Annotated in this window: 45 protein-coding genes and 1 pseudogene (1 of these 46 running past the window's edge); 23 read left to right on the top strand and 23 right to left on the bottom strand. The window is 48.8% G+C overall.

Going from position 1 to position 57,671, the window contains the following annotated elements:
• A protein-coding gene (galB, locus tag KVT36_RS18005) for a beta-galactosidase GalB (RefSeq protein WP_217604851.1) crosses the window boundary here: on the bottom strand, positions 1 to 1,039 show its 5' portion. Its footprint begins 1,721 nt before the window's first position; 1,039 of the gene's 2,760 nt are visible here — the first part of the coding sequence; it begins with the start codon at positions 1,037 to 1,039; the stop codon falls past the left edge of the window.
• Between the two features lie 137 nt (positions 1,040 to 1,176).
• On the opposite strand from galB, the gene KVT36_RS18000 reads away from it, so the two are divergent.
• The 6 genes and pseudogenes from KVT36_RS18000 (at position 1,177) to KVT36_RS17980 (ending at position 10,814) form a co-directional block, all read left to right on the top strand.
• Positions 1,177 to 2,223, top strand: a complete 1,047-nt coding sequence (locus tag KVT36_RS18000; RefSeq protein ID WP_217604850.1) for a LacI family DNA-binding transcriptional regulator — start codon at positions 1,177 to 1,179, stop codon at positions 2,221 to 2,223.
• A gap of 17 nt (positions 2,224 to 2,240) precedes the next feature.
• A pseudogene (locus tag KVT36_RS33225) lies at positions 2,241 to 3,617 on the top strand (alpha-glucuronidase family glycosyl hydrolase); the annotation flags it as partial.
• Complete coding sequence (locus tag KVT36_RS33220; RefSeq protein WP_368670031.1) at positions 3,591 to 4,376, top strand: hypothetical protein; 786 nt, start codon at positions 3,591 to 3,593, stop codon at positions 4,374 to 4,376. The pseudogene KVT36_RS33225 and the gene KVT36_RS33220, both read left to right, overlap by 27 nt.
• A 39-nt stretch (positions 4,377 to 4,415) precedes the next feature.
• Positions 4,416 to 5,165, top strand: coding sequence for an SDR family NAD(P)-dependent oxidoreductase (locus tag KVT36_RS17990; protein WP_217604849.1), 750 nt, complete (start codon positions 4,416 to 4,418; stop codon positions 5,163 to 5,165).
• A 640-nt stretch (positions 5,166 to 5,805) separates the two neighbouring features.
• Positions 5,806 to 8,982: a TonB-dependent receptor gene (locus tag KVT36_RS17985; RefSeq protein ID WP_217604848.1), complete on the top strand. Its 3,177-nt coding sequence runs from the start codon at positions 5,806 to 5,808 to the stop codon at positions 8,980 to 8,982.
• Between the two features lie 26 nt (positions 8,983 to 9,008).
• Positions 9,009 to 10,814, top strand: a complete 1,806-nt coding sequence (locus KVT36_RS17980; protein WP_217604847.1) for a RagB/SusD family nutrient uptake outer membrane protein — start codon at positions 9,009 to 9,011, stop codon at positions 10,812 to 10,814.
• Positions 10,815 to 10,894: 80 nt separating this feature from the next.
• Here the strand turns inward: KVT36_RS17980 and KVT36_RS17975 are convergent, their stop codons facing one another.
• The 5 genes from KVT36_RS17975 to KVT36_RS17955 all read right to left on the bottom strand — a co-directional run bounded on the left by KVT36_RS17975 (position 10,895) and on the right by KVT36_RS17955 (position 22,732).
• Positions 10,895 to 12,229 (bottom strand): BamA/TamA family outer membrane protein, encoded by a 1,335-nt coding sequence (locus tag KVT36_RS17975; protein WP_217604846.1) that lies wholly within the window; start codon positions 12,227 to 12,229, stop codon positions 10,895 to 10,897.
• Between the two features lie 335 nt (positions 12,230 to 12,564).
• Positions 12,565 to 16,578 carry a glycoside hydrolase N-terminal domain-containing protein gene (locus KVT36_RS17970; protein ID WP_217604845.1) on the bottom strand — a complete coding sequence of 1,338 codons (4,014 nt, stop codon included), beginning with the start codon at positions 16,576 to 16,578 and terminating at the stop codon, positions 12,565 to 12,567.
• A gap of 90 nt (positions 16,579 to 16,668) precedes the next feature.
• Positions 16,669 to 18,153: a RagB/SusD family nutrient uptake outer membrane protein gene (locus KVT36_RS17965; RefSeq protein WP_217604844.1), complete on the bottom strand. Its 1,485-nt coding sequence runs from the start codon at positions 18,151 to 18,153 to the stop codon at positions 16,669 to 16,671.
• A 14-nt stretch (positions 18,154 to 18,167) separates the two neighbouring features.
• A complete protein-coding gene (locus KVT36_RS17960; RefSeq protein WP_217604843.1) occupies positions 18,168 to 21,530 on the bottom strand; it encodes a TonB-dependent receptor in 3,363 nt (1,120 codons plus the stop codon).
• Positions 21,531 to 21,595: 65 nt separating this feature from the next.
• Complete coding sequence (locus KVT36_RS17955; protein ID WP_217604842.1) at positions 21,596 to 22,732, bottom strand: FecR family protein; 1,137 nt, start codon at positions 22,730 to 22,732, stop codon at positions 21,596 to 21,598.
• A gap of 122 nt (positions 22,733 to 22,854) precedes the next feature.
• Between KVT36_RS17955 and KVT36_RS17950 the strand changes: the two genes are divergently transcribed.
• Positions 22,855 to 23,448, top strand: a complete 594-nt coding sequence (locus KVT36_RS17950) for an RNA polymerase sigma-70 factor (protein WP_217604841.1) — start codon at positions 22,855 to 22,857, stop codon at positions 23,446 to 23,448.
• Here KVT36_RS17950 and KVT36_RS17945 read toward each other — a convergent pair.
• From KVT36_RS17945 to KVT36_RS17900, 10 genes are read right to left on the bottom strand one after another with little or no spacing between them, the layout of a single operon-like run.
• Positions 23,431 to 23,796, bottom strand: coding sequence for a multidrug efflux SMR transporter (locus tag KVT36_RS17945; RefSeq protein ID WP_217604840.1), 366 nt, complete (start codon positions 23,794 to 23,796; stop codon positions 23,431 to 23,433). The two genes, KVT36_RS17950 and KVT36_RS17945, sit on opposite strands and share 18 nt — an antisense overlap.
• A gap of 8 nt (positions 23,797 to 23,804) precedes the next feature.
• The gene (locus tag KVT36_RS17940) at positions 23,805 to 24,650 is read right to left on the bottom strand and encodes a sterol desaturase family protein (RefSeq protein WP_217604839.1); all 846 of its coding nucleotides are present in this window, start codon (positions 24,648 to 24,650) and stop codon (positions 23,805 to 23,807) included.
• Positions 24,647 to 25,555 carry an N-acetylneuraminate synthase family protein gene (locus tag KVT36_RS17935; RefSeq protein ID WP_217604838.1) on the bottom strand — a complete coding sequence of 303 codons (909 nt, stop codon included), beginning with the start codon at positions 25,553 to 25,555 and terminating at the stop codon, positions 24,647 to 24,649. Before KVT36_RS17935 ends, KVT36_RS17940 begins: the two co-directional genes overlap by 4 nt.
• Positions 25,556 to 25,584: 29 nt before the next feature.
• A complete protein-coding gene (locus KVT36_RS17930; RefSeq protein WP_217604837.1) occupies positions 25,585 to 26,082 on the bottom strand; it encodes an HAD family hydrolase in 498 nt (165 codons plus the stop codon).
• Between the two features lie 19 nt (positions 26,083 to 26,101).
• A complete protein-coding gene (locus tag KVT36_RS17925; protein ID WP_217604836.1) occupies positions 26,102 to 26,905 on the bottom strand; it encodes an SDR family oxidoreductase in 804 nt (267 codons plus the stop codon).
• A gap of 6 nt (positions 26,906 to 26,911) precedes the next feature.
• Positions 26,912 to 28,255, bottom strand: coding sequence for an aminotransferase class III-fold pyridoxal phosphate-dependent enzyme (locus tag KVT36_RS17920; protein WP_217604835.1), 1,344 nt, complete (start codon positions 28,253 to 28,255; stop codon positions 26,912 to 26,914).
• A gap of 10 nt (positions 28,256 to 28,265) precedes the next feature.
• A complete protein-coding gene (locus KVT36_RS17915; RefSeq protein WP_217604834.1) occupies positions 28,266 to 29,159 on the bottom strand; it encodes a transketolase family protein in 894 nt (297 codons plus the stop codon).
• Positions 29,159 to 30,016, bottom strand: coding sequence for a transketolase (locus KVT36_RS17910; protein WP_217604833.1), 858 nt, complete (start codon positions 30,014 to 30,016; stop codon positions 29,159 to 29,161). Before KVT36_RS17910 ends, KVT36_RS17915 begins: the two co-directional genes overlap by 1 nt.
• Positions 30,013 to 30,855 carry an NTP transferase domain-containing protein gene (locus tag KVT36_RS17905; RefSeq protein ID WP_217604832.1) on the bottom strand — a complete coding sequence of 281 codons (843 nt, stop codon included), beginning with the start codon at positions 30,853 to 30,855 and terminating at the stop codon, positions 30,013 to 30,015. Before KVT36_RS17905 ends, KVT36_RS17910 begins: the two co-directional genes overlap by 4 nt.
• On the bottom strand, positions 30,836 to 31,867 hold the full coding sequence (locus tag KVT36_RS17900) for a hypothetical protein (protein WP_217604831.1): 1,032 nt from the start codon (positions 31,865 to 31,867) through the stop codon (positions 30,836 to 30,838). Before KVT36_RS17900 ends, KVT36_RS17905 begins: the two co-directional genes overlap by 20 nt.
• A gap of 214 nt (positions 31,868 to 32,081) precedes the next feature.
• On the opposite strand from KVT36_RS17900, the gene KVT36_RS17895 reads away from it, so the two are divergent.
• A complete protein-coding gene (locus KVT36_RS17895; protein WP_217604830.1) occupies positions 32,082 to 32,498 on the top strand; it encodes a DUF1801 domain-containing protein in 417 nt (138 codons plus the stop codon).
• A 51-nt stretch (positions 32,499 to 32,549) separates the two neighbouring features.
• On the opposite strand, the gene KVT36_RS17890 is transcribed toward KVT36_RS17895, so the two are convergent.
• Entirely contained in the window at positions 32,550 to 32,894 is a 345-nt protein-coding gene (locus KVT36_RS17890; RefSeq protein ID WP_217604829.1) for a hypothetical protein, read from the bottom strand.
• Positions 32,895 to 33,278: 384 nt separating this feature from the next.
• Between KVT36_RS17890 and KVT36_RS17885 the strand changes: the two genes are divergently transcribed.
• Genes KVT36_RS17885 through KVT36_RS17870 form a run of 4 tightly spaced genes read left to right on the top strand, consistent with a single transcriptional unit; the run spans position 33,279 to position 40,092 of the window.
• Positions 33,279 to 34,799 (top strand): ferritin-like protein, encoded by a 1,521-nt coding sequence (locus tag KVT36_RS17885; protein WP_217604828.1) that lies wholly within the window; start codon positions 33,279 to 33,281, stop codon positions 34,797 to 34,799.
• 18 nt (positions 34,800 to 34,817) lie between these two features.
• On the top strand, positions 34,818 to 37,235 hold the full coding sequence (locus KVT36_RS17880; RefSeq protein WP_217604827.1) for a hypothetical protein: 2,418 nt from the start codon (positions 34,818 to 34,820) through the stop codon (positions 37,233 to 37,235).
• A complete protein-coding gene (locus KVT36_RS17875; RefSeq protein ID WP_217604826.1) occupies positions 37,232 to 38,608 on the top strand; it encodes a radical SAM protein in 1,377 nt (458 codons plus the stop codon). Before KVT36_RS17880 ends, KVT36_RS17875 begins: the two co-directional genes overlap by 4 nt.
• A gap of 2 nt (positions 38,609 to 38,610) precedes the next feature.
• Positions 38,611 to 40,092: an NAD(P)/FAD-dependent oxidoreductase gene (locus KVT36_RS17870; RefSeq protein ID WP_217604825.1), complete on the top strand. Its 1,482-nt coding sequence runs from the start codon at positions 38,611 to 38,613 to the stop codon at positions 40,090 to 40,092.
• A gap of 5 nt (positions 40,093 to 40,097) precedes the next feature.
• Here the strand turns inward: KVT36_RS17870 and KVT36_RS17865 are convergent, their stop codons facing one another.
• Entirely contained in the window at positions 40,098 to 41,642 is a 1,545-nt protein-coding gene (locus tag KVT36_RS17865) for an MFS transporter (RefSeq protein ID WP_217604824.1), read from the bottom strand.
• A gap of 176 nt (positions 41,643 to 41,818) precedes the next feature.
• Here KVT36_RS17865 and KVT36_RS17860 point away from each other — a divergent pair, with 176 nt between their 5' ends.
• From KVT36_RS17860 to KVT36_RS17835, 6 genes are all read left to right on the top strand, one after another.
• Positions 41,819 to 42,292 carry a carboxymuconolactone decarboxylase family protein gene (locus KVT36_RS17860; RefSeq protein ID WP_217604823.1) on the top strand — a complete coding sequence of 158 codons (474 nt, stop codon included), beginning with the start codon at positions 41,819 to 41,821 and terminating at the stop codon, positions 42,290 to 42,292.
• Positions 42,293 to 42,332: 40 nt separating this feature from the next.
• Positions 42,333 to 42,668: a YciI family protein gene (locus tag KVT36_RS17855; protein WP_217604822.1), complete on the top strand. Its 336-nt coding sequence runs from the start codon at positions 42,333 to 42,335 to the stop codon at positions 42,666 to 42,668.
• 167 nt (positions 42,669 to 42,835) lie between these two features.
• Positions 42,836 to 44,071 (top strand): RNA polymerase sigma factor, encoded by a 1,236-nt coding sequence (locus tag KVT36_RS17850; protein ID WP_217604821.1) that lies wholly within the window; start codon positions 42,836 to 42,838, stop codon positions 44,069 to 44,071.
• 84 nt (positions 44,072 to 44,155) lie between these two features.
• Complete coding sequence (locus KVT36_RS17845; RefSeq protein ID WP_217604820.1) at positions 44,156 to 45,622, top strand: glycoside hydrolase family 30 beta sandwich domain-containing protein; 1,467 nt, start codon at positions 44,156 to 44,158, stop codon at positions 45,620 to 45,622.
• Between the two features lie 44 nt (positions 45,623 to 45,666).
• The gene (locus KVT36_RS17840) at positions 45,667 to 46,080 is read left to right on the top strand and encodes a hypothetical protein (RefSeq protein ID WP_217604819.1); all 414 of its coding nucleotides are present in this window, start codon (positions 45,667 to 45,669) and stop codon (positions 46,078 to 46,080) included.
• 58 nt (positions 46,081 to 46,138) lie between these two features.
• On the top strand, positions 46,139 to 46,291 hold the full coding sequence (locus tag KVT36_RS17835) for a hypothetical protein (protein ID WP_156093017.1): 153 nt from the start codon (positions 46,139 to 46,141) through the stop codon (positions 46,289 to 46,291).
• 104 nt (positions 46,292 to 46,395) lie between these two features.
• Here KVT36_RS17835 and KVT36_RS17830 read toward each other — a convergent pair whose 3' ends face one another.
• The 5 genes from KVT36_RS17830 to cobA all read right to left on the bottom strand — a co-directional run bounded on the left by KVT36_RS17830 (position 46,396) and on the right by cobA (position 51,355).
• On the bottom strand, positions 46,396 to 48,006 hold the full coding sequence (locus tag KVT36_RS17830) for a glycoside hydrolase family 71/99-like protein (protein ID WP_217604818.1): 1,611 nt from the start codon (positions 48,004 to 48,006) through the stop codon (positions 46,396 to 46,398).
• Between the two features lie 280 nt (positions 48,007 to 48,286).
• Entirely contained in the window at positions 48,287 to 48,937 is a 651-nt protein-coding gene (locus KVT36_RS17825; RefSeq protein ID WP_217604817.1) for an HD domain-containing protein, read from the bottom strand.
• Between the two features lie 65 nt (positions 48,938 to 49,002).
• Complete coding sequence (locus KVT36_RS17820; protein ID WP_217604816.1) at positions 49,003 to 49,860, bottom strand: AraC family transcriptional regulator; 858 nt, start codon at positions 49,858 to 49,860, stop codon at positions 49,003 to 49,005.
• 21 nt (positions 49,861 to 49,881) lie between these two features.
• A complete protein-coding gene (locus tag KVT36_RS17815) occupies positions 49,882 to 50,580 on the bottom strand; it encodes a Crp/Fnr family transcriptional regulator (RefSeq protein WP_217604815.1) in 699 nt (232 codons plus the stop codon).
• Entirely contained in the window at positions 50,555 to 51,355 is an 801-nt protein-coding gene (gene cobA / locus KVT36_RS17810) for a uroporphyrinogen-III C-methyltransferase (protein ID WP_217604814.1), read from the bottom strand. The genes KVT36_RS17815 and cobA overlap by 26 nt, the downstream gene beginning before the upstream one ends.
• A gap of 198 nt (positions 51,356 to 51,553) precedes the next feature.
• Between cobA and nirB the strand changes: the two genes are divergently transcribed.
• The 5 genes from nirB to KVT36_RS32760 form a co-directional block, all read left to right on the top strand.
• A complete protein-coding gene (gene nirB, locus KVT36_RS17805; protein ID WP_217604813.1) occupies positions 51,554 to 54,055 on the top strand; it encodes a nitrite reductase large subunit NirB in 2,502 nt (833 codons plus the stop codon).
• Between the two features lie 23 nt (positions 54,056 to 54,078).
• Entirely contained in the window at positions 54,079 to 54,462 is a 384-nt protein-coding gene (gene nirD / locus KVT36_RS17800; protein WP_089912472.1) for a nitrite reductase small subunit NirD, read from the top strand.
• An 89-nt stretch (positions 54,463 to 54,551) separates the two neighbouring features.
• Positions 54,552 to 55,916, top strand: a complete 1,365-nt coding sequence (locus KVT36_RS17795; RefSeq protein WP_217604812.1) for an alginate export family protein — start codon at positions 54,552 to 54,554, stop codon at positions 55,914 to 55,916.
• Between the two features lie 20 nt (positions 55,917 to 55,936).
• Complete coding sequence (locus KVT36_RS17790; RefSeq protein ID WP_217604811.1) at positions 55,937 to 57,244, top strand: NarK family nitrate/nitrite MFS transporter; 1,308 nt, start codon at positions 55,937 to 55,939, stop codon at positions 57,242 to 57,244.
• A 46-nt stretch (positions 57,245 to 57,290) separates the two neighbouring features.
• Positions 57,291 to 57,671 (top strand): molybdopterin-dependent oxidoreductase (locus KVT36_RS32760; protein WP_254640071.1); only part of this gene is annotated, 381 nt, incomplete at its 3' end.

The following is a 57,671-nucleotide window of genomic DNA, read 5'->3' as shown; positions in this document are numbered from 1 at the left end:
CGGAAACAGTGTCGCTGGCAGATGATGGAACCATTGCCTGCTGCGCCGGCAGCTGTGCAATGGGCTGGCCGGTTTTGCGCCCATCTGTGTTTGCAAGGTATACCTGCGTAGTTATAGCTGCATTTACAGCTGTTCCGGAATTGTTATCGATGATTGTTTTCAGCTCAAGGGTGGCAGCTGCCGGGGAAATGCTGCGGGTAATAACAGTGGTGCCCCATTGGCCAACATGCACTGGGTTTGTTTTCACCAGCCACACATTCCGGTAAATGCCTGCACCCGGGTACCATCGCGCGGAGTTTGCGGGATTGTCCACCCGGATGGCCAGTTGATTTTTTGCGCCCGGGATAATATAAGGCGTAAGGTCTACACGCCAGGAAGCGTAACCATAGGGCCAGCCGCCCACCAGCTTACCATTCAGCCAAACCATGGCATATGACATAGCGCCATCCACATCCAAAAAAATATTTTTGCCTGCATCTGCAGCAGGAATATCAATCGCCTTCCTGTACCATGCCACGCCCTGCACGGGCAGGCGGCCCATACCTCCGCCAACAGGTGTTCCCTCTCCTTTATAAAAAGGTCCTTTAATAGCCCAGTCATGCGGCAGGTCTACTGTTTCCCAGGTTTGATCGTTAAAATTGCTTTGAACAAATGCAAAATTATCTCCGGGGTTGCCCTCCGGCCTTTTATATCTTTTGGCATGATCTTTTATAAAATTATTTCCCGTGGGCATGATCCAGGGTTTGAGGATGCTGCGGGTAGCTGCAATGCGGGCGGCTTCTGTTGGTCTTGCGTCGGCTGGCCCATCGTCCTTACTTTCTTTGATCTCGGGCCGTACATCATAGATCAGGCTATCTGCTGTTGTTGCGGGATCGTACCTGTAAAATTTCCATCCTTCATTGAGCAGAATCCGCTCCCGTGCAGGCGTTTGCCTGGTGTCCGTATGCTGCGCTGCTGCTGCCTGGCTAAAGGCCAGCAGCAGTACCAGTAAGCCATTAAAACGTCTCTTGGGATGGAAAAGCTCAAACAAAACAATCATAATGTGAAATTTCGGAATTGAGATCAGCGGAAAATTGTACTCCAATAATACAGGCATTTTTTGAAAAACATGCAACCGATTGCGCATTTTTTCCAAATTATTTCTACATTAGCCTAATAACTCTCATAACAGATCATATGACAAATGGGAAAGAAGATAAAGAAATAACGATCTATGATATTGCCAAAAGACTAAAGATATCCCCGGCTACGGTGAGCCGCGCCCTGCAGGACCACCCCAGGATCAGCGCCAAAACGAAAAAGAAGATCTTTGAGCTGGCAGACGAAGTAGGCTACCGCCGCAATCACTTTGCCGGTAACCTCCGCAGCCAGAAAACACAGACCATTGGCGTGATCGTTCCCCGTCTGAACAGCCATTTTATGTCATCCGTTATCGCGGGCATTGAGCTGATGGCTAACGAGCATGGTTACTCGCTGTTAATCAGCCAGTCATCAGAATCGGCCCGTAAAGAAGCTGACAGCGCCGAAGCCATGTTTAACAGCCGGGTTGACGGCCTGATGGTGTCCCTGGCCTACGATACAAATACACTTGACCACTTTGATAAATTCTTCCGGAAAAAAACACCGGTCATTTTTTTCGACCGCGTAAAACCACACCGGAGCGCCACCAGCATCCTGATAGATAATTACCAGGCTGCCTATGATGCTACCAAACACCTGATAGAGCAGCATTGCAAAAAGATCGTTCACATTACGGCCCCTCCCATGCAAAACGTGTATAAGGACCGCCTGGCGGGGTACAAGAGCGCCCTGGAGGATGCAAAGATCAAATTCAGGGAAGAAAATGTGATCGTTACCAATCTTACCCAGGAGGCAGGTTATGAGAGCGCTGAAAAGATCCTGAAAATGAAACCGCTGCCAGATGGCATCTTTGTGGCCAACGACAGCTGCGCAATTGGTTGCATGATAGCGCTTAAGGAAAAGGGCATACGCATCCCGGAGCAGATAGCCTTTGTAGGTTTTAACAATGATCCCATGTCAACGGTGATAGAGCCGAAGCTGACCACGATCGCCTACTCAGGCTTTGAAATGGGCGAGGTGGCCGGCCGGCTGCTGGTGAACCATCTTAACAGTACCTCGCAAATAAATAATACGACTACCATTATCCTCCGTTCTGACCTGATTGTACGGCAGTCGTCACTTAAAGGTCCGGCAGGTCATTGATCTATAAAAAATTCCACATGAAACGATGGTCCCTTCTTTTTTTCCTGCTGCTGTATTTCCGCGCCGCCATAGCTGAAGATGGCTACAGGCTTTGGTTACGTTATGATAAGATTGTTAACTCAAAGCTATTGCACACCTATCTTAACCAGATTAATACTATTTATTTCCCGGCCGGCACTCCTGTACTGGATGCTGCCAGGCAGGAACTGCTTGCGGGCCTGGAAGGCCTGCTGGATAAGAAGATAAATGCGGGTAACAATGCATCCGCCAGCTCCCTGCTCATTTTCACAAAAGCGCATGCCCCGCTTAACCCGCCCGCCTTAGCGGTTAAATATGAAGACCTGGGAAAAGAAGGTTTTTATATTAACAGTACAAAGCGCAGCATTATTATAACAGCTAATACTGACACCGGCATATTATATGGTGTGTTTCATTTTCTGCGGCTCTTACAAACCGGCCAAAGCCTTGAACAGCTTGATATTACGAGCGTTCCCCGGATCCAGCACCGCATCTTAAACCATTGGGATAATCTTAACCGCTCTGTGGAAAGAGGTTATGCAGGCATTTCCATCTGGAACTGGCATACGCTGCCGGAGTATATTGATCAACGTTATATTGACTATGCCCGGGCCAATGCCTCCATTGGCATTAATGGAACCGTATTGACCAATGTAAATGCCAATGCGCTGGTGCTTACGAAAGATTATTTATTAAAAGTAAAAGCACTGGCCGATGTGTTCCGCCCCTATGGAATTAAGGTGTACCTGACCGCCCGGTTCAGCGCGCCTATCGAGATTGGTAAGCTAAGCACCGCTGATCCCCTGAACGATACCGTAAAGGCCTGGTGGAATACAAAAGCAAAAGAGATCTACCAGCTGATACCGGACTTTGGCGGCCTCCTGGTGAAAGCCAATTCAGAAGGGCAGCCAGGACCGCAGAGCTACCAGCGTACACACGCAGATGGCGCTAATATGCTGGCTGATGCAGTGGCGCCTTATGGAGGCATTGTAATGTGGCGGGCATTCGTATACAGCAATGCATCACCGGAAGACCGTTTTAAACAGGCTTATAATGAATTTAAACCGCTGGATGGGCAATTCCGCGCAAATGTGCTGCTGCAGGTAAAGAATGGGCCTATTGACTTTCAACCCAGGGAACCTGTTTCGCCGCTTTTTGGCGCTATGCCCAAAACGCCGCTCATGATGTAGTTCCAGATAACGCAGGAGTACCTGGGACAGTCCACACAGCTGGTATATGAAGCGCCCCTGTTTAAAGAAGTGCTGGAAACAGATACCTACCAGGGAGGCAAAGGCGCTACCGTGGCCCGTGTAATAGATGGCGACCTGCATCATTACCCGCAAACCGGCATTGCAGGTGTAGCAAACATAGGCAACGACCGTAACTGGACCGGGCATCCGTTTGGGCAGGCTAACTGGTATGCATTCGGCAGGCTGGCCTGGAACTATGAGCTTAGCCCCGCACAAATAGCGGATGAGTGGATCAAACAAACCTTTAGCTGTGATACAGTGCTGGTGGCCACTACAAAAAAAATAATGCTCTCCTCATATGAAGCCATGGTGAATTATATGACACCGCTTGGCCTTCATCATATTATGGGCACGGGGCATCATTATGGCCCGGCGCCCTGGATCACCAATGCCGGAAGGCCTGACTGGAACCCGGTATACTATCACCGCGCAGACACTGTGGGGCTGGGCTTTGACAGAACAGCCTCCGGCAGCAATGCGCTGGCGCAATATGCACCAGGCATGCAGCAAAGGTTCCAGGACGTGCATACAACGCCGGAAGCGTTCCTGCTGTGGTTCCATCACGTTCCCTGGAATTTTAAAATGAAGTCCGGCAGAACACTGTGGGAGGAATTATGCTACCGTTATTATTCCGGGGTTGCTGCTGCAAAGACAATGCAGCAACAATGGAATACGCTGGAGGGGCGGGTGGATAAAGAACGTTTTAAACAGGTGCAGATGTTATTGACCATCCAGGTAAAGGAAGCTACCTGGTGGCGCAATGCCTGCCTGCTGTACTTCCAAACCTTTTCCAAAATGCCCATCCCCGGCCAGTATGAACAGCCTGACCGCACGCTGGAATACTACAAGGGGCTGCATTTTCCATATGCACCGGGGAATGGATAAACAGGCACAGTTTCCACGTAATACAACACAAAAACGAGCATGAATACACAATCAAAGATTGCAATTGTAACAGGCGGCGGATCCGGTATTGGCCTGGCCATCGCAGAAAAATTCGTACAGCACTGCATCCACACCATTATTGTAGGCCGGAATACCCAGAAACTTAACGCAGCAAAAGAAAAGCTTGGTCCTCTATGCGAAGCCCTTACCTGCGACCTGGACGATTTTGCCGCCATCCCCGGGCTGATAAACGGTATTATTGAGAAGCATGGCCGGATCGATATCCTGGTGAACAATGCCGGCATTAACATGAAAAAGGAATTTACCGATGTAACGGATGAAGACTTTCAAAATGTACTGCATACCAATGTTACGGCTGTTTTCATTATTTCAAGAGAAGTGATCCGGCACATGCTGGAAAACAATATAAAGGGCAGCATCATTAATATCAGCTCAATGGCTTCGCAATACGGCATTCCAAAGGTAATTGCCTATACCGCCTCCAAGTCGGCCATTGAAGGCATGACCCGGGCCATGGCCACTGAGCTTTCACCCAAAGGCATCCGCATTAACTGCATTGCACCCGGTTTTATTGCTACTGAAATGAGCGCCAAAGCATTGAACACTGATCCGGAACGAATGGGAAAAGCAATGGGCAGAACCCCCATGGGCGAGCTGGGGCAGCCTTCTGATATAGGAGCAGCAGCCCTGTTCCTGGCCACAGATGCGGCGCGCTACATTACCGGGATCATAATGCCGGTAGATGGCGGCAATTCTATCGGCTTTTAAGCATACACGCTATACCAGTGGGTACTGCAGCTGCGGCTAAGCTCATTCCGGGCAATCGGTTGTACCAACAGCAGCCCTTTAAATCCCTTCCTGTAAAAGCACGTTGCACCAACATTTCCCGGCCTTACCGGAAAGGCTCCCTGACCGGCAGTTTTTCTATGAAAACTGCACGGGTGGCTGCTTATTGGGCCTGCACGTAACCGTAAACTACCGGATATCCCCTTCCTCGCTACCGCTTTTAAGGCGCTAATTTTCAAACTCATCCCTGCCTGAGGATCTGTTGAAAGAAAGAAATTTCAAGAAAAAATGCGCAATCGGTTGCACTTTTTCAACTTTTGTATATATTTGTTTTGACGGGTAAGCGTTGTTTCCGTCCAACGTTTTCTGCTTACACAGCTGCGGAGCGTTTAGGCGCAAGTGTTGGATGCTTTGATGTAAGCCGCATAAACTGGCGAGGGGCTTTTAGAAAGGAAGATCACGTTAAGGACTGTTATTAAAGAAAGGGGGGATTCACCGGCATGGATCTATTTATTACAAGGATCGCCGGCATACCTCACCGTATTATTTGCTGCAGGCAATCGTAAAAACATGTCAACCAGCCTGCAGCCCCTGCCCTGGCTCATAAATCCCAATTGCGTATATGAAAAAAAAGATTCCACTAACTGCATTAAACATGCAGAAATGTTTGAAAAACTGCACGGCCATTGCATTAATATGGCTTACAACATTATTGTTGGTAAACCTGCCTTTGCTGGCCCAGGAAAAAAAGGTAACCGGCAAGGTGGTAAATGAAAAAGGTGAGTCTGTACCCGGCGCTTCGGTAATGATCAAAGGCACCCGGCAAGGCATTGCCACTGATTCTGCCGGTGTTTTTACCTTAAGCACTCCACCAGCAGCCACACTAACCATCACTTTTACCGGTTATGCCTCCCGCGAAATTACCGTGGGCGAGAACCGTTCCCTTAACATACAATTGATACCTGAAAGCAAGGTGCTGGACCAGGTAGTAGTGGTGGGTTACGGTACACAGCGGAAAAGGGATGTAACCGGATCCGTAGCATCTATAAATGACCAGGCGCTGCGTGAAGTACCGGTATCCAACTTGCAGGGGGCCTTACAGGGCCGCGCCGCGGGGCTGGAAGTACAGCGCTCAGGCACCAAACCAGGCGCTGGTGCGGTTATCCGCATCCGCGGTGAAAGATCCATCAACGGATCCAATGATCCGCTGCTGGTGTTGGATGGTATACCTTATGAAGGAGGCAACATCAACGATATTAACCCGGATGATGTAGCATCCGTAGAGATCTTAAAAGACGCGTCTGCCACTGCTATCTATGGTTCCAGGGGATCGAACGGTGTGATCCTCATCACTACCAAACGCGGTAAGGCAGGCGAAACCCGTTTAAACTACAACGGTTATTATGGCATTAACAAAGTGCGCACAAAGTATAAAGTGTTTGATGCCCAGGAGTACCAGAAATTACGCAACGGCAGCGCTTATACAGGTGGCTATATGCCCGAAGAGCAGGCGGCCATTGCTGCAGGCACCTCCACCGACTGGCAGGACCTGATGTACGAGGATGGGCATGTGACTGATCAGAACCTGGGCGTTTCAGGCGGCAGTAGCGGCAATACCTGGTCGCTGGGCGGCGGTTATTATAAAGAAACCGCTGTATTACCCGGACAGGATTTTACCCGTTATTCACTCCGGGCAACCATTGATTCAAAAGTTGGTAAGCGGATAAAGATAGGCCTGAATACTTTGAACACAGTGAATGTCACCAATGGATCGCAGTTCGTTGATCCCATGTTCCCTTTGCTTACCCTAAGCCCCTTAATGCCGGCTTATGACGCTACAGGCAAGCTCATTCTGTCCCCTACCGGTAATACGGACGATCGTGTGGGCCAATACAACCCGCTGTTCCTGAAAAACAATAATAACAACTGGGTTGACAGAATTACCCGCATGCGCACTTTCAACTCCGTGTATGGCGAGCTGCAGATCATGGATGGATTGAAGTACCGCGTTAACGTGGGGCTTGACTACCGCAAGCAGGAAAGCGATCAGTTCAAGAGCTCCGACAATGCGCAGCACCCCAGCTATTTCAGGGCTAAGCTGGGTAATACAGCAAGCGTAGATAATATTGAAGGATGGGGATATACTTTAGAGAACATACTTACCTACGAAAAAACCATCGCACAGAAACACCGGATCAATGTAACGGGCCTGTATAGCTACCAGGAAGATCATACGCACAATACTTATGTGAGCAAAGATTCCATAGATGAGAACTTTATACAATTCTACAATCTTGGCCAGTCCAATGCATCCAATAATGTGAAACCGGTAGTTTCCGGCGCTGAAAGCTCCTTTGGACTGATCTCCTACATGGCGCGTGTTAATTATTCTTATGACGACCGTTACCTGCTAACCCTTACAGGCAGGATAGATGGTTCATCACGCCTGGCGGCCGGCAATAAATATCACCGGTATCCTGCTATATCAGCGGGCTGGAATGTCACCAATGAGCAGTTTATGAAAGGCATTCAATGGCTTTCTAACCTGAAATTGCGTGTAGGTTATGGTCAAACATCCAACCAGTCCATAAGCCCTTACTCTTCACTGGGACAGGTTTCTACGTACAATAACATTGGTACGCAGGGCAGCGTTGGCAGCATTACCCGTTACAATTATGGTCCAACCATTGTTTCCGGGTATAACATCACGGCTTTGCCCAATGCCAACCTGGATTGGGAGTATACCAAAACAGTGAATGTGGGCGTTGATTTCGGGCTGTTTAATAACCGGGTTAACGGTAGTGTGGACTGGTACCATGCCAATACCTTCAACATCCTGTATGGCATTACTTTGCCGCCCACTTCAGGCATCCGCGGACAATACCTTACCAACATCGGTGAAATGGAGAACAAGGGGATGGAAATTGCTTTGTCGTCCACTAACATCGCTTCCAAAAGCGGGTTTACCTGGTCAACAGATCTCAACATTTTCTTTAACCGGAACAAGCTGATTAAACTTACCGACGGCTTTACCCAGAACATTGCCAGCCAGTTATTCATAGGCCAGCCGCTCACTGCTATTTACGACTATACGAAATCAGGTATCTGGCAAACGAGCGAGGCAGCCGAAGCGGCTAAATTCGGCAACCTGCCGGGCGATATTAAGCTGGCGGATATCAGCGGCCCCGGTGGTAAACCGGATGGTGTAATAGATCCCAACTACGACCGTTCTGTGATCGGCAGCTCGCAGGCAAACTGGCAGGGCGGTATAACAAACCGTTTCAGCTACAAGGGTTTTGATCTGTCGTTCGTAGTATATGCGCGTTTTGGCGGTTTGCTGGTTAGCCAGCTGCACCAGCCTTTTGCGGCATATGCTGCCCTGCTGAACGGTAACCGGAATACCGTTAAAGTAGATTACTGGACTACCGACAATCCAACCAACGATTTCCCCAGCCCTACTTCTATGACCCGGACCAGGCCCATTGGAACAGATCTTACCACGCTGGGGTATTATGATGCGTCTTTTGTAAAACTAAGAAGCGTGAACCTGGGCTACAATTTTTCAACTAAGATCATGCAGCGCATAGGCGCACAGTCCATCCGGGTATATGTTACGGTACAAAACCCCTGGGTGATCTATTCTCCGTATATGCGTGCAGGTGGAGTTGACCCTGAAGCAACCGGTACCGGCAACCAGGGTATTCAAAACCCGGGTAATCTGTCCACCAGGGCGCTTACCATTTCCGCATCCACGCCGCCTACTATGTCGTTCCTGGCGGGGTTAAATCTTAGTTTTTAAATTATAACTGTTAAAACGAAAACTGTATGAAACGATTATATATAAGGTCCGTATTACTGGCGGTTACGGTTTGCATGCTCAACATATCCTGCCAGAAAAAGCTGGTTGAAAAGCCTTATACGGTCTTTACGGTGGATTATTTTAAAACACCCAGCGGCCTGCAAAACGGTGTGAATGCGCTTTACTCCGGCTTACGTTCCGTATACGGCAACATTGGCGGCATGTATGTATTAAATGCAGGCACGGATGAATGGACCTATGGCGACCAGGTACAGGGTGGTTCTGAATTAGAGCTTGCCTCTTATGCGGTTTCCAGCACCAATGGCCATATACTTACGATCTGGAATAATAACTATGCTAATATTAACCTGGCCAATGCGCTGATCCAGTTTGCGCCGGATGTGGAGATGGATGCAAATGCCAAAACAGTGATACTGGGTGAAGCCCATTTTTTAAGAGCCTATTTTTACTTTTTGCTGGTACAGCAATTTGGTGCAGTGCCGCTGGACCTGGGCGGCGGGGAGCTGCAATTTAACGAAACCCCTTACCAGGGTTTTAACCGGCTGCCAACAGACCAGCTTTTCATTAAAAATTACCAGGCCATTATTGATGATTTTATATTTGCCAGCCAGAACTTACCGGATGCACGTCCGGCAGGCGCTTTCAAACTATCAAAGGGCGCAGCCCTGCACCTGTTAGCCAAGGCTTATATATACCGGGCTTATTCTGCCGCCAAACAAAGTACGGACTTCAAAAATGCCTGGGACGCGGCCAAAAAACTGATCGATAATCCTGCGCAGTATGGCACCGGCCTGCTGACCAATTTTGCAGATGTGAACAAGGAAGGCAATGAATACAACCAGGAGATCCTGTTATCCGTTGAAAGAATACCCGGAAACCCGATTGATAATGAAGTGGTGAATATTGGTTCTGATTTTTCAAATAAAGCCAACATCTCCCTGAACCTGTTCAACTGTAACTATCAGAACAACGTAGCTATTCCGGCGGGTTCCGGTAAATTTCCCTGCGACCGTGTGATCCAGTACAGCCGGCCTTTACGCCAGCTTGTTCCAACGCCCTATGTGTACAACATAGTATTTGCAGACAAGCTCAATGACAGCCGTTACAATAACAGCTTCCGCACTATGTGGAGGGCTACCAATACCAACGTAGCAGGTATCAATATTGGCGATACGGCCTATTACCTGGCATCATCCGATGCGGAAGGAGATGCCATCATTGCAAGGGGCGTGCCTTACCGGGTGATCAAACCCAGCGAGTTCTATCTCCCCTCCCGCCCGGGTATACAAATGTTCCCGGCCCTTACAAAATATGACGATAACAAACGGCAGGCGCCCAACGATGGATCCGGCAGGCCTTTTCCAATAGCAAAATTATCTGAAAGCTATTTACTGGCTGCTGAAGCGGCCATTGGTGATAACCGCCCGGCAGATGCACTGCCACTGGTGCTTACTATACGCCAGAGAGCAGCCTTCAGGGCTAATCTGAGTCCGGCAGAGCTATTGGACCGCCAGAACCGGATGAAGCAGAAAAATACAGGTACCCTTCCTGCCCCTGTGTGGGTGGATCTTGCCAGTGGTGATATGACGCTGGATTTTATACTGGATGAGCGCACCCGGGAACTATGCGGGGAAAGTATCCGCTGGCCTGACCTTGCCTGCCGTAATAAGCTGGTGGACCGTGTAAGGCTGTATAATCTTGCTGCTGCTGCAAAAGTGCTGCCCAAACATAACCTGCGGCCCATACCGCAAACCCAGCTGGATGCGATCAATGATCCTGATAAACAGCAATACCAGAACCCGGGGTATTAAAACAGAACCTGCGCCTTGCTGGTATCGCATGCAGCCTCCATTACGGGGCCTGCATGCGGTTCAGCAGACGGCAGTTCTTATTAAAAAGTCTCGTTCAAATTCAGGAAAAAACCTTTTGAGCCATGCATACCAAATGCATAGTCTAAACACAGGTTGGTGCGGGTAGATTTGTTGAACAGGATGCGCAAACCAGCGCCGGCAGCGGGCCTCCATACTTCAAACAATTGGGTGCCTACCCTATCATTAGCAGTTTGCACGTTCACGAAGGTAACGCCGCTGAATAATTTATTTCTTGTAATGGGAAAACGGTATTCTGTTTCAGAGTAAAAGAACTGCGTGCCTTTATAATAACCAGATACATACCCGCGGCCGCTGCGGAAGCTGGGATCACGGCCCGTTCCGGGCAATTCAAAATAAGGCACGGCGCCGGTAAGCACCCCGGAGCCCCAGCTCCAGAATGCAAGCACATGTTCCGGGTTACGCGCTGAAAGACTGAAGTATTTCCGGAAATCAACCGTTACCTGCGTTGCATTCCGGGAACTGCCTATCCAGGTTTGGTTCACCCGTATGCCTGCATCCAGGTACATGCCTTTATAGGCCCTGTTGGGGTTGTCGCGGGTAATATATTCCACATTAAACAGGAACCCATTGGCAAAATAATGATCCTGTGAAAATCCAAACCGCTGGTTATAGATCTTATATGGCACCTGTATGGAGTCGTACTTGGCATTGGTCAGCTTTCTTCTGATATCGAACTGTACACCGCCGCCCAGAAAGAAGTTATGCTTTACTTCCCTGTACACTTTTTCAAAGAATTTATAGTATTGCGAATGCCATACATAGGGTTTACGGTCCGGGTTAGCCAGGATCTTGTCGTCTTCACTTCCATTGGAGACCTTGCCAATGCCCATCCCAAAGTCGGGCGTAACAGACTTTGATGCTACCAGGCTACCCTGGATATTCCACTTATTGCCCGGTGTAAATACATTATGCGTGAAGTAAAAATAAACAATGCCTTTGGTGGTAATGGAGGCGGATGTTGCTGCCACCGACATATAGGTGTTGGGCTTGTTGCCTAATACCTTACCGGCTACGGCTTTTATGCCCAGCTGGAAACCAATGGTAGGGTTGGCTGCTATATTGGGTACTACGGTAATGGCCGATCTTTTACGCAATGAGTCATCTGTGCGTTTGGGATGCAGCACATCGTTGATCATGTCGCCAATATCGTATTGTTTATGGAAATCGTTAGCCGGGCCTTTTTCCTGTACCCTGGTATTGGGAACCATTGTTTGGGAAGTATCAACAGGGGAAGCAACCTGGCTATAGGCATAACCGTGAAATGCTACCAGCAGCGGCACCAGCAAAAATTTGAGTAGCGAATAAGGCCGTTTCGTTTTATTCGTTATTTCCATAATATGTTGAGTCTATTATCCGGATTGAAGATACAACAATTGGGAAATCCTATTGTTGCGCCTGATACATTGTGCCCCTACAGAAATAGGTTCGCTACCTTAACCCAAACGGCATGCCAGTAAAGCTGAAAGCTGAAGGTAGAAAGCATAAAGCTTCCTGCATTTTTTTAGCACAGCCAATGCCGTTCAGGATCACTACTATTTTTTCATTTTTATCTACGGTGTGTGTAAGGGACCTGAGGGTGGCTAGTATAATGAGGGCTCTGGATGAAGGGTTCATTTCGTGGAGGTTATTCGCTAAATATAAAATAAATCCAGCGGAATTTATAGTATTATTAGTGAACGCCTTCTATTTTATTATCCGCAACGTGTACGCCGCTGCACTGCTCAAACTTTAAAAATTCATTCATACCCTTTGCAGCGCCGGCGGTCTGAATAGTATTACCGCTGAAATTTATATTCGCCGTGCTTTTTGCAGCCAGCAGCGCTTTTCCCTGCAGCTGAAAAGTGTTATGGGTAACAGTAATATTGTTGTGCACAGCGGTCTTATTACTCACCGTATTTTCCGGGTGTATGTTTATTACCGGTTCTCCGCAATTATTAAAAGTATTGTTGCTGATGCTTACATCTTTCACCATACCTGATTCATACCAGCCGGCGGCATCGCCATTAATAAGGATAGCGCTCATGTGCGTACGCTCAAAAGTATTATGATCAATGCGCACCTTGCGCCGGGTGGTTACCAGCAGCCCCCTGGTGGGGATCCTGGTAAGGGTGCTGTTGTGTACCCATACCTGTGGCGTAGCGCTTATATTTTCCACCACATCGCCGGCGCTAACAGCAGCGGATATATTATTCTTCAGCGTAAGCAGGTACTGCTTATCATTCAGCTTTGCCACATTTACTATAACATTCCCTCCTGTTGAGAGCAGGCTTTCCGGATGAACGTATGTTATACTATCGCCGGCTGCAAATGCATTAAACCCAAAAGTTTGCGGATGCATGAAAACCACCAGCAGCTTATTGGGCGCGGTTATTTTCATAATCTTCAGATAGGTGCCATGTACATTAATGGCATCGTCATTCGCTGCAGACAGGTAGGCGTTATTCACCTCTATGGCACCGCTGCATCCTGAAAAGTGAAGAATGTCGGCCCAGGCAGCGCAGGTTCTTCCGGAACCTTCTGCCGGCCTTACGGTTATACTATCCATTTTTATGTTCCGGCAATACTGGCTTACTACACCCATGCCATGCATAAAGTTTATGTGAATGTTACTAAGCGTTATATTCCTGCTGTACTGCATAAAGATACCAGCGCAATCCCGGGTTACATCCCGGTTCTGGTAAGTGCAGCCTTTTTTAAACCCCGGGTCTTTTTTGAAAAAGATGCGTACGGTACCCTTATCCTGTAAAACAAAACGCAGGCCCTGCGTATCTATTTCCATGCGCGAAAGATCATTTGCAACCGGATCAAATACCTGCCAGTAAGTACCGGGCCGGTAAAACCAGCCCTCGCCTATCCAGGTGAGCAGACTGTCCTGTATACTGAACTTTGAATCAGGATGAATGATCACATCTGCATGATCACTGCTTACCTCTGTAACCGTAAGCTCTGAAACGGTGGGCCGCTGGTAATCATATGTGAGCCCGTTGATGTGTACATTGCTGCTGTAGTTAACAAAAGTTTCTATCATCTTACCACGGAGCATACAGGTTGCGCCCTGCGCATCTACCTGTACCTGCTCACAGCTGTCAAACACCAGGGCCATGGCTTTGGGTTCATAGGGCTGATCATTGGTATTGGAAATGTGTAATGCTTTTTTAAATGCGCTGTCCGGGAAAAAATCGTAGCGGCCCGGGGCAAATTTTATTTTCACCGGCTGCCTTGCCGTACCTTTTGCCCTTAACACCAATGATCCGTTAAATGAGCCTGCAGCCAGCACTTCCACCACATCGCCGGGTTTCAGGATCAATTGATTAATGTGGTTAAATGTTTTCCATGCCTGTGCAGGATTAACACCGCTGTTTGCATCATTGCCATTTCCGGGATGAATATAGTAGGTTGTGTTACCCGGGGAAATCCGGCGCTCTTTTGGGGTTACATGACCGGTGAAAATATAACGTTTACCCGCCTGCGTAGGAAAAGTATACTGAAAACCGGCGCCGCCATTATTTACCGGCCCTATACCGGCAGCAGTCAAAACATTCGGTGCTCTTAACTTACACTCCACCCCGGAGCCGGATCTTATTACCAGCTTTTTTACCTGCCCGTTCTCCCATTGCAGATCTTCAATTTCAAAGTTGCCCCTGGCGCGTAATCCTTGTACACGGCCTGTGTTCCAGGCCTGCGGCAGCGCAGGTAATAATTGTATTTCGCCGGTTTGGCTTTGCAGCAGCATTTCTGCTACCGCAGCCACATAACCAAAATTACCATCTATCTGAAACGGCGGATGTGCGCAGAAAAGGTTGGGGTATAAACCACCGCCCTTATCATAGTTCACATCATTGCCCCCTACCGGGTTAAAGAAGTTCCGCAATATCCTGTAGGCATGATCTCCATCCTGCAAACGCGCCCAGAAGTTCATTTTCCAGGCCATTGACCAGCCGGCGGATGCATCGCCCCGGGCTTCAAGGCTTACCTTTGCTGCCTTTGCCAGCTCCGGTGTTTCAAGCATGTTTATTTGTTTGCCGGGATGCAGGGCAAACAGGTGTGATGCATGGCGGTGTTTATCCGCCGGATCATCGCGGTCTGTCTCCCACTCCTGCAGCTGGCCCCAGCTGCCTATCTTTGGTTTCAGGAGATGCTCCCGCATATCAGCTACGTGCTCCCGGTAGGTTTTGTCAACGCCCAGCACATCCGCGGCAGTAATGTAATTGGTAAAAAGATCATACACAATTTCCTGGTCGTAGGTTACACCATCTTCTGTGGGGCCATGCTCCGGCGACCAGCCCATAGGCGCTACCAGCGTACCATCTGTCCGGCGCTTTAAATGATCATCCCAAAAGTTTACGATCTCCTTTAACAGCGGATAGGCGAAGCTGCGGAGATAACTTTCATCTTTTGTAAATGCATAATGTTCCCAAACCGCCTGCATATACCATGCGCTGCCCGGTGTATTCCACAAAAAGCTGGATCCACCAAAAATGTTGTTCTCTGTTTTAACTGTCCAGCCGCGCACACCGGGATACTCCTTTTGAGTGCTTTCCTTTTTCACTTCGCGCATGCTGTTAATGTAATCCAGGTAAGGGAAATGGCAGTCTGACAGATTAGCCGGTTCTGCCAGCCAGTAATTCATTTGTATGTTAATGTTGGAGTGGTAATCACATCTCCACGGCGGATTGTTACTATCATTCCACATGCCCTGCAAATTAGCCGGCAGGCCTCCTTTGCGGGATGAGCTGATAAGCAGGTACCGGCCATACTGGAACTGCAGGACCTCCAGTCCATGATCTTCGCCGGTGGTATGATTGATAAGCCTTTGCGCAGTGGGTAGCTGAGCGGTGGCAGCCGCAGCAGGCCGCAGGTTTAATGCTACCGTACCAAACAGACGCTGATAATCGCTGATATGCGTTTGCAATAACTGCGGATAATTTTTTGCGGAAGCAGCTGCCAGTATGTGCTGCACCTTAATACCCGGCGCTTCGCCCCGCCAGCGCTGTTCACGTTTGTTGCTGTAATCTGTGGCAGCTGATAATAAAACCGTAAATGCATCTGCGTGTTTAATACGTAACACCCAACCTTCTTTCACATCTTTTTCTACTGATACGGCACCGTTACCGGCCATTATCTGAACACCTGCCTGGTAAGCAAGGCCATTGGATAACTTACCGGCCATGCTTAATGTTTTGCCTGCAGCAGTTATTACACCATTATGGGCATCCTGCAGTTTGATGGTGGCATTATACATACCTTTTTTAGCAGCGGTAAAGCGCAGCACCATTACGTTTTCAGGGAAACTGCAAAAGTATTCCCGCTTATAATCAACGCCATGAGCCGTGTAGGTTATTTGCTGCACAGCCCTGTCAAGGTCCAGCTGACGGCGGTAATTAGCCGGCACCGGTTGTGTACTATCTTCATTGTTCAGGTTTATATACAGGTCGCCAAAAGCCTGGTAGGCGCCGGTTTCCTGCTCATCGCCCGTCCACAGGCTTAGTTCATTGAACTGGATGCGTTCCTTAACCAGCCCGCCAAACACCATACCGCCTATGCGCCCGTTGCCCATGGGATAGGCTTCCGTCATCCAGGTGGCGGCGGGCTTGTGATCCCATAAAAGCAGGTCCGGCGATCTTTGCGCATTGGCAGCTGCACAGCAAAACAATAATATCATCAACAACAAACGGCGCCTCATGGTATAATATCCTGTTTAGTTAAATAAAAAAGATCTGCTTCCCTGCTTTTCAGGTCAGGGAAGCAAATCTCTAAATATAAAATTATCTGATCAATAATTATCGTTCTGTATAAGCACCGGCGCATTGCGGTCTACTTCTATCTGCGGTAAGGGCCAGTAATCGAACTGCGGGCGGTAAATGGTTTTGATATTGGGTGTTAAGGGATTTTGCACAAAACCATTTAATTTCTGCTGTGCAATGCCCCACCTGCGCAGATCAAAATAGCGCAGGCCTTCCAGCGCAAACTCCACGCGCCTTTCATGCCGGATCCTTTCCCGCATATCCCCCTGGTTAAGCCCTGCCGGTAATGCGGCCAATGCCACACCGGGCCTTGCGCGCACTTCATTTACCTGCTGGTACACACTGGCGTCAGGGCCTGCTGTTTCATTCTGCGCTTCGGCATACATCAGCTTTACATCTGCATACCTTAACCACACATAATCCTGGTCATCCAGCATGCCGGGCTGCGGATCAACGTTCTTGGGATCCAGCCATTTTTTGCCGGGGTAAAATCCGCGGGTCCAGTTGTTAACGCCCGGAGTACCTACTGTACCGGGATAAGGCCAGCCCTGTGCAGGCGTATCGCCGGGGAAAAAGAAGGTCATGGTTTTGCGGGCATCACCGGCTTCATATTCATCGATCATATTTTGCGTGCCCTGCAGGTCTTTGTATCCTGCGCCAATAATAGCAGTGGTGATCGCAAAATCATGCGGCACAGCAGGCGCCTGGAACTGCACGGAGAACATGATCTCCGGGCTGGAGCGCTGATCCGGTTTGTAAAAGTTGCCGGCATAATTGCTGTTCAGCGAAAACAAACCGCCATCAATAATTGCTTTTGCCAGCACGGCTGCTTCTGCGTATTTCTTTTCAAACATGAATACGCGCACCTTCAGCCCCTGGGCCGATGCTTTTACTGCATGACCGGTGGTGTATTTGGCATCCGGCAACCCGGCTATGGCTGCATCCAGGTCGCTTTCAACGAGCTTCAGTATGTCTGCCCGCGGCGATTTGGTTACCTTGGTCTTGAAGTCAAGCGTCAGCGGATCATCTGTTAGCAAGGGCACATTGCCGTAAGTTTGCGCTAACATAAAATAGTGAAAGGCCCGCAAAAAGGATGCTTCTCCTTTATACTGGTTCAGCTTATCGCCTTCCAGCACCTTACCAACATTTGCTAAAAAACTGTTGGCAGCTGCAATGCCCTTGTAGGAGGTAATGTACAGGCTCTGGTCATTAGAGGTTGGAAAACCTCCAATGGTTGGTGTTAAGCCTGCTATTAGCGATTGCTGCGCGCCACCCTGGTTGTTCTGACTGTAGGAGTTATCACTAAAGTTCTCCCACCACATGGGCGCATAAGCGGTGATCTGACCATTGGCCGCTGTTAACGTGGAATATAATCCGGTAAGCGCCAGATCCGCATCCCCGGATGTTTTCCAGAAGATGCCGGTTGATAGTTTATCCGGCGGTGTAACATCCAGCTTTTTACAGGCGGTGAAAAAAACTGCTGTTATCAGAATAAAGTGGTAATATCTTTTCATATACTTTATGCTTATTAGAATTGAACAGATGCCCCTAAGGTGAAAGTGCGGTTTTGCGGGTAGTTGGCAAAGCCATACCATGCATCCGGTTTATTATTGATGTCGAGCCTTTCAGGATCCGTTGCTATTTTCAACGGCGTAAAAAGCGCCAGGTTGTCAACAGCAGCATACACGCGGATCATTCTTATGCCTTTTACCAGTGACTGTGGCAAAGTGTATCCTACCTGTAAATTCTTGATGCGCATAAAGCTGGCATTAAACAGGTAATAGGAAGAAGGTACATTGGTTATTTTAGGATACCCGTAAAAACCCATGTAGATCTTGGGTTTGGTGGCCGACGGGTTTTCCGGTGTCCAGCGGTCCAGCCAGTCGGTGGTTGGCATAGCGCCCTGCGCAAAAGGATCTACACCCCATTTATACAGGTACAGCTTATTGCCGTATGAACCATACAGCTGTATGCTGGCATCAAAATTCCCCCAATTGGCGCCCATGGTATAGGAGTATTCAAACTTTGGATATTGGCCTTCAAATACAGAGCGGTCATTAGCATCCACTCTTCCATCTCCATTCACATCCTTGTACTTAATATCACCGGGGGTAGGCACACCGCCCAGGGATGACTGGTCAGGGGATTTGTCAATCTCTGCCTGGCTCTGGAAAATGCCATCCATGGTTTGCAGGTAGAAGGAGTTAATGGGATAACCGTTACGCATAATCGTTTGCCCGTCAGGCCCGCCAATTTCATCAGCGCCAAAGGATGCCAGCTTGTTACGGTACACCTGGAGATTGGCAGCTGCATAATAGCTGAACTTTTTGCTAAGCTTATCCTGGTAACGTACGCCAAACTCAACGCCCTTATTGCTTACCGCGCCATTGTTAACAATTGGCGCGCTTACGCCCAGCGCCTGTGGTACCTGCGACTGCCTTAAAATATCGTAGGTATATTTGGAGAACCAGTCAAAGGTGAAGTTCAGCCGGTTATTAAAGGCAGTCATGTCCACACCTATATCTGTCATGCGTGTGGTTTCCCAGGTCAGGTTAGGATCTACCAGCATATTGGGTATAAAACCGGAAAGGATACCGCTTGCATAGGCATAATTTGTTTGCGCCAGGGTTGACTGGTAAGGATAGGTGCCTATGTTCTGGTTGCCCAGGCGGCCCCAGGATGCGCGGATCTTCAGATCATTCAGCCATTTAACATTTGCAAGAAAGCTTTCTTTGGAAATACGCCATCCGCCTGAAAAAGACTGGTACAAACCCCAGCGGCTATCTGCAGGTAAACGGGAAGTACCGTCGTAGCGCAGGCTTACACCCAGCAGGTATTTATCTTTAAAATTATAGTTCATGTTGCCATATAGTGAATGGATCACCCATTCTTCAGAGGTGCCTCCATTTGTTTGCCCGCTTACTGCACCGGCATTCAGTTCTGTGAGCTGGTTGGTGGGATAGCCAATGCGGTTGGCATCCATATAGCTTTTATTATCTGTTTCCTGCTGCACACCGGCTAAAACCGTAAGGTCATGGCTGCCGAACAGCTTATGGTAATTCAGCTGGCTGTAGATGGTGGAATGCGTTTCATCATGATGATCCATCGCAAGGCCCGGCGTACCCACATCGGCATTACGGCTATAGGAAAGATCGCTGTACAGGTACACAGGGATCACCGGACGGAAGGTTTTCATTTTGTAGTACTCAAAGTTAATACCGGCGCGGTTCTCCCACTTCAAACCTTCTGCCACATCTACATCAATGGAAATATTTCCCTGCCCGTAGTAATCAGGATTACTGGTTCTTAAAGTAGATGCCAGCACGGGATTCTTATTACCCAGCTCCCGGTCATATGCCTTGGTGATCCACAAGCCGTCTGCTGTTTGTGCCGGGTATAAAGGCGACTGCGCCAGGGTGGAGATATACAGGTCAGTGGCATTGTTGTAGGGAAATTGTCTGTCGCCATACCGCGCCTGTATATTAGTGCCCAGCGTTACGCGCTTATGCACCCTGGATGTTAAGCCCAGGGCAACGGTGTACTTCTTATATTCAAAACCTCTCATCGTTCCCGGCTGGTTCGTAAACCCCATGCCCAGGCTATAGGTGGTTTTCTCAGTACCACCGCTTAAATTAAGATAGTGGTTCTGTACGGTTGCAGTGCTGAACATATCTTTCAGCCAGTCGTGGTTGGGGTACTTTACACGGTCGGTTGCATTCTGGTACAGCGCTATTTGTTCATCCGTATAAATAGGCGCATTGCCGGAATTGGCTTCTGCTTCATTCAGCAGCGTCATATACGTAGCTGAATTGGTAATGAGCTTTGGCAGACGGGTGGCTTTTGCAAAACCAATATTGTAATTGTAGGATAGCGTAAATTTCCCCGGGTTACCTTTTTTAGATTTCACCACTATTACGCCGTTGGCGCCCTGTGATCCATAGATAGCGGCGGCTGATGCATCTTTCAGCACGTTTACGGATTCAATGTCGTTGGGATTAAGCGCGCTCAAATTCCCCGGCACGCCATCCACTATCACCAGCGGGTTATTTCCTGCACCGCTGAAAGTACCCACACCTCTTATACGTAATTGTATGGTTTCATTACCTGGCTCCGCAGAGTTCTGCACTACTGAAAGGCCGGGTAGCTGCCCTTGCAGCAGGGAGGTGGCATCTGTGGCTACCCTTTTGGTAAGGTCCTCGCCATTGATGGTGGCAATGGCGCTGGTTAAGGTATGCCGGCTTTGGGTGGTATAACCGGTTACTACTACTTCTGTTAGCTTACGGTCATCTTCCAGCAGCATTACATTGATCAGGTTTTTTCCATTCACGGCTATCTCCTGTTTTGCAAAACCTATGAAACCAAAGGTAAGTGTACCGTTAGCGTCGGGCAGGTTCAGGCTATAGGTGCCGTCTGCCAGGCTGGCCGTGCCGGTGGTAGTGCCTTTCAGCTGTATGCTAACACCTTGCAAGGGTACGCCCTTATTATCGGTTACAGTACCGTGAACCGTGAAAACAACAGGCGGCAGGGCCGGCTTATTCTTAAGTGTTACGGTCTTTTTATTGATGATATAATCCAGGGGCTGCTTATCAAAAATGATCTTCAGCGCTTCTGTAACCTCCATGTTCTTCAATGAAAGCGACACTGGTGCGGCTGCCCGGATGAGCTGTGTGCTGTACAAAAAATCATAACCTGTTTGTTGCTGAATGGTGTACAGCACATCTTCCAGCGATGCTTCGCGCACTTCAATGTTCACTCTTTGCGCATAAGTGCGTGCGCCTAACTGCAAGGCGGTTGTAAGTAATAAGATACAGCTGAATTGCAGGATGCGCCTGTATCTGGCAAGGGCATGACGTGGCCTCCCGAACATTTGTTCAGTAAAATTTCTATACATGTGAATGTCAGGTTTAATTAAAGTTTTTGTATCACAGACAATTTTAATAGTGCAGCAATGACGTGTTATGGCATAACGATGACGTTCCTTCCTTCTATCTTAAAATGTACCAGCCCGGTAAGCTCAAGGCCATTCAATAGCTCCGGCAGATCTTTTCCTTTTGAATAGGTACCGCCAAATGTTCCTGTTGGCAGCCCTCCCCTGTATGTTATTTCTACATCATACCAGCGGCTGATCTGCCGCATAATATCCCCGATAGTGTTATTCCTGAAAACAAAGTAACCGGCTTTCCAGGCTATTTCCTGGTTTACATTCACGCGCTTTTTTTCAATGCCCGGGCGCGATCCGGTAATAAGGCCCTGCTCACCGGGCGCCAGCAGTACGGAAGTTGTAGCAGCGGATAAACGCACAGCCCCTTCCAGCAAGGTGGTTTTTAGTACGCCTTCATCATTATAGGCGCTAATATTAAAGTGTGTGCCCAGTACATGCACATCTGCCCGGTCGGTGTGTACAATAAAAGGCTGCTGCTCATTTTTACTTACCTCAAAATAGGCTTCCCCGCTTAACACCACTTTACGTTCTGCCCCGGTAAATACTTCGGGGTAGGTAAGTGATGATCCGCTGTTCAGCCATACCCGAGTGCCATCTGAGAGGGTTACGGCGTATTGCCCGCCCCTGGGCACATGCATGGTGTTCAGGGCATTTTCATTTGCCACCCCATTGCTGTTAGCGGTATAGGAAAGCAGGCCTTTTGCTTTTGTGATGGCTGTGCTGCCGGTTTGCGCTACTACCCCTTCAGGTGCATCATTCAGTGTTATTACAGAACCATCTGCCAGTGTAAGGGTGGCGGTATTGGTACCGGGTTTAATAGGTTTGGATGCTGCTGCCGGCGTTTTATTTTCTTTTACGGCCAGCTGCTTTTTAGTATTGTTCTTCGTAAACAGGACGCCTAAACCCAGCACCAGCAGCAGCACTGCGGCGGCAGCCCGCCACCAGCCTGCAAGACGGACAGTTTTCCCACCATTGGTGGTTTGCATTATTTTATTGTAAATACGGCCTTTTAGCTGCTCGTCCACCGTAACATCCTCCTCTTCCAGCAAATGAAAATTATCCCGGTGCTGCATAAGCTGCGCAGTTTCTTCGGGCGTGCAGGATCCGTTCCGGTACTTCTCGTATAACGATATATATTCTTCTGGCGTCATAAGGTGGAGGGGAGGTGTATATATATAGTGTGTAAAACAGAACCGGCACACACATACTTTTTAAAATTTTTTAGAAAATATTCCGGGTTTATGGATTATTATTATTTTTATGGCACCACATTATGAATAACGATTTCTCTGACCATGAATTATGGGAGGGTGTTGTCTCTGATAACAGTAGAGCCTTTGCGCTGCTATATGACCGCTATTGGAAAAAATTATATACCACTGCCAGGTACTATTTAAAAGACGAAGCTGCTGCCGAAGAAATTACGCACGATGTATTTATATCGCTCTGGGAAAAACGCAAATCCAGCAAAATAGAGAACTTTCAGCATTACATACAAGCTACTGCACGCTACCATGTATATAAATACTTAAAAGCGGCAAAAATAAACTGTGTGGAATACCTGGACCAGTTTTCCGAATTAAACACGCCGGTGGTTTATAATTTTGCGCCGGAAAAACTGGTGTATGAGAACATGGAAGGACAGCTGGCGCAGCTGCTGAAAGATCTGCCACGGCGCTGCCAGGAAATTTTCTGGTTAAGCCGCATTAACCATTTAAGCAACCAGGAAATAGCCGACCGGCTGCATATTTCAAAACGTACGGTGGAGAACCAGATAACGCTGGCATTAAAAGTGCTGCGCATTGCTTACCCGCAATTCCTGCTGGCAGCTGCCATCGGTGATTTTATTTTACACTCCCCGTTTTAACCCAACAATACCTGCTACTATCAGCGCCAGGTAAATAAGCTGCGTAGGCTGCCAGGGCTCTTTAAAGAGCGCAACGTCTATCAGCTTTACGCCTATCAGCGCTACGCCCATCCATACAGCCAGTGCAGTGGATGTGGGGATCTGTTTTATGGAAAGCGAAAAAAAGAACACATTGGCCAGGCCAAAAACAATATATCCCAACAGCGGCGTTAACAATAGCAGGTTTTCCCGGCTGCTGAAAAATGCCAGCCAGCGGATAGCGCCGATCTTCTTAAAGTCAAGGAACTTCAGGGAGAAGGTCCAGGCAATTTCAAAAACCGATGCAATCAAAAGATAGATCCAGGCCATAACATTATTTATCTCTTCCCTAACCACTTTATTAAGCCGGGGCGTAAATGATAATATTTATTGAACAGCTTATGCTGCAGTAAGTCCTGCTCTGAAATCCTTTTTACCGCATGCGCATGCTGTACAAAATAATCTTTGGGATATGCATACGGTAATCCAAAAGTATCCGGCTTTTTATCCGGCAGGTAAGCGGTGCCAAACAGCCAGTCCCACAGCGCAAACTTGGTGGAGAAGTTGGCATAGAACACTTCCCTTGCATTGGCATGGTGCCACTGGTGCATCTCCGGCCCGTTGATCACATATTGCAGCTTGCCGCTCCTTACATTGATGTTGGAATGAATATACATGCCCCACACCGCATCTATCAATGCTTTGATGGGTACTACCAGCGGGTTGGCGCCCAGCAGTATAATGGGCGAAAACTCAATGGTCTGGTTGATCAGGATCTCCAGGCTATGCGAACGGGAGCCGGCCAGCCAATCCACTTCCGTATTGGAATGATGGGCTTCGTGTGTGCGCCACATTATTTTGGAATGGTGCTGCCAGCGATGGAACCAGTAGATATACAGGTCGTGCGTTATGAGGAAGAACACTACCTGCACCCATAATGGCCAGCCCGTAACCAGGTGAAGGGCCGACAAATGCCAGGCCCTGTCAACAGGAAGAATAATGTAATCGAAGATCAGGATCTTCAGGAAATAGCTTTGTATAAAGGTGTACCAAACCAGGTCCACCCAAAAACCTTCCCTGAAAAGGGAAAGTCCTTTGGTATAGGGATACTTTCTTTCCAGCAATACCAGCACCACTACACTCAGCAACAAAATGCCGGTAGTATAATACACTATATGGTTCATGCAAGCGGCTTTAACTCCTCCTGTTGTGGCGTAATAACCCGGCGCAATCTTTTCAATACGCCCATTTCGCTTTCGTATACGCGTTTAATACCGTCGCCCATTGCGGTTTCTATATCGCGGATATCGCGCACCAGCTTGTGCATACCCTGCGGCTCTACGGATGCAGCATGGTCAGAGCCCCACATGGCACGGTCCAGCGTAAAATGTCTTTCTACAAAATAAGCGCCCATTACCACTGCTGAAAGCGTAGTGGCCAACCCGGTTTCATGACCGGAGTAACCGATGGGTGTTTGCGGATACAGCTCCTGCAGGGTATGGATCATTTTCAGGTTCAGCTCTGCAGGCGGGCAGGGATAGGCGGAAGTAGAATGCGCTACCATCAGGTTATCTATACCAAATTTTTCAATGGCGCTTTCAATCTCGTGCATGGCAGACATGCCGGTTGATAAGATATAGGGTTTGCCGGTAGCTTTTACTTTTTCTATCAGTGCATAATCCGTCAGGGAGGCGGATGCAAATTTGTATACACCGGGGTTAAACTGTTCCATAAAATCTACGGAAGGCTCATCCCAGCAGGATGCAAACCAATCAATATTTTTATCGCGGCAGTGCTGGTCAATAGCGGCATATTCATCGTACCCCAGCTCTACCTTATGCCGGTAGTTAATGTAGGTCATACGGCCCCAGGGGGTATCCCGCTGCAGGTGCCACTGGTCTTTGGGTGTGCAAAGCTCAGGGGTGCGTTTCTGGAATTTAACTGCATCACAGCCGGCTGCTGCTGCTTCGTCAATGAGCTTTTTTGCAATTTCAAGGGAGCCGTTGTGATTGATGCCAATTTCGGCAATAATATAGGTGGGCTGGCCCTGGCCAATACTTTTCCGGTTACTTACCGCAATTGTTTTCATATAGATTTTTGTTTGTTGTGGATATGCTGTCACGATCGGAATGCGATCAGCCACTCTGCAAACTCACGGAAGGCGCCTTCGCCGCCTTTTTGTGTACAATGAACATCTACCATCGCGGCTACCTGCGGCATGGCGTTTGCCGGACAGGCAGAAAGGCCTGCCAGCTGTATAATGCTGATGTCGTTCACATCATCGCCGATAAAGGCAATTTCTTCCGGCTTCAGTCCGCTGTGTTCCAGTATCACTGCCAGTAAACCGCCTTTGTCCTTGATGCCCAGGTGCAGCTCCGTAATGTTCAGCTTTTCTGCACGTTTTACCACAGAGCCGGATGTTTCACCTGTTACTATACCGGTTTCAATACCACACAGCTTCCGGAGCCGCTCTACGCCCATCCCATCGCGGATGGAAAAACGTTTCATTACCTCGCCTGCTTCCGAATAATACACGCCGTTGTCCGTTAATACACCGTCTACGTCCGTGAGCAGTAATTTGATCTTCTCTGCTTTTTCTTTTAATGTTTCGTTCATGTTGATATTTGTTGAAATTTTAGATAGCTGTCCACCCCCCATCTACAACCAGGTTGGCCCCGGTCATGTAAGCGGATGCATTGCTCGCTAAAAATACAACAGCTCCTTTATAATCAGTGGCCGATGCCATTTTTCCTAATAAGGTTTTGGCCGCATAATTCTGTATGAAATGATCATCCTGGCTGTTCTCCACGCCACCGGGGGAAAGCGCGTTCACCCGCACATTTTTATTTCCCCAGTAAGCGGCCAGGTAACGGGTAAAGCCCAGCACCGCTGCTTTGGTAACCGGATAAGCCGGTGATTTATAAAAGATTTGCTCACCCGCTGCGTTGCGGTAAATGCTCTGATCCGGTGCTACTACGCCGTAGGTAGATGATATGTTGATAATGCTGCCGCTGCCCTGCTGTACCATTGCAGTACCCATTACCTGCGAGCAGAGGAACATACCGCTTACATTCACATTCCAGGAACGGTTCCACTGTTCCAGCGGGTAGTTTTCAAACATGGACTGCTCTTTTGCCAGCAGAGGGTTCTCAAACATGTCATTGATGGCGGCGTTATTCACCAGCACGTCTATACGCCCGTAACGTTCCAGTATGCTGTTCTTTGCATTTTCCAGGGAAGCAGGGCTGGTAACATCCATTGCCACTGCCAGGTGCTGCGGCCCTAATGCAGCGGCCAGGGTATTACAGGCTGCTTCGTTCAGGTCAGCAACCACTATCCGGGCGCCGGCTTCTGCCAGTGCATGGCAATGCTGCACGCCCAATAACCCGCAGGCGCCGGTAACAACAGCTACTTTACCTTTTAAAGAAAAAAGATCCATGTTGTTTTACAGGGCTTTTACAACCGGTTTAGTATTAAAGTTGCTCACCTTCCGGAACACGGCTTCTACCGGTTTTCCTTTCAGCAGGCTGCTTACCTCATTATTGGCTATTGCCTGCTGCAGCAGGGGCAGCACCGCGCGGTAAGCTGCCAGCGTATGCGCAATATCTGCATCTGTATGGGTGAAACACATGTTATGAAAACCAGACCACAGGATGCCTCTTTTAAATAATTCCTGCTGTACAAATGATTTCATGTGCAGCGGATCCTGGCCCGGTGCATTAAAGCTCACCAGTGAGCGGCAATCGTAGCCGGTGCAGCTGGTGTACTGCTGCATGCCCGTTTCTGCTGCTATCTGGTTATAACCTTCCCGCAGCAGCTTACCTTTTGCTGCAAGCACCGCAGGTACGTTCTGATCTATCATTTCCTGTATGGTGGCTACTGCTGCTGCCAGCGACAGCGCTTCACCGCCAAACGTGGTAAAAAAGAATACTTCCTCATTAAACAGCTGCATCACCTCTTTACGGCCGGTTAACAGGGAAATGGGCATGCCATTGGCAAAAGCTTTGGAATAGCAGGCCAGGTCGGCTTTTACGCCAAAGTACTCCTGCGCGCCGCCAACCGCTATCCTGAAGCCGGTCCACATTTCATCAAAGATCAGCAGGGTGCCGTTGGCTTCACAAACCTCTTTGAGCTGTTGCAGGAAATTATCTTCAGGCGCTGCAAATACAAAGGGTTCCAGTATTACGCAGGCGGTATCTGCATCCAGGGCCTGCTTTACAGATTCAATATTATTATATTCAAAGGTGGCGCTGAGCGCGGCTATTTCTTCAGGGATACCGCTGTTACGGCTTGTAACGGAAATATACCAGTCGTGCCAGCCATGGTAACCACAGCAAAGCACTTTCTTTCTGCCGGTAAAGGCACGGGCTACACGTATAGCCGCACTGGTTACATCAGCGCCGGTTTTGCTGATACGGATGGCTTCTGCATTGGGTATAACCCGGTGCACCAGCTCTGCCAGCGTTACTTCCAGCTCATGCATCATGGAAAAAGTAATACCGTCTTTCAGCTGTGCGCTAATGGCTGCATCCACACGCGGGTAACAATATCCCAGTGAAAGGGGGCCAATGCCCATGTTGTAGTCTATAAATTCATTGCCATCCACATCCCATACGTGTGCATCTTTTCCTCTTTTCAGGTACTTGGGTGCCACGCCGGTAATATACTGGCCCGGGCCTTTGGCCAGGGTTTGGGTTACAGGCGTCATAATATTTACGGCGCGTGCATATAAATTATCTGATTCAGTTATTACAGGGTACTGTTCGTTAAATGTTATGGTGTTAGGCATTGTATTGTTTTTACAGTTGCTTTAAAATGGTGGCTGCTATGGCATTGGGTGTAAATCCTTCAAAGGCCAGTACTTCGTTTAATAAGCCGGGCTTAAACCAGCGCTCTTTCAGGGCCATGGGGAAGATGGCAGCCTTATGTGGCTGGTTCACCAATGTTTCTGCTACTATGGAATACAGGCCGCCGGTTTGCAGGTGATCTTCTATAGTTACCAGCAGCTTGCTGTTGGTGGCGCAACGGATAATACTGGCTTCATCCACAGGCTTTAAGGAACGCATGTTCACCAGCCCTACGCTCAACCCTTCTTTTTCCAGCAGCTGTTTTGCTTCCATTGTATTGTTGAACAAAAAGCCGTAGGTAAGCAGCGTTACATCTGATCCTTCACTGATGATCTCTGCCTTTCCTTTTTCAAAATCTGCATGCTTATACCTGCCTTGTTTATGATTGATGCGTACATAAGAGGGCGCATCTGATTGCCAGATGGCCGGCAGCATGCGTACCAGGTCATCTTCATCGGCCGGGCAAAATACTTCCATGCCGGGTATGCCGCGCATAATGGCTACATCCTCAATGGCCTGGTGAGTAGGACCGTTACCGTCTGACAAAAAGCCGGGAATATACCCGCTGAGCTTAACCGGTAAATGGGCAATGCCCACATCCGTTCTTATAAATTCATAGGCGCGCATGGTCAGGAACGGCGCCAGCGCATGTACCACCGGGATGCGGCCGCGCAGGGCCAAACCGGCTGCCATACCTATCATGGTTTGTTCGGTAATGCCGGTATCAATGAAACGTTTCCCCAACAGCTTAGGCGCGCTGCGTACCAGCGCCCTGTTCTCGGCGGTCATTACAACAAAACGTTCGTCTGCACTGGCTGTTTGTACCAGTAATTCTTCGTAGTTCATTAGCGTACCGTTAAGCTTTCCGATTCAATAATTGCTTCCTTATTACCATGCAGCTCTTCCAGCAGCTGCAGGATCTCATTATCATTAAATGCGCAGAACCAGCGGTCCACACGGGCTTCAATGCTGGGTAATCCTTTGCCGCGCACTGTGTTGGCTATAATAACATTCACCTTGTTATCGCTGAAGGGCAGTGTTTTGAACGTTGCTTCCAGCTGGCTCAGGTCATGCCCGTCAATGCTTCTTACGGCGCAGCCAAATGCGGCAAATTTATCGGCCAGCGGTTCCAGCGGAATTAATTCCTCTGTTCTGATATTAGCCTGGAACTGGTTACGGTCTACAATAATGGTAAGGTTGTTTAATTGGTAGGCATTGGCTACCAGCAGGCTTTCCCAAACAGAACCTTCATTCAGCTCGCCGTCGCCGGTGATCACCATTACCTGGTTAGGCTGATCTTTGAGCTTACAGTCCAGCGCAACACCGGCAGCTACCGCAGGTAAATGCCCCAGTGAGCCGGAATGAAATTCCACGCCGGGAATATTCCTGTTAGGATGCCAGTAAACACTGTCTGCCGCCAGCAGGTGCTGCTGCAGCCGCGATGTTTCAATAAAACCCAGCTCAGCCAGCGTGCCGTATAATGCAGGTACATCATGTCCTTTGGAAAGGAACAGGTAATCACGCGCAGGGTTTTGCAGATCATCTGCATCAATATTCAACAGCTCAGAATACAGGTACACCATTAGCTCTACGCAGGACAATGAAGCGCCTATAAAACAGCCGCCGCCTGCTGTCATGCGTATTATGTGCTCCCTTACTTTCAGTGAGCGGGCCATCAGCTCCGCCAGTTTATTTTTTGTCATACTTCTGTTTCAGTTTCAGTTTCCAGGATCTTTGTTTGATCCGGTGTAATGGTTTTCAATTCATCCAGGTGATGGCGATACCAGTTTACGCCGGCCCATTGCTGGTTAAGGAGAAAAATATCTTTACGTTCTTCCAGCAGTGTAAGAATATCTGTTACAGAGAAAAAAGGATTGTGTCCGTACAAAGCTTCGTACACTGCTTTTATAAGGTGATAGTCTTCTGCATAATCAATAGTGAACCGGTGGTTCATGGAATGATCCACCTCCCCTTCCATCACTACATTCCCAATGCGGAACTTTTCAGGATGCTCCCATATATAGGGAGTGGTGTGTTCCCTCTCCAGCGGCCGCTGTGCATATTTCCAGGCATTTTCCAGCACTGCAAAAGGCACGATCTCCACATCATTCCCATCCGGATAAGTGGCGGGATGCAGGTTGCTTACATAATCATACCGGTGTATGTTCTGCAGGTAATAACCGATCACCCGGTCAATCACTGCAGGGTCTATGAGCGGGCAATCACTGGGGATCTTGAGCACTACATCGGCCTGGTATAACAGCGCTGCCTGGTAATGCCTGTCCAGCAGGTCCGTGGCATGTCCGCGGTAACAGAGAATATCTTCACTGATGCAGGTTATTTCAATAATATCATCCGTAATATCCGTAGTAGTAGCTACTACAATTTTTCCGGCCAAAGCAGCTGCGCGCATGCGCTGCACCTGCTGTACAAACAGCGGTTTGCCCATAAGCGGCATCAGTGCCTTACCGGGCAGGCGGCTTGATCCCATGCGGGTTTGTACTACTGTTACAATGTTCAGATTATGATGGGTAGTACGCATATTGCAATTCCGGTTGTTGCAAAAAATCGGCCCTATTGCCTTTGTGCTCTATATAACCGCGGCAAATGGCAGCTATGTTATGTGCGGATGCACCTCCATTCTGCAGGGGCGTTAGCCGCTTCAATGCTGCTACATCAAAATAGGAATGTACTTTTTTACCCAGGGCAATGCCCATATACACCAGCGTTGAATACTGCGTGATCAGCTCTTCGCAATTGGCTATCATCTGCCCGGCATTGCCTTCTGTATATACCAATGCCTGTGGTGCGTATTGTTTTATTTCTGCAGTAGCCCTTTCCCGGTTCTCATTAGGGTGCAGCTTAAAAATAAGCTGCCGCCCGGCTGCGGTTTGCACACACTGGTTAATGAAGGCTGTCCTGTCATCACGGCCACCTAGCTCACGTATGTCTGATGTAGCTACCAACACATAATCATGGTAAGGGAAATCATTGTTATTATGTACTGCTACATTATCGTAATTAGGTATGCCTGTAACAAAGATCCTTTCGGCGGCTGTTCCGTATTTTATAAACTGCTGTTTGTAACCTTCGGAAGCAGCGCAATAAATATCACAGATGTTATTGCTGCCATTGAAAGCGGTGTTCATAGCCAGTACTGGCGGCAGCTTTAACGCGCGTACTATTTTACCCCAGGAGGTAACAGGGTCTGTCATTCCCTCCTGTACAAATACTGTTTTTATTTTCCGCAGACCTTTGGGTATCATAAGGTCTGTGCAGCATACTGCCAGGTCATAGTTATTATGATAGATGCCGCAGGCATAATCATTCCGTAAACCATGTTCGGTTAGATACTTATCGGATTGCTTTTTAAAAACGCCGCCAAAGATGGTATGATTCAGCCGTCCTTTTTTTACGAGCCATTTGATCATCGTATCATCGCTATAGATCTGGCTAAAGAAACAATCGTATTCCGGAAGCGCGTCGGCTATCTGGTGCATTTGTGTGGTCTGGTTCAACGAACCAATCAGGAACAGGATCTTCCTTCTTGACATATTATAGGTTCTTTCACCTTATCCGTTATAGGTAAAACGGAAGGTTCGTACATTGCCCTGGTTTTGAACAATGACCCAAACGTAGGAATTTTCATTAATCTGTATAACGCGCGGAAAGGAAGATCACAATAAGTTAATATTGGCAGGAAGGCTTAAAGAGGATTTCTTAACTTTATACCATTGATATAAACCCTGATAAAATTCGTACTGTACTATGGCTAAATCAAATCCACTTGCTGATCCGGAACAGGTGACCGCACACATAAAAAATCTTGAACCTGGCGTGGGTAAGATCGTACAATATCTGCGTGAAATTATTTTGCAAACAGATCCTGAAATTGGTGAGCACATCAAGTGGAACAATCCCAGCTTTTATTATACCGGTGAAATGAAGCCGTTTGATCCCAAAGAATATAAAAGGTATATTATTGTACTTAACCTGCATAAAGGCAGGATCATGCTGGTTTTTCCAAGCGGCGCCAAAGTGAACGACACTTCCGGATTGCTGGAAGGAGATTATAAAGACGGAAGAAGAACGGTTATTTTTAAAGACCTGGAAGATGTGAAGGCGAAGGAAGGATTGCTGCAGGATATTATCAGGAAGTGGCTGGAATTAGTTGAAAAATTTTAATCTTAGGGTGAGGTATTTAAATAATGTTGTGGCTTGCAGAAGGCCTAATGATCAACCCACCGCTTCCTTTTTCTTCTCTTCCTGCTCCTCTACCATCCACCGCGTTAGTTTATACTTCGGGAATATTTCACTCATCTTCTTTCCCAGCCATTTGGAAACGATCTCAAATACCAGGAAGCCTATCACAACAGAGATCACCCATTCCATAGTGCTGTAGGTATGTTTATCCACTACAGTTTTATGGGCTGTAAGCCCCCAAAGGTTGCGGATACTGCGGGTAGTGAAGAAGTGCGATACCAGCCGGGTAGACGCCATCCCGATCGCAAACCCTAAAAAATTACCAATGTAGTTGTTACACACATATTCCACGAACTTCCTGGCTACCCTGCTTTTCATATAAATAAATTTTTACATACCAATCTACTACTTATTTCTGAAAATAGCAGTACATGAAAAAAATTATTTAGCTGCATCCGGCTCTTTTCAATCCGGCAGCTGCAATTTTCTACCTTATAATATCCCTTTAAAAATGCCGCTGCAAATATTTACAATAAAACAATCCAATTATATATTTACAATCTCCTATCTAAAATTTCATTTTGACAGCTCAAAAAAAAGTCGCTACCTTTAAAACACTCAGATAATCATCGGATAAGAAAGCTTAACACAAAATAACTATTCGCACCACGTAACTATGAATACCCTGTAATGCCTTATCAGTATTACAGCCACACATGTGATTTTCAACTCCAGGCAATTATTAACCAAATACGACCCTCAATGCAACGCAACTACGAACGTTATCTTGGCCCTGTTTTCAAGAGAGCCGAAATTAACAATTTAAAGGCAGCGCGCATTAAAGCCGCCGCTAACAATGGAAACCTGAAAGGCATAAAAACAGTGAATTATGCTGCCACCGCCCCTGAGGAAACAGCGATCAATGAAGATGAATTTCTTCCCGTTCCCCCTGAATTTAATGGTAAGGATTACGTAAGCTTCCTGTTATGTATTGATGCTGAAATAGAGCATGGGCTTATGCTGCAGTATCTTTATGCAGCCTACAGCTTAGGCGGGCCGCAGGTTCCGGCAGAACACCAGGATAAGGTACGCAGCTGGCAGGAAGTAATTTTAGGTATTGCCAAGGAAGAAATGGGCCACTTTGTATCTGTACAAAATGTGTTAAAGCTCATAGGAGCGCCATTGCATTTTGAAAGACAGGATTATCCATGGGACACGCCTTTTTATCCCTTCCCTTTTAAGCTGGAAAGATTAACACTGGACTCCCTGGCTAAATACGTATATGCGGAAGCGCCGCAGAAATGGCTGGATGAAGGCAGTGAGCTTGCAGAAGAGATCAAGGCGCGCGTGCAGCTGCAAACACCGCACCCCAATACAGTAGGCGCTTTGTTTGAAGTGCTGCTGAAATACATTAACGATCCTGCCATTATTTGTGATAGCGCTTTTCAGGCAGACACATATCCCTTACAGGCTAAGTTCGATGAATGGGGACGCGGTTACGCGGGCGGACAGCGGGGCAATGCCATGCATGGAAGTCCTAAGGGAAGCCCGGACGTACTGGTAATGCCGCTGGCCAGCAGGGATGATGCTTATAACGCCCTGTCGGAAATAGCAGAACAGGGTGAGGCTACTAACCAGGAAAGCGCACAGCCATCACACTTTGAGCGCTTTCTTAACGTGTACACAGATATGCGGGATACCATAAAGGATGAAGCTACATGGTACCCTTCCCGGAATGTAGCTACCAATCCTGAAATACAAAGCGGCACCGATGACCCGGATGCATCCCCATCAGAAGGACAGGTAGCTGATGAAGATATTGAGCACATTACCAACCCGGAAGCAGTGAACTGGGCACATTTGCTCAACATCCGCTACCGCATGTTATTAAACTTTCTTACACACAGCTTTCTGCTGGATAACGGCGCCAATAATGCAGGCGCTATCTCACCCCGTGGTATGATCATCAATTCCACCTTCGGTGAAATGTATAACCTGCGGAGCATATCTTCTGTATTGGTACAGCTACCGCTTACCAGCCAGGATACTGGTAAATTTGCAGGTCCTCCCTTCCTCATCCCATACACCCTTACCTTACCCATGGGTGAGCATAACAGGTGGCGTGCCCATAAAGATCTTATACAGGCATCTGCAGCAGTGATTCAAACATTGTTGTCCACTACAAAAGAGCAGCACCACCGTTACCTCTATTCCCTGCGTGAAGCAGATCAACAGCTTTTGCAGCTGATAGATGAAATGACTGAAGCTACTGTTTGTCACTAATTACTCTAAAAAAAATTTATGCAAATCAAAGAACTCCGCATACTGCCGCCGGTAGCTATTGGCCGGCTGGGCTCCTCTCCCATTCCGGTAGCTGCTTATGACCTGGTTGTTCCTAAGAATAAACCGGTTGGTTTCCGGGAGATCCTTCCCCTGGAAACATTTACCGTAGATAAAGATACGCACCAGGTAACAGCAACTATCCCTGCAGAGATCATCTTCAAAGATGCTGCTTCCACTGCCTCCAAGAACGGCACCATACGCCCGGTAGCGCCTTTCCTGGAATTGTTTGCTATTACAGATGATGCACCGGATACGCTGGTGCCTGTAACCGCAGCGCTGCTTGATAAAGCAGGGTATACCCTGAAAGATATCAGGTGGAGTGTGTTTGTGGGCAACTTAAAGCTGTACCGCAGAACCGGTGATGAAAAGGATAAGATCCATGCAGAAGTACTTAACATCCGGGATAATGAAGTACATCCCCTGCAGGCCACCTGCGAAAATTTTTTACCTGAAAAAACCTTACCCCTGGGCACGGTGCAGGCCATTGCACCCTCTGACGAATTTCCCGGATTAAGATTCCGCTTCACACCTGCCGGCGGGAAAGTATATGGCTCTTCTTTAAAAAGGATTGAAACAGCAGGCGAAGATCCGGTAGATGATCCTATCATTACTGATCCCTCGATGATCCTTTATGATAAAAGCAAAGGAAAATGGTGGGGGTATTCGGAGTCGTCTTCCTTTAACGCCACCTACACCATGCCTGCGCAGATCTTTGCCGGTTATGATGATGCAGCCGGCAACCATATCAGCTGGGGTTACCTGGATGATGAATGTGATGGCAGCGTAATGGCCGTGCTGGCAAAGGACGGCAATTATGATGCAGGGCCTGAGCTGGGTTCTATTGTGCATATCTGTGCAGGACCACCCGCCTTTGCACCGGATATACTGCCCATCCGCGCCGTGTCTGATGAGCTGGAGCAAATACTGAAGGGTACTGACATTGAAGGGGAAGTGCCTATTGAAGAAGCAGAAGAGATTGTACGCCGTGCATTTGAATCCATTACACTTATGAACACGGCTGTAATGAACGGCAATCCCATTAACGGCAGGGAAAATGTAGCCAGCACCATGGTAAGGCAGGACACGAATGACCTGGGCCGTTTGTTTGAGCCTATTATGGCCGGCTCCCTGGTAGATAACCTGGCGCTGCGCACCTTACATGAAAGAGTGTTTAACGGTTTAAGCACCGGTGCTGCTGCCTGGTTTGCCGATGCGCTGCGCAGGCCCGATAAGATAGGCAACCTTTCAGATACGGAGCGCCGCAAAATGCCGGGCCTTATGCGGGGCGCCGATGGCAGGGCGCTTACCCTTACTTATCGTACAATCAACACCGTTATAAAGGCCGCAGCAAGCGCCCTGTTCCAGGATAATGAAAGTATAAAAAACAATTACCCTGGCCTGGGCGATCCTTTAAAGGCCGGTAACCTTACGGCGCAGCTGTTTTACCGTGGCGCAGGCAACCCTTACAGCGTGCTGCCCAGGGCTGCCATCTCCAACTGCTTCCCGGGATTGGAATTTGATTTCAGGAATTTATGGCGGCGCACCTTTAAAGAGATCATCCTGAGTGAGAACGATAACTATGTGCTGGAAGACACCACGCAGAATCAGTTAGCAGGCCGGCGGCTGGTAGCGGTTAACGGCTCCACCACCATGGTACGCGGAGTAGGCCCCGTATTTCCCGGGGGCGAAAATGTTCCTTTAGCCACCTCCGATAACCCCAGCGGTGCCGTATTCATGGAATGGTCTAACCTCATTGCCGGACTAAACCTGAAAGCCGGGGATGTTGTAAAAGCACAATTCACAAGTGGCCCTGCGCCCCTGCCCGTAATGGTTACAAAAGTAGACCTGGCAGATAAAACCAGGTACCCGGAATTTGCACTCACTGTAAATAACTTTTTCAGGGCAGGTAGGGCGGAAATTTCAGAGAACATGGTAATGCCCGGTGAGCTTACCCATGGCTTATGTGCGCCCTGGCAAAATGATTACCGCGAATGTGCCTGTTATTACTGGGCTGCCAGCCGGCCGGATTATGTGAATGTGGAACCCGGGGAGAATGGCCTCAGTAAAGGCGATATGTGGCTCTCCAAACGGCGTACCGGCAATTATGTACCGGATAACCGGGTAGATACCCGGCTGGTTTCATACGATGATCTTTTCAAAAACTGGGAAGGCGAGCTGAATTTTATTATCAACGGACGTGATGCACTGGCAAGCAACCCGCTGCCTGCAGTTATTACATCAGTAGCGTCAAACGGAAATGGAAATGGCCATGACGTTGGTAACGGTAAGCAGGCTACGCCCAACGCTCACATTACAGGCAGCCCGGCTGCTGAACGCCCGGTATCCGCTTCCACCAAATCAAACGGAAACCCATGACCCCTACACTTTTACAAGCTGATTCACTGGCCGTAATGGCCGGTGAATTAGCTTACCATGTAGCTACGCATTCAAAGCCTTACTCACCACAGATGCACCTGGTGCCTGCAGGAAGCACTACACAGCTGTTCCTTGCCAATGGCAGCCGCCTGCATAGTATAAACGATGAAACAGCAGCAACATTAAAACAACTACAGGAACAAAAAAATGAAGCAGCCATTACAGCTACCCTGGCTGCACTGGGCCTGGATGCACCGCCGGCCATTGATGATACGCCTTTAAAAAATCCAAAGACCTACGCACTTTCCCTGGCTATTGCCCAGAAATGCAATATGGGCTGCGCCTATTGTTACGCAGACCAGGGCGATTTTGGCGGACCTACCAGGAACATGCCGCTAACCACCGCTAAAAGATCCATTGATCTTTTACTGGCTGATTGCACTGCAGGCAGCAAAGTGCAGCTTACCTTTTTAGGCGGCGAGCCGCTGGTAAACCGTAAAGCGCTGCGGGAAGCCACGCAGTATGCCAGTGAGCAGGGTAAGCTAAAAAATGTACAGGTTAATTTTTCCATTACCACCAACGGTACACTGCTGAAAGCAGATGATGCCGCCTTCTTTGAGCAGCACGGCTTTGCAGTCACCATCAGCTTAGATGGCATAGGTGAGCAGCACGACCGTTTACGGCCTTTAAAGAACGGCAGCGGCACCTACGCGCAAATAATAAAGAACATACAGCCCCTGCTGCAAATACAACGGAAAATGCAGGTATCTGCACGGGTAACCGTTACCCCGTTGAACATGGATCTTGCACAAACCCTGCAGGAATTTATTGGGATGGGCTTCCACAGCGTAGGGTTTTCACCGTTATTACGGTCCAGCAACGGGCAGGGTGAAATGACACAGCAAGACCTGGAGCAAATGCTGCAAGGCATGATAACCTGCGGGCTTTTGTTTGAACAGCATGTGCTGGCAGGCAAACGCTTTCCCTTTCTGAATATGGTAAACGCCCTCAAAGAAATAGCCAAAGGCACGCACCGTCCATATCCCTGTGGCGCAGGCGCAGGGTATATGGGCGTATCTGCAGACGGTGAGCTGGCAGCCTGCCACCGTTTTGTAAATGAACCCGCCGGCCGTATGGGCAGCCTGGATAACGGGGTAGACCATACGCTGCAGAACAACTGGCTGGCTTCACGCCATGTGCACCAGCAGCAACCCTGCAGCCAGTGCTGGGCAAGATACCTTTGCGGTGGCGGCTGCCATCATGAAGTGCTGGAAAAAGGACGTACCGCCTGTGACTACATTCGTGGATGGCTGCATTACACCATACAGGCACATGCAAGAATTACAAGATTAGCCCCTCATTGGTATAAATAGTTATGCATTCCGAAAACACGTTTGATGTATTGATCATTGGCGGCGGCCCTGCAGGTACCTGCGCTGCCTTACGCCTGCTAAGCCTTGGTTACCGGGTAGCGCTGGTAGAAAAAGAAAATTTTCCCAGGCCGCAGATAGGCGAATCACTATCCCCCGGTATCCGGAACATATTTGAATACCTGCAGGCAGGCCATTTGCTTAGCCGGCACAATTACCTGCAACAGCTGCCTGCTAAAGTAATATGGGAAAGCAGCACCGCACAAAACATCAGCGCACAACAACGCGGCCCCGGTATAATGGTAAACAGAGGTTTGCTGGATAAAGACCTGCTGGAGCTGGCCGTAGAACGGGGCTTACACCTGTTTCAGCCAGCCTGGCTTAATCACAAGCTGTGGTTGGACGATGGCAAATGGAGCGCACAGGTACAAACGGGCAAGACTGTTACACATCTTACTGCAACCTTTTTGCTGGATGCACGCGGGCGTAGCAGTACAGACCATGAGCGGCGCATAACCACCGCCCCGCCCACGCTTGCCCTATGGGCCTATACACCCGCACAGCAAATGCCTAATGAAACACTGATAGAAGCCAGGACTGCCGGCTGGACATGGGGCTCCCCTATGCCGGATCAGCGGTTCAGGATCCTGTCATTTATGAACCCTGTTAAGATCAGGCCCGGCGCCATTGCAGATGTATTTGGGCACACATTGGATAAAACGCAGCTCTTCCGCTCCATTGTTCAAAACTGGCAAGCACGGGACATAGGAGCCTGTGTGGTATCCAACTACGTACATCGTTTTCCATGGGACAGGCGTTACATACGTTTAGGGGAAGCCGCCTTCACTTTAGACCCGCTCTCCTCCTCAGGTGTAGAGAAAGCCATGCGTTTTTCGCTGCAGGCGGCCATTGCGGTGAATACCGTATTAAGGCTGGGTGATGAACAGCTTGCGCAAGCGTTCTATGAAAAAAAATTAATAGATGCAGTAGTTACTCATGCACACTGGAATGCTGATTATTACGCGCATGCTTACACGAATGAGCATGCTTTCTGGAAAGAACGGGCTACACCGTTTATTTTAAGAAAAGATATTTGTACAGACTTTCATCAAAAGTTATACGGCCGTTTTACCCAAACGCCGGTACAAAAAACAGCTGCCAGGCAGCACGGTTCCTACGGAGCGGAAGCGATACGCCGGCTGTGGCATGAGCCGGTGCAGCTGTCTCCTGCCCTTACCTACCAGGATGTGCCTTGCATAGTAAATGATACTGTGCAGATCAAAAAAGGGATCCGGCATCCAAACCTGGAAGAAGAAATTGCTTACCTGGCAGCTATTGAAATATCGCCCTTACTGATCAAGACCGGCAGCAATGCTACCCTTGGCAGTATTATAGATGAGTGGAGTAAAATAACAACCTATAAGGATGCAGCCTCAATGGCCCTGTTCCTCTGGGAAAAGGATATCCTTATTCAGCGGCAGTGCTGACCAGGTTAGGCCGTTTTCTTCACCACACTATTCCTGATAAGCACAAAACCTACCGCAGCTCCTGCAAAACCCAGCAAAGCCGCTATACGCATAATTTTGCCGTAAGCCGCTATAAAACTCTCATGGTAAAACGTCTGCACCTTTTCTTTATCACTGCCCTGCAGCGCGGCCGGTGCCTTCGCATTGCCCAGCTCCATGGCCTGCTGCATAACCGCTTGTTTTGACTGATCGCTCAGCTGCACCTGTGTAAGCTCCTTTTGTAATGCGCCTGAAAAAAGCACCACGGCCAGCGCACCAAAAATAGCATTGGCAAAAACGCCGGAAATACGCGACAGTGCATTATTAACCCCCGAAGCAGTACCGGAAAAATGAGGGTTCACCGCTCCCATTACCGTAGCAGTAAGCGGCGCCACGGTAAAGGACATGCCCAAACCTAAAATAAGGATCCCGGGAAAGAATGTAGTAAAATAAGCAGATGGCCCGGCTGTTTGTTTCACAAAAGATAACAACAGCAGCCCCAATCCCGCCAGGGCCGGCCCAATGGTAAGCAGTAAACGGGGACCATATTTATCAGCCAGGCTGCCGGCAAAGCGGGCTACAAATACCATTAAAATAGTAAAGGGTAAAAAGGTTAAGCCGGATTGCAGCTGGTCGTACCCCTGCACCTGCACCAGGTTCAGGGAAAGGAACAGCATACCTGCGCCCAAACCGGCATACAGAAAAAAGGTAAGCAGGTTAGCCCCTGAAAACGTAAGGTTAGCAAACAAGCTTAGGGGCATCATGGGGTGTTTGCTTTTCTGCTCAATAACAATAAATACCACCAGCAATAACAGCCCCACTCCCAGCGATGAATATACCTGCCAGTGCAGCCAGCCCACTGCAGGCATCCGCAGAAAACCAAAGGTGAACAAGGCCAGGCCCAGCATAATAGCCACAGCGCCCGCATAATCCAGCGTATGATCTGCCGCCTGCTCCCGGTTCTCTTTTACCAGTTTCCAGAGAATGATCAGCGCCGCAATACCAATAGGGACGTTAATAAAAAAGATATAACGCCAGTAACCGGCATCGGCCAAAGCCCCACCCAGCACCGGCCCGCCAAGGGTTACCACCGTAGTAAAGGCCGACCAGGTACCAATAGCCTTACCCCGCTCCTTTTCATGAATGGAGGAAGAAATAAGCGAAAGGCTGCCCGGTATCATGAGCGCACCGCCAATACCCTGTAACATCCTGAAAATGATCAGCAGCGTTACAGTCCCCGAAATACCGCAGGCAGCTGAGCCGGCAATGAAAATAAAAATGCCGGCCATAAAGATCTTCTTACGCCCCAGCTTATCGCCCAGGGAACCGCCGATCAGCATTAAGGCCGACAGCATTAAAAGATAGGCGTTCAGGATCCAGAACAGGTCTGTACCGCTGGCATCCAGACTTTTTTGAATGGAAGGTAATACCACGTTTAAGGCCGTAGCATCAATAAAAGCCATTGCAGAAGCCATAATGGTTGACACCATGATCCACTTGCCGGCCGGGCTGGACAGAGATACTGTTTCCATGGGAGGTTTTTAACGGGTATCTATAAAGTTAACGTGCTTATGATATAAAACAACTTCTCTTGATAACATTAGATCCCGGGGTATTTAAAAAATATTTTCCCGTTTATGTCCAATTCATCTTTTCCCGGTCATTATTCAGGTATAAACACAATCAATAACCTTTAAATCAATACAAAATGGAACAACGTATCAATGCATTTGCAAAAGGACAGGCAGCTATGAAATCTTTATATGGCATAGGTATATACCTGGCAAAATCATCCATAGAAGAGCCGCTGCGGAATTTAATTTACTTCAGGGTATCGCAGGTGAATGGCTGCGCCTATTGCCTGGATATGCACTCCAAAGACCTGCGTGCAGCCGGTGAAACAGAACAACGTTTATACATGCTGGATGCCTGGCGCGAATCGCCGGTGTACACCCAGCGTGAACGTGCAGCCCTGGCCTGGGCAGAATCCGTTACCAGCCTCCACGAAGGGCATGTGCCGGATGAAGTGTATGAGCAGGCGCATTCAGAATTTTCTGAAGAAGAGCTGATAGACCTTACCCTGGCTGTGATAGCCATTAACAGCTATAACCGCATTAATGTAGCCTTCCGCACCGCCGCAGGATCTTATGAACCCGGACAGCACGCAGTAGCTGCGAAATAGTATTTAATTGTATATTCAATCACCTGTAAAAAATAAACCAATGAAAGATTTCATGTTAATTTTCCGCCAGCCCAGTTATGACTATAGCAATATATCGCCCAGTGAAATGCAAACCCTTACCAAAAAATGGCAGGACTGGGTAGGCGGTATTGCCGCACAGGGAAAGTTAAAGGCTACCGGCCAGCGCCTTTCTTCAGAAGGCAAAGTGCTGAAAGCAGGCGGTGTTGTTACGGACGGTCCTTTTGTGGAGATCAGGGAACGTTTAGGCAGCTTCATGATCGTAAAGGCCGATAACCTGGACGAAGCCACCACTCTGGCTCATGGCTGTCCTGCGCTGGAAGCCAATGGCAGCGTGGAAATAAGGGAGATCGTTTAACTTGCATCAATAATACAGTGGAGCAGACTAAAAAGAATGTAAAATGTAAAATTTTAAATCAAAAATGTAAAAGTGAATGCAGCGAGATACCAGCCACCGCCTTTTACATTTAAAATTTTACATTTATGATTTTACATTCTTTTTAGCCGGCCCACTTACCATGCTTTATGGAAAAAGAACACACGCCGTTAAAACATTTATTCCAGCAGGAGTTTTCCAAAATGGTAGCTGTTATCAGCAAACTGTTTGGCCTGCAGCATATTGAAATAGCGGAAGACATTGTAAGCGAAACCTTTTTGCAGGCCACGGAAACCTGGGGTGTTAAAGGCATACCTCCCAACCCCACTGCATGGCTGTATGCCGTAGCCAAGCAAAAAACGCTGTACCATTTCAGGCGGAATAAAATATTTGAAGAAAAGGTAATGCCGGCACTCAGCGCCGCACAGGAAACTACACAGGAAATGGATGCATTGGACTTTTCGCAACAGAACATACAGGACAGCCAGCTGCAAATGCTGTTTGCCATCTGCACGCCGGCCATTGCCAGCGAAGCCCAGATAGGGCTGGCCTTACGCATCCTCTGCGGTTTTGGGATAGATGAAATTGCAGAAGCATTCTTATCAAACAAAGAAACCGTTAACAAACGTTTATTCCGCGCCAAAGAAAAGCTGCGCGCAGAAAATATAAAGATGGAGCTGCCGCCGGAAAATGAAATTGTACAGCGGCTGGATAATGTGCTGCATATTATTTACCTGCTTTTCAGCGAAGGATACTATTCCAAAACGCGGAACCAGATCCTGCAGAAAGACCTTTGTTTTGAAGCCCTGCGCCTGGGCGTTATGCTCACCGCTTATGAGCGTACCAATCTGCCACAAACCAATGCGCTGCTGGCGCTCATGTGTTTTCATGCCTCCCGCTTTGAGGCCCGTGAAACAAATGATGATACTGTTATACTCTACGAACAGCAGAACGAAGCCCTGTGGGATACAGCCCTCATTAACCAGGGCATCCATTTTTTACACCTGGCCGCACAGGGGAATGAGCTCAGCTCTTATCACCTGGAAGCCAGCATTGCCTACTGGCACTGTACCAAGGAAGATACCCCGGAAAAATGGGAGAACATCCTGCAATTATACAACCAGCTGCTGACCATCAACTACTCCCCCAGCGTGGCCCTGAACCGCACCTTTGCCCTGTACAAAGCCAATGGCGCAGCAGCAGCCATTACAGAAGCGGAAAAACTACGGCTGGATAATAACCACTTTTATTTCCTGCTGCTGGGCGAGCTGTATAAACACACGGATCCCGCAAAGGCCATCACCCATCTCCAAACGGCGTATACGTTAGCCAAAACACAAACGGAAAAACAAGGCATCCGGGAAAAAATAGAGGCCCTCCGCTAACCATTTACATATCCGGATAAAGCGCTTATCTTAGCGCATAACAAACCTGCACCACGGGGTTTTTAAACATTTATCCATTACAAAATGAAACGCTACGTCATCATCATCACAGCGGCTGTTTTAGGCGCCTGTCAACAGCCTGCGGGCACACCGCAACAACAGGAAAACCAAACAGCCATCAACCTTACCGGCCGCAAAGTAACGGTATATACAACCGCTGACAGTACCGGCTACCGTATCACGGCAACGGGCACACTGAATTTTGAGGATCTGCCTCAACCGCTTGAAACACAGCCCTGCATTTTTGTAGATCCGCAAACTACCTTCCAGCAATTTGAAGGTATTGGCGGCGCGCTTACAGATGCAGCAGCAGAAACCTTTGCCAAACTACCCAAACCGGCACAGGACTCCCTGCTGGCTGCGTATTACGATACTACGAAAGGTATTGGTTATACCCTTGGCAGGACCAACATTCACAGCTGTGACTTTTCCAGTGATTCCTACACCTATATCAAGGAAGGCGACAGCACCCTGAGCACCTTTAGCCTGGCGCATGATGAGCAGTTTAAGATACCGCTTATTAAAAAAGCCATTACTGCAGCAGGTGGCAAGCTGCCCTTGCTGGTAAGCCCCTGGAGCCCGCCGGCCTTTATGAAAGATAATAACAGCATGCTGGGTGGCGGTAAGCTGCTGCCCGCTTACCGGCAGAATTGGGCCAACTATGTAGTGAAGTTCATTAAAGCCTTTGAAGAAAAAGGCATACCGGTATGGGGCCTTACCGTGCAGAATGAGCCCATGGCCAAACAAAAATGGGAATCCTGCATTTTCACCGCAGAAGAAGAAAGGGATTATATTAAAAGCTTCCTGGGGCCCACGCTGAAAAAGAATGGGCTGGAAAGCAAAAAGCTGATTGCCTGGGATCATAACCGGGATCTTATTTTCCAGCGCGCAACCACTATCCTGGAAGATGAAGAAGCCGCCAAATACGTATGGGGCATAGGTTTTCACTGGTATGAAACCTGGACCGGCGGCGACATGCAGTTTGATAACCTGCGGCTGGTGAACCAGGCCTTCCCGGACAAACACCTGGTATTCACCGAAGGCTGTAAAGAAAAATTCAGCATGGACAGCGTGAACAACTGGAGCCTGGGCGAACGTTACGGCCACTCCATGATCAATGATTTTAACAATGGCACCGTAGCCTGGATTGACTGGAACCTGCTGCTGGACGAACACGGCGGGCCTAACCACGTAGGCAATTTTTGTTTTGCACCGGTACATGCAGATACACAGAACGGTAAGCTCATTTATACCAATGCTTACTGGTACATTGGGCACTTCTCTAAATTCATACGCCCGGGCGCTAAACGTATTGGCGCTGCTGCCAGCCGCTGGCTGCTGCAAACAACAGCTTTCCAGAATACGGATGGCAGCATAGCAGTGGTAGTCATGAATACCTCTTCACAGAAGATCCCTTTCCAGCTATGGATCAAAGGGAAAGCAGCCGGTACGGAGAGTTTGCCGCATTCTATTATGACGATGGTGTTGTAGTGTGGTACGATTTTTCTGCACATACCCACATAAACGCAAACACCATGAAAAATTCCCCCAAAGAATACGCAATAATAGCCGGCGCCAGCGCCATTGCCGGCTCAAGAACCATGCTGGCGCCGGCTTTGGCCAACCCGGGTAATAAGCTGCTAACCGTTATGGCTGTTATGGAATTGTGTGGAGATAAAGTACCGGGGATGGGCAACCGCATTGCCATGCCCGGCCTCATAGGCCGTAGCATTTCCGGCGCCATTACCGGCGTTACGCTCAGCCGCCGCAGGCACAAAGATCCCTGGCTGGGCGGCCTGTTAGGTGCTGCCGGGGCATTGGCGCTAACGTATCTTACCTTTTATGCCCGCAAAGAATTAGTAAAGAGAACCGGCCTGCCAGACCCATTGGCAGGGCTGTTGGAAGATGTGCTGATGATAGCTGCCGGGAAAAAATTGCTGGCTAAATAAGATCGTATTACATTTATCTTACGATTATACTTATCTTAGGCAAAATAATCTACAGCTTATGTCACTACTGAATAACAACAACAAAAAGGGAAAAAAGGACAAAAAGCAAACGCCCAACGCCATTCCCGGGGCTACCAATTTTATGAAACCTAATAAAGCGGCCGGTAATGCTAAAAAACCAATGCGCACCGGCGGCACCCGTGGCAGCTGATTGTACTATCACGCCCAACAGCCCGTTTGGCAAAGGATACAAAGGAAAAGGCCGGAATCACTTCCAGCCTTTTCTTCTTTATAAAACCTATTATGCATGGGGCATCAGTTCTGTAATATCCACTGGCTGCTCTCAAAAAAATCCGGCACTGCCGTACATTGTGCAAACCCGCCCTGGTTTTCCACGTTCAGGTAAGTATTCTGCCATTCATTCTTCAACCGTACATTACCGTTATAGCCTTCCAGCTTCCAGTAGCTGCTGTAGTATGTATTGGGCACATCCGTGCTTTCTGCATAGGGGTACAGGTGCTCAATATTCAAATAGTGACTGGTAGCCAGGTTCTTAAACCGGATATGCCCGTTCACCGTTTCCTGCACCCACCTGTACTGGTTACCGCTATTGCCGGCGCTGTATTTCACCTGGCCGTTATCTTCATACAAATAGGTGCTTAACCATTTGTTTTTGATCAGCACACCCGTGCCGGTTGGCGGAGGATTGCTGCCACCCAGGGTATTCAGCAGGTTCTCCGCGCTGCCCGTTTGTAAATTGGCCAGGTAGGTAAATACCTGGTTCAGCTGCTGCTGTACACTGCCATTACCGGCATATTGCTTGCGCGCATTATACAGGCGGGTTACCAGCTCCAGCTCATGCTGGCCATAAGATACGCCCAGCTTTTGCTGCATAATGGTAAGGAAAGAGTAGCCATATTCGTCCGTTGGTTCTATGATAGTACCTTCCCCGTAATCGTTCCAGGTAGCAAATTGTATGATGTTCACGCTGGAGCTCAAAGCCTTATCCAGCATAGTGGAGAAGGTGCCGGTTCCGTTAAACGGAATTTGCCAGGTAGGGCCGTCAGCGCCACCGGCGGCGTAAAAGGAATTGAAACCGGGGTACACTACGCCAATGGATAAGGGAAAACTGCCGGCCTGCGCATAATAATTATTTACCACCGTAGGATGATCCTGGTAGATCCAGGGAAACTCGCCACCGGCGTTATTGCTGCCTACCTGGCCGGTAAAACCATATAAGGGTATCACTTTCGGGCGGGGATTTAACCCGTTCAGGATCACATCCCATTCAGCAGGCTGGTGAAAGGTAATAGGTCCAAAGTTCAGCACCACCGGTGCATTATTGGTTTTCAGGTAATTGCTTTGGTTAAAATAATTGCTTTGCATGTAGGTAAAATCGCCATGCGCATCAGTGGCCATACCGGGGTCCCAGTTGCGGTCCTCATGCACAATACCAAACTGCAGCCCTACAGCGCCCAGCTTATTGATCAGGGCATTGGAGTTGGCAAGGTTGTCCGGATAGTCATACCGCTGGCGGGTGCCCGGCCAGTCAATAAACACACCGTCTGCACCGGCATACTTCATTAAAAGCAGCTGGTATTCAATAATATCCGGATCGCCGGAAGCATAAGGTCCTGTTTTGGGATAGTAGTAGGCGGCAATCTGCCTTTTCCCGTTTACGATCACATCCGGGTTGCGGGTATTCATTTTCCAGTGATAACCCCAGGCGCCGCGGGAGGCCGGTGTTTCAAACCAGGGCATCCAGTGAATGAATATTTTTTTACCGGTGCTTTTAGGAATGGCCACTGCGCTGGCTGATACGCCGGTTAGCGCACCACGGCCTGTTAAAAGATCATTTTGCTGCAGGGATTTATTACATCCGAACAGCAATAGTGCACAACAACAGAAACAGATAAGGGTTCTCATGTAAAAAGATATTTAGTTAGTGGAATAAAGGCGCAACCGCCATTGAATAAGTGAACAGGTTTTCAGATATGTATGAATAGGTTTTCAGGGATGGAAAATAGGCAGATGCCGGAAACCGGCATAATTATATGTGAAAAATATAATGACAATGGAGATACGATTCTAAAAGAATAGCTGGCTATCAAGGGATTGGGGAACGGCAGGTATGGGGAAAATATAACGGGTTAACGATGTTTAAACAGGGCGGCCGCTCCCATCCCGGAAAGCGGCCGCTATGTAATTACTCGCTCCAGGGTGAATGCAGGATCTCATCGCAAAAATTCTTACGCTTAAAACCAGGGATCATGAAAGCGCATACATCGGCCTTAATATTCCCGTAAGTAGTATCTGTTTTATGTGCAAAACCGCTGAAGAAAGTGGGAATGATCTTTTGCTTAAAATTATCCCGCGGGAAAGCGCTCACAATAGCTTCCCTGTTCTCTGCAGATAAATGTTCATACCCCTTTCCCACAACATCCAGGCCCACACCGGCATTCAGCAGCGCCACCTCCGGCTCCTTATATTCTGCAATACCAACAGTGGTATGTAACGCAATGCTATCCCATACCAGCTGCAGGGAAGCCGGCGGCAGGCCATGGCCTTTCAGGAAATCGCGGGCCGCACTGGCGCCGTCTACTTCAAAACGTTTATCAGGGCTGCTGTAATGCGGCACCAGGCCCAGGTCGTGAAATACGGCGCTTACATATAATAGCTCCGCATCGTATTTTACTCCGCGGCGCTGCCCGTTGAGCGAAGAAAATAAGAATACCCGTAAAGAATGGTTGTAAATAAACGCTGTACCGTATTCCAGTAATAATTCCGTGGCTTGCTGCGCGATGGTGCTGTCAGGCAGGGTGATACCCGCTACAGACCGCTGTTTCAAAACTGACATAATATTAATTTTTGCATTCAAAATTATGCCCCTTCCGCCCGCAGGTAAATATCAAAAACAACGTATCAGATACCAATTTCTGCAAACTGCTTTTTATAGGCAGCGGGCGACTGGCTGGTATTTTTCTTAAAAAAATTACTGAACTGGTAAGGGCTGGCAAAATTCAGGGAAAAGGATATTTCCTTAATAGGTTGTTCGGAGAATTGCAGCAGGCGCTGGGCTTCCACTATCAGCCGGTGGTTGATCAGCTCTTTGGCGCCTTCGCCGCCATATTGTTTGCATACCTCCGTGAGCTTTCGTGTGCTCAGGCCCAGCTTTTCCGCATAGGCGCTTACGTTATGCTGCCGGTGATATTCCTGGTTCACCAGCTCCAGGAAACGCTGGTACAGCCGGTAATCATGGTTATGGGTGCTGATAGTTAACAGGGACCGGAGGTTGGCTGCCTTAATAATAATGATCTTTAAAAAGGCGGCCAGCACATCCGGCTTATTAGAGTAACTATCGGCCTGGTATTCTTCCAGCAGGTGCTGCATAATTTTAGTGAGGGAGGCGCCGGCATCATCATCCAATACCAGCAGCTGCTGCAGCCGGGCGTTATTGAACAAAGTGGCTTTACAGTTGCGCGCGCTGGCGGGTGTTCTTTCCCAAAAGGCATCGCTGAAACTTAATACATAACCCTGCAAAAGATGGTTGTTCTGCACCTGGTACATTTGTCCGGCAGCCATTAACAGCAGCTGTCCGGGAGCAATGGTATAAAGGGTACCGTCAATATTCAGAATGCCTTTGCCACCGGTTACCCATACCATCATGTGGTAAGGATTGCGGTAGCTGTTATTAAGCATAAAAATTTGGGCGTGCAGTTCGCGTATATCAAAGGCCAGGTCCTGCATATGCCTGGCAGCTGCTAACTCCTGGATCTTCATGTTAAGATTTCTTCCACAAAGTTACAACCCTTCATCCTCTTTAGCCAGGCGTAGTAATTTTTCGGGGCTGATGATGGCGATCTCTTTATCCGCAATGGTAATAATGCGGTCCTGCACCAGCTCACTCAGGGTGCGGAATACCGTTTCATAGGTGGCGCCGGTATAGGCCGCCAGGTCGTTCCGGCTGATCTTCATATTCAGCACACCGCTGGTATTAAAGCCAAACTTGCCGTGCAGTAATAATAAGGCATTGGCCACGCGCCCTTTTACGGACATATGCGCCAGGTTGCGCATGTGCCTTTCGGATTCCTGCAGCTCGCTGGCATAAAACAGCATCAGCTCATATAAAAAGGTATGGTTCACCTGCAGGCTGGACTGGAAAAAGGCCATATCCACATAACAGATGGTTACCGGTTCCAGCGCGGTGGCGGATATAGGGTATACCAGCTCCTGCCCAACCCCGCGGTGCCCTACAATATCGCCCTTTTGCGCAAACCGTACTATCAGCTCCTTATCCTTACCCCAGTGTTTATGCACCTTTACCTTACCTGCATATACGAAATAAATGCCCGTTACCTTATCGCCTTCCTTAAAAAGCATTTCCCCCTTTTTAAGGGAAAAATTGCGGCGGTGCGCTTCCACGGCGGGTGTCCATTCCTTCAGGCAAAGCCGGCATAACATGCAGGTGGTAAGATCACAGCCTTGTTTGTCTTTCTTCATTTGGGAGATTGTGCTGCAAATTTGCAGTTAAATGCTGGATATTGGCAGCCAGCATAGAAGGATGCAGCCGTACCACCTCCCCCACAACTATCACGGCCGGGTTGTTAAGCCCCTCGTACTGCGCTTTCAAGGTTATATTCTGCACCGTGCCTATTACGATCCTTTCCCTTTCCGTAGTGCCTTCCTGTATAATGGCCACCGGGGTGCTGCTTTTGCCATGGGCGGCAAAAATATCCATAATAGCCTCCAGCTTGCTCATAGCCATTAATATAACAATGGTAGCGGTGGAGCGGGCGGCCAGCTGTATATCATCAGAAATATCGCCATTGCGCGTAGTGCCGGTGGTAACCCAAAAGCTTTCTGCCACCCCGCGGCAGGTAAGCGGTATCATTTGGCTGGCCGGTACTGCCAGGGCGCTGGATATGCCCTGCACCATCTGTACAGGGATGCCTGCGCTGCGGGCAGCTTCCATTTCTTCTGCCGCCCGGCCAAATATAAAAGGATCGCCCCCCTTTAACCGTACCACATGTCCATAGGCCAGCGCATCTTCCACAATCAGCTGGTTTATTTCCTGCTGGCTAAGGGCATGGCAGCCATACCGTTTGCCGGTAAAGCGGATAATGGCGTCCGGCGCGGCATATTCCAGCAGGGCTTTGTTGGCCAGCGCATCGTACAGGATCACTTTAGCCTGCCCGATAGCGCGCATGGCTTTTACCGTTATGAGCTCCGGATCACCGGGCCCTGCCCCTACCAGGGTCAAAAGAGGATTGACCATAAAATTCATATTAAATAAATAATTATATGATATATATCACGAAACTGCTATAAAATTAAATTATAAATGTCTAATTTCATGATACGAATCACAAAAACACTTCAAATTTTTACAACTTTAGCGAATTAACATTATATATAATTTTTACTAATATAAAGAAAGCTTTTTTTATCTCTTATTCTCTAAATATCCCGGGCAATGAAAATTGTAATTATAGGTAACGGCATGGTAGGTTACAAGTTTTGTGAAAAAATGATAGCCAAGGCTGCCCCCGGCACGGTAGAACTGGTTGTTTTTGGTGAAGAGCCCCGTCCTGCCTACGACCGGGTACATTTAAGCGCCTTCTTTTCCGGGAAAACAGCTCAGGACCTGGAAATGGCCCCCGCCAGCTGGTATATAGATAATAATATACGCCTGCACCTGGGCGATCCCGTACAATCCATAGACCGTGAGCACAAAACCGTTCATTCCCATAAAGGTTTTACAGAAACTTATGACTACCTGGTAATGGCCACCGGTTCCGCCGCTTTTGTACCTAATATTCCAGGGGTGGATAAAAAGGGCGTATTTATATACCGCACCATTGAGGACCTGGAACTAATGCTGGACTATGCCCCCAAAGCCACCACCGGCGCCGTAATTGGCGGCGGCCTGCTAGGCCTGGAAGCAGCCAAAGCATTATTGGACCTGGGCCTGCAAAAAACGCACGTGATAGAATTTGCTTCACGCCTGATGCCCCGGCAAATTGATGACAGTGGCTCCCGCCTGCTGCAGGGCAAGCTGGAAACCCTGGGCCTGCAGGTACATACCAGCAAACAAACCACCTCCATAGTAGGGGATGATGTGATCACCGGCCTGCAGTTCGCCGACGACAGCATTCTGGAGGCAGACATGCTGGTAATATCTGCCGGTATACAGCCACGCGATGAGCTGGCCCGCCTGTGCGGCCTGGAAATAGGCCACCGGGGCGGCATTGTAGTGAACGACCAGCTGCAGACCACCGATCCCTTCATTTACGCTATTGGCGAATGCGCCTTATATAATGGTATGATCTACGGGCTGGTAGCCCCCGGTTATGAAATGGCCGAGGTAGTAACCACCCATATCTTAGGCGCGCACAAAGCCTTTACCGGTTTTGATATGAGCACCAAGCTGAAGCTGATAGGTGTGGATGTAGCCAGCTTCGGCAACCCTTTCACCCCTGCCGACCAATGCCGCAGCATTGTGTTTGAAGATACCATGAAGGGCGTTTACAAACGCATTAACATCACCCCCGACGGGCAGCACCTGCTGGGGGGTATATTAATAGGTGATGCAGATGCCTATAACATGCTGCTGCAAACCGCCAAAAATAAAGTGATACTGCCGCCCAACCCGGAAGATGTGCTGCTGGGCGCCCGCGGCGGACAAGAAGCTGCCGGGGCCGGCGTGTTGGGCCTGCCGGATGATGCCACCATTTGCAGCTGCGAAAATGTAAGCAAAGCCGCCATTTGCAATGCAGTAATAGATGGCCACGAAACCCTGGACGCCGTAAAGAAATGCACCAAAGCAGCTACCTGCTGCGGCGGCTGCGCCCCCATGGTAAAGGACCTTATTACCAGCACCATGAAATCGCAAGGCAAATACATCCGCAACGTGATCTGCGAACATTTTGACTACTCACGCCAGGAGCTGTTTGACCTGGTAAAGATAAAAGAGCTGCGCTCCTTTGATACCGTGCTGGATCATTACGGCCATGGCGAAGGTTGCGAGATCTGTAAACCCACGGTGGCCAGCATACTGGCCAGCCTGTGGAATGAGATGATCCTGGCCAAAGGCAATGATACCGCGCAGGACTCCAACGACCGTTACCTGGCTAACATACAAAAAGGCGGCACCTACTCTGTAGTGCCCCGCGTGCCCGGTGGGGAAATTACCCCGCGGCAGCTGATGGTAATAGCGCAGGTAGCAGAAAAATATAATCTCTACACCAAAATAACCGGTGGTCAACGCATAGATATGTTTGGAGCGCACGTAAGCGAACTGCCGCTGATCTGGGAAGAGCTGGTAGCGGGAGGTTTTGAAAGCGGCCCTGCTTACGGCAAAGCATTGCGCACGGGAAAAAGCTGCGTGGGGAGCACCTGGTGCCGCTTTGGGCCGCATGACAGTGTTAGCTTTGCCATACAGATAGAGCAGCGCTACCGCGGCTTACGCGCCCCACACAAATTAAAATCCGCCGTAAGCGGCTGTATCCGTGAATGCGCAGAAGCACAGTCAAAAGACTTTGGCATCATTGCCACGGAAAAAGGCTGGAACCTGTACGTATGCGGTAATGGCGGCTCCAAGCCACAGCATGCGCTGCTGCTGGCCGGCGATGTGGACAGCGCTACGTGTATCCGTTACATTGACCGCTTCCTGATGTTTTACATTAAAACCGCCGATCCTTTAACCCGCACTGCTACCTGGCTTAATAAGCTGGATGGAGGTATTGAATACCTGCGCAATGTAGTGGTGAATGATAGCCTGGGCATTGTAGCCCAGCTGGAAGCTGAAATGCAGGTGCTGGTGGATAATTACAGGTGCGAATGGAAAGAGGTGGTGGACAGCCCTGAGCTGCGCAAACGCTTCTCGCACTTCGTAAATGCACCGGAAGAAAAAGATCCTACTGTACAATTTGAAAACTTACGTGAACAAAAGAAAGCCGCTAACTGGGCCAAATAATTACCAACCAAAAAACACCTTATATGTCATTACACAACACAGCAACCATTAACTGGTTCTTTGCCTGCAAAGTAGAAGATGTGCCGGCCAACGGCGGTGTGTGCGTAAAGTACCTGGATGAACAGATCGCGCTGTTTCACTTTCCCCGGCGGAATGAGTGGTACGCCACACAGAACCTTTGTCCGCACCGGCAGCAAATGGCCCTTAGCCGCGGCATGACGGGCACACAGGGAGGCGAGCCTAAAGTAGCCTGCCCCTTTCATAAAAAATCATTTTCGTTGGTAGATGGGCGTTGCCTGTCGGACGATACAGAATGCGCGCTCAATACCTACCCCGTAAAGATTGAGGACGACCGGGTATACATTGGTATTGTAAACGGGCGGGATACTGAAACCGTAATGGCATAGGACATATAATGATGAAACCCGGTAGCTGGCAGGCTCCGGGCTTCTGATTTTAAAATGATTGGCATCACATTTAAAACCAACCAAAGTTAATGAAAAAAATGTTCCTTGGTGGCGCGTCTTCACTTCTTTTAGGCGCCTGCTGTTACCAGCCTTGTCATGCACAGCTGGCTATCAGCGCCCAGCTGCGAACGCGCACTGAACTGCGCGACGGCCAGGGCTCCCCCCTCCCACAAGGCGCCACACCCGCCGTATTTACCTCCCAGCGTACCCGCTTAAGTGCAGGTTTTACTACGTACCGCATCCAGTTTGGGCTAACCCTGCAGGATGTACGTGTCTGGGGACAGGACGCTTCTACCATTAACCGTACTACCACCGCCAACAACAATGGCCTGATGCTGCACGAAGCCTGGGCCGAAATACTGCTGACAGATACTACTTTAAAAAGCCAAAGCCTTAAGCTGAAAATAGGAAGGCAGGAGCTGCTGTATGATGACAGCCGCCTGCTGGGCAACCTGGACTGGGCACAACAGGCCCGCCGCCACGATGCTGCCGTATTAAAATATGAGCGCAAAACCTGGATGTTACATGCCGGCGGCGCATTTAACCAGAATAAGGAAAATGCATCCAACACCATTTATGATCCTGCACCAGCCGGTAATTATACCGGTAATACCAATGGGGGCAATAGTTACAAGAGTTTAGAGTTCTTATACGCCGGTAAAAAGCTGGCTGCAGGTAATGTTTCTTTCCTGTTCCTGGCAGATCAGTTTTCCCGCTACCATACTGACAGTGTGAACAATGCGCCCGTGAAAACCTGGGAAGGGCCTACTTATAACCGCATGACCACCGGCCTGTATTTCAACAATGCTTTTCAGCGCCTTACGCTTACTGCAGCTGCTTACTACCAGTTCGGTAAAAATGCAGATGGCCGCAACCTGAGCGCCACCCTGCTTTCCGGCGCCTTCCAGTATGCGCTTACCAATACCTTTAGCGCAGGTGCAGGAGCAGACTATACTTCCGGCGGCGGCAGCGGCAACACCAGTCATGCATTTGACCCGCTATATGGTACCCCGCATAAATTCTGGGGCAATATGGATTATTTCTACGTAGCCAATGGTTTTGGCAGCCGTGGTTTGCAGGACTATTATGTAAAAACAAAATGGAAGCCCAACACCAAATGGGTGGTAATGGCCGATGCGCATGAATTTCTCAGCGCCAACACCATTCCGGTTGCAGAAACTAAACCGGCGCTTTCCCGTCAGCTGGGCACAGAGGCCGACCTGACCGCTGTTTTTACACTTACGCCCATGATCTCTTTTGAAGGAGGTTACAGCCATTACTGGAGCACCAACTCCTTAACAGCTGCCAGCGTAAAAAATATAGCGGATGCAAAAAGTAATAGTAACTGGGCCTACCTGATGATCAACATCCGGCCCTCATTCCTGTTCAAATAATCAACCAAAAAAAATTATTTATGGCGAATGTATCTAACACACAACCGCTGCAAAAAATAAAACTCTTTAGCCTGGACACGCTGCAAATGCGCACCTTTCACATTACCTGGCTGATGTTCTTTGTATGCTTTTTTGTCTGGTTTGGCCTGGCGCCTTTAATGCCTACCATCCGTGCAGACCTGGGGCTTAGCAAAGCGCAGGTAGGCAACATTATTATAGCTTCTGTTTCAGGCACCATCATAGCCCGTTTGATCATTGGTAAGCTGTGCGATACCTGGGGGCCGCGGAAAACTGCTGTACGCCTGCTGCTGGTAGGCGCCATACCGGTGCTCCTGGTAGGTTTGGCAAAGGATTATACTACATTCTTACTGTTCCGTTTAGCCATCAGCGTAATAGGCGCTTCTTTTGTGGTAACGCAGTTCCATACTTCCATGATGTTTGCACCCTCCATTAAAGGCACCGCCAATGCTATTACCGGCGGATGGGGCAACCTGGGCGGCGGTATTACCAACATGGTAATGCCCCTGATCTTTGCCGCTATTGTTGGTTTCGGGTATACAAAGGAAGAAGCATGGCGTTATGCAATGATAATACCTGCCATCATGATGCTGCTGGTAGCTTTCCTGTACTACCGTTACACCAAAGATACCCCTGCGGGCAACTATGATGAAATTGACCGCACTGCCAGCAAAGGCAGCACGGACTGGTCTATACTGGCCGACTGGCGCATATGGGCGCTTACCATGGCCTATGCCATGTGTTTTGGTATGGAGATCACCTTTGATAATGTAGCCTCCCTGCATTTTGTAGATACCTTTCATTTATCGCAAAGCAGCGCAGGCTTATGGGCTGGTGTATTTGGCGCTATGAACATTTTTGCCCGTGCGCTGGGCGGCATTGTGTCTGATAAAGTAGGCGCCAAAGCCGGTATGAAAGGCAAAGGACGTTTGCTGGCGCTGGTGCTGCTGGCAGAAGGCGCCGGCCTGCTGGTTTTTGCACAGGCCAATTCCTTAGTGCTGGCCATTGTAGCTATGCTGGGTTTTGCCCTGTTCCTGAAAATGGCTAATGGCGCCACCTACGGCATTGTACCTTTTATTAATGAAAAAAATGTAGGGCTGGTAAGTGGTATTGTAGGCGCAGGTGGTAACCTGGGTGGTATGCTGTTCGGCTTTTTATTTAAGTCAGAGCACATCACCTACGTGCAGGCGTTCACGTATATCGGTTACATTGTAATAGCCGTATCCGTAGTAGTAATGATCACCAGCTTTACAAAAAGCAGCGTTGCTAAAACCGCGCCTTTAGGGCCGCAGGTAGCGCTGGCGGAATAATTTTTAACCCGGGGCCGGCTAAAGCCGGCCCCCTCAATTAACGTGCATGCCGGCATCTTTTAAAACAACCTGTTGTTATTGCGGCGTAGGCTGCGGCATAGTAGTACAGCAGAACAGACAGGGTAAGCTGGAGGTGAGCGGGGATAAAGATCACCCGGTGAACCGGGGTATGTTATGCTCCAAAGGCATGAACCTGCACTATACGGTTATGGATACCAGCGACCGGCTGTTGTACCCCGAGATGCGCTACAACAGGCAAATGCAACGGCAGCGCGTAAGCTGGGACCAGGCGCTGGAACGTACCGCCGCAGTGTTTAAAACCATTATTGCGCAGCACGGCCCGGAATCGGTAGCTTTTTATGCCAGCGGGCAATGCCTCACGGAAGAATATTATGTGATCAATAAGCTGATAAAGGGTTTTATTGGC

Origin of the sequence: Chitinophaga sp. GbtcB8, from assembly GCF_019091455.1 — a bacterium.
Taxonomy (GTDB): Bacteria; Bacteroidota; Bacteroidia; order Chitinophagales; family Chitinophagaceae; genus Chitinophaga.
Note: the sequence above shows the minus strand (reverse complement) of the source record. Positions and strands in the feature narration are given on the sequence as shown.

Bases quoted from the DNA above. Each gene is read 5' to 3' on its own strand.
- KVT36_RS18000 (WP_217604850.1), top strand. From the start codon at position 1,177: ATGACAAATGGGAAAGAAGATAAAGAAATAACGATCTATGATATTGCC.
- KVT36_RS17990 (WP_217604849.1), top strand. From the start codon at position 4,416: ATGAATACACAATCAAAGATTGCAATTGTAACAGGCGGCGGATCCGGT.
- KVT36_RS17985 (WP_217604848.1), top strand. From the start codon at position 5,806: ATGAAAAAAAAGATTCCACTAACTGCATTAAACATGCAGAAATGTTTG.
- KVT36_RS17980 (WP_217604847.1), top strand. From the start codon at position 9,009: ATGAAACGATTATATATAAGGTCCGTATTACTGGCGGTTACGGTTTGC.
- KVT36_RS17975 (WP_217604846.1), bottom strand. From the start codon at position 12,229: ATGGAAATAACGAATAAAACGAAACGGCCTTATTCGCTACTCAAATTT.
- KVT36_RS17970 (WP_217604845.1), bottom strand. From the start codon at position 16,578: ATGAGGCGCCGTTTGTTGTTGATGATATTATTGTTTTGCTGTGCAGCT.
- KVT36_RS17965 (WP_217604844.1), bottom strand. From the start codon at position 18,153: ATGAAAAGATATTACCACTTTATTCTGATAACAGCAGTTTTTTTCACC.
- KVT36_RS17960 (WP_217604843.1), bottom strand. From the start codon at position 21,530: ATGTATAGAAATTTTACTGAACAAATGTTCGGGAGGCCACGTCATGCC.
- KVT36_RS17955 (WP_217604842.1), bottom strand. From the start codon at position 22,732: ATGACGCCAGAAGAATATATATCGTTATACGAGAAGTACCGGAACGGA.
- KVT36_RS17950 (WP_217604841.1), top strand. From the start codon at position 22,855: ATGAATAACGATTTCTCTGACCATGAATTATGGGAGGGTGTTGTCTCT.
- KVT36_RS17945 (WP_217604840.1), bottom strand. From the start codon at position 23,796: ATGGCCTGGATCTATCTTTTGATTGCATCGGTTTTTGAAATTGCCTGG.
- KVT36_RS17940 (WP_217604839.1), bottom strand. From the start codon at position 24,650: ATGAACCATATAGTGTATTATACTACCGGCATTTTGTTGCTGAGTGTA.
- KVT36_RS17935 (WP_217604838.1), bottom strand. From the start codon at position 25,555: ATGAAAACAATTGCGGTAAGTAACCGGAAAAGTATTGGCCAGGGCCAG.
- KVT36_RS17930 (WP_217604837.1), bottom strand. From the start codon at position 26,082: ATGAACGAAACATTAAAAGAAAAAGCAGAGAAGATCAAATTACTGCTC.
- KVT36_RS17925 (WP_217604836.1), bottom strand. From the start codon at position 26,905: ATGGATCTTTTTTCTTTAAAAGGTAAAGTAGCTGTTGTTACCGGCGCC.
- KVT36_RS17920 (WP_217604835.1), bottom strand. From the start codon at position 28,255: ATGCCTAACACCATAACATTTAACGAACAGTACCCTGTAATAACTGAA.
- KVT36_RS17915 (WP_217604834.1), bottom strand. From the start codon at position 29,159: ATGAACTACGAAGAATTACTGGTACAAACAGCCAGTGCAGACGAACGT.
- KVT36_RS17910 (WP_217604833.1), bottom strand. From the start codon at position 30,016: ATGACAAAAAATAAACTGGCGGAGCTGATGGCCCGCTCACTGAAAGTA.
- KVT36_RS17905 (WP_217604832.1), bottom strand. From the start codon at position 30,855: ATGCGTACTACCCATCATAATCTGAACATTGTAACAGTAGTACAAACC.
- KVT36_RS17900 (WP_217604831.1), bottom strand. From the start codon at position 31,867: ATGTCAAGAAGGAAGATCCTGTTCCTGATTGGTTCGTTGAACCAGACC.
- KVT36_RS17895 (WP_217604830.1), top strand. From the start codon at position 32,082: ATGGCTAAATCAAATCCACTTGCTGATCCGGAACAGGTGACCGCACAC.
- KVT36_RS17890 (WP_217604829.1), bottom strand. From the start codon at position 32,894: ATGAAAAGCAGGGTAGCCAGGAAGTTCGTGGAATATGTGTGTAACAAC.
- KVT36_RS17885 (WP_217604828.1), top strand. From the start codon at position 33,279: ATGCAACGCAACTACGAACGTTATCTTGGCCCTGTTTTCAAGAGAGCC.
- KVT36_RS17880 (WP_217604827.1), top strand. From the start codon at position 34,818: ATGCAAATCAAAGAACTCCGCATACTGCCGCCGGTAGCTATTGGCCGG.
- KVT36_RS17875 (WP_217604826.1), top strand. From the start codon at position 37,232: ATGACCCCTACACTTTTACAAGCTGATTCACTGGCCGTAATGGCCGGT.
- KVT36_RS17870 (WP_217604825.1), top strand. From the start codon at position 38,611: ATGCATTCCGAAAACACGTTTGATGTATTGATCATTGGCGGCGGCCCT.
- KVT36_RS17865 (WP_217604824.1), bottom strand. From the start codon at position 41,642: ATGGAAACAGTATCTCTGTCCAGCCCGGCCGGCAAGTGGATCATGGTG.
- KVT36_RS17860 (WP_217604823.1), top strand. From the start codon at position 41,819: ATGGAACAACGTATCAATGCATTTGCAAAAGGACAGGCAGCTATGAAA.
- KVT36_RS17855 (WP_217604822.1), top strand. From the start codon at position 42,333: ATGAAAGATTTCATGTTAATTTTCCGCCAGCCCAGTTATGACTATAGC.
- KVT36_RS17850 (WP_217604821.1), top strand. From the start codon at position 42,836: ATGGAAAAAGAACACACGCCGTTAAAACATTTATTCCAGCAGGAGTTT.
- KVT36_RS17845 (WP_217604820.1), top strand. From the start codon at position 44,156: ATGAAACGCTACGTCATCATCATCACAGCGGCTGTTTTAGGCGCCTGT.
- KVT36_RS17840 (WP_217604819.1), top strand. From the start codon at position 45,667: ATGAAAAATTCCCCCAAAGAATACGCAATAATAGCCGGCGCCAGCGCC.
- KVT36_RS17835 (WP_156093017.1), top strand. From the start codon at position 46,139: ATGTCACTACTGAATAACAACAACAAAAAGGGAAAAAAGGACAAAAAG.
- KVT36_RS17830 (WP_217604818.1), bottom strand. From the start codon at position 48,006: ATGAGAACCCTTATCTGTTTCTGTTGTTGTGCACTATTGCTGTTCGGA.
- KVT36_RS17825 (WP_217604817.1), bottom strand. From the start codon at position 48,937: ATGTCAGTTTTGAAACAGCGGTCTGTAGCGGGTATCACCCTGCCTGAC.
- KVT36_RS17820 (WP_217604816.1), bottom strand. From the start codon at position 49,860: ATGAAGATCCAGGAGTTAGCAGCTGCCAGGCATATGCAGGACCTGGCC.
- KVT36_RS17815 (WP_217604815.1), bottom strand. From the start codon at position 50,580: ATGAAGAAAGACAAACAAGGCTGTGATCTTACCACCTGCATGTTATGC.
- cobA (WP_217604814.1), bottom strand. From the start codon at position 51,355: ATGGTCAATCCTCTTTTGACCCTGGTAGGGGCAGGGCCCGGTGATCCG.
- nirB (WP_217604813.1), top strand. From the start codon at position 51,554: ATGAAAATTGTAATTATAGGTAACGGCATGGTAGGTTACAAGTTTTGT.
- nirD (WP_089912472.1), top strand. From the start codon at position 54,079: ATGTCATTACACAACACAGCAACCATTAACTGGTTCTTTGCCTGCAAA.
- KVT36_RS17795 (WP_217604812.1), top strand. From the start codon at position 54,552: ATGAAAAAAATGTTCCTTGGTGGCGCGTCTTCACTTCTTTTAGGCGCC.
- KVT36_RS17790 (WP_217604811.1), top strand. From the start codon at position 55,937: ATGGCGAATGTATCTAACACACAACCGCTGCAAAAAATAAAACTCTTT.